Genomic DNA, 57,671 nt, shown 5'->3' with positions numbered 1-57,671 from the left:
TTTGGCTTACTCTGCGGCAAGAAAGCCTAGAACCACGGTACGGTGAAAAAGTCAGGATTCCAGAACGCACATGAATCGAACTTCGTCTTCTAATCCCATTCAACGTTATGCCTATGCTTTCTGGAAATTCTCTCGCCCCCATACCATCATCGGAACCACGCTGAGTGTTCTTGGACTGTATTTGATCGTGTTGGGGAGCGATCGACAACTTTCCCTGCCACCGACAAGCTTGATCGCGCCTTGGATCGCCTGCATTTGCGGCAATATCTACATTGTTGGATTAAACCAACTCGAAGATATTGCGATCGACAAAATCAACAAGCCGCATCTGCCACTTGCTTCTGGTGAATTCTCGATTTGGCAAGGACGTGCGATCGTATTTCTCACGGGAGTGATCGCGATCGCAGTTTCAATCTCTCAAGGCGTTTATCTGTTTGGAATGGTGGGATCGAGTTTAGTCCTTGGGACACTCTATTCTCTACCGCCCGTTCGATTGAAGCGATCTCCGTTCTGGGCTTCTTTGTGTATCTTCACGGTCAGAGGCGCGATCGTGAATCTTGGATTGTTCCTGCACTTTAATCAGGGATTCCCGGTTCCTGCAAAGGTCTGGGCGTTGACGATCTTTATTTTGGTGTTTACCTTTGCGATCGCGATCTTCAAAGATATGCCGGACACTGAAGGCGATCGACAATACAACATTCGGACGCTAACTCTAAAAATGGGTCAACGTCCGGTGTTTAATCTGGCTCGTGCGGTTTTGACCGTGTGTTATCTCTCGATCGTTGCGATCGCGTTCTTTTTGCCGGGAGTCAACGCACCCTTCTTAGTGCTCAGTCATTTAATGGCACTCAGTTCGATGTGGCTTCGCAGCTACAAGATCGATCTACAAGACAAAAAAGAAGTCACCCGTTTTTATCAATTCATCTGGAAACTATTTTTCTTAGAGTATTTAATTTTTCCGGCAGCGTGTCTCTTAGGATAAGCGCCAGGTTTTGCGAACCTTTGCAAGTTGCAATTCGTATTCCGAAGCCGCCCAAATCGAAACACCCAATACGACAAAGTAACTAACGACAGCAATGAGATTTAACATGGTGATTTTAAATGATTGATGAATGAATATTGCAATCATAAACCGCCGTATATGTTACATCGTCATTCTCAATATGGATCACCTAGCAATCTCCAGATAGAGTTTTGATCCGAAACTTGTCTCGTCGCCCGTCCTCGATACAATGGTTACAACCCATCGGACAGAAGCGATAATCCATGACTGCTCCTTCGGAACTCGAAACCTCTTCTAACTCAGCGATCGCGGAAAATTCCCCCAGCGAATTGGCTCCCGCTGACCCTCCAACTCTCAGCGACGACGGCGATATTCTTGATGATGTCGAGATGTCGCTGTTCGATCACCTGGAAGAACTGCGGCAGCGGATATTCGTGTCGTTGGCTGCGATCGTTGCTTGTATCGTGGGCTGTTTTGTCTACGTTAAGCCGCTCGTCCAATTTCTCGAAGTTCCAGCTAACGGCGTAAAGTTCCTTCAGCTTGCTCCTGGAGAGTATTTTTTTGTATCGATGAAAGTGGCAGGTTACAGCGGATTGATCCTCGCCGCACCTGTGTTGCTGTATGAAGTTGTCGCATTCGTATTGCCAGGATTGACCCGACGAGAAAAACGGTTCCTCGCTCCTGTTGTTTTAGGCTCAAGCGTTCTGTTTCTCGGTGGATTGGCGTTCGCGTATGCGTTATTGATTCCGGCTGCGTTGAACTTCTTTATCTCTTACGGTGCAGAAGTCGTTGAGCAGGCTTGGTCAATCGATCGATATTTCGAGTTTATTTTACTGTTGATGTTTAGTACTGGATTAGCGTTTCAAATTCCAGTGGTTCAAGCATTACTCGGATTTTTGGGGATTGTGTCATCGAAAACGATGCTTGCGGGTTGGAAGTATGTTCTTCTCGGTGCTGCAATTCTTGGTGCTGTGATTACACCTTCGACTGATCCGCTGACTCAAAGCCTCTTGGGTGGAGCGGTATTGGGGCTTTACTTTGGTGGAGTCGGGATTGTGAAACTTTTGGGTAAATAGAGCGCGATCGCTCAACACATACGATCGCGACCGCAGATTTAGAAAAATGTCAGCGATCGTCTGCCGTCATTGTGTACGAAAAGTTCAACATTGCGCCCTGTGTAAGCCACTCCATCTGAAGTCCGGTTTACAGTGACAGGCTCTCTGTTTATCTCTGTGCGCCTCATGCGACGGTTATAAACATTAATGCGAGTTTGTCGTCCGCTGGGAAAAACTCGCGCTTCATAATCATCGACTAAATATCGTTGATTTCGATCAATGATTGGTCCTGGTGGAAGCCCACGTCCGCCGATCGCAGGTTGTCTGCTCGCAAGCTGTCTAACGTAAGTTCCATCTACCCAGCCGCTCGCACCTGTCCGAGCAGACTCGATGTAGTACCATTGATTTCGATTGCTGCCGATTCTTTGATTTAAGATTCGGACGCGATCGCCTGGAACTCCAAATCCTCGTAGTGGAGCGTTGACACTTGGAATAGCTCGCATATTAATCGTAGAATCAGCAAAATTCGCTCTCAATACTGCATCTCTGGCAGACGCAGGTAAGCTGCTAAAAGCAATAATTCCGAAAGAAGCGATCGCGCTAAAAATAATTTTGGCATTCATTTGGTTTTCTCCCTGACTCAAAAATTTAGCTACTTGCCAAACTGGGCGTATTCCGGCAAGCACTCCTTCAAGCCACACCCTGTACTCGTAAGATATCCTGCTTCCGAGCGAATAATCAAGCAGCTTCAAACTTGGGTAATCGTTTATTGACGATCGCTCTAAGGATTATGAATTAAATAAGTCCGGCGAATAGAATTCGCAACTATACAAACGAAGTCCGCCCCACGCGGACTAACAGCCAGTTTCTTAACCCGCAACGGCGGGTTTTGTCTGTGTAGCTGCAAATTCTATTCGCCAAGCAAACGTTCGGAGTGATTAAATTCACATTCCTTAGCTCGACTTTATCTAATTTGAATCAGAGGAAAGGTAGCAAGATCAGGAAAGAGTTGTTTGATTGCTCCTGATGAACTTACTACCAAAAGAATTTCTGTCCATCATTTTAACGTTCGCACCGTTGTTCTCCAAGCCTGTGTGGAAGTCGGCAGTGGTGTTACTGTTTGGTGCAATTGTGAAACCGGGAAGCCGGGCGGTCAGTGTCATTCTGCGGGCGATGGGGTTGCAGCATGAAACTCAGTTTCAGCGGTATCATCGCGTCTTGAGTCGAGCCGTGTGGTCAAGTCGCCGAGTGAGTCGATTGCCGTTGGAACAGTGAATCGAGGTGTTTGCGCCAGCGGGCGTGTTGGTGCTGGGGATAGATGACACCATTGAGCGGCGATGGGGACAACGCATTGCGGCACGAGGCATCTACCGCGACCCAGTACGTTCAAGTCGGAGTCACATGGTCAAAGCCAGTGGTTTGCGCTGGCTGAGTCTGATGCTTTTGGTGCCGATTCCGTGGGCAAACCGAGTCTGGGCATTGCCCTTTCTGACCGTGTTGTCCCCCGCTGGCTGCCGCATCGCGCAATTGTCTTAGTGGCAGATAGCAGTTTTGCCGCCCTAGAGTGGCTCGAAGCGATGCGACAACTGCCGACCTCAGTGGCGGTTGTCACTCGCCTTCGCTTAGATGCAGCACTCTATGACCCCGCACCGCAGCGTCAACCCAAGCAAATGGGTCGTCCGCGTAAGGTCGGCAAACGATTACCGACGCTCAAATCCCGGCTCGACTCGACTCAACAAGAGTGGCAATCCTTGGCGATAGCGGGGTGGTACGGCGGTCGCACGGTGAACTCCAAGTCCTCTCTGAGACTGCGGTGTGGTATCACACAAGGTTGCCTGCGGTGCCGATTCGCGACCGTGCTTGTCCAAGACCCCACAGGCAAATCTGAGCCACAAGCGTTTCTCTCCACCGACTTGAGTGCTACCCCAGAACAAATTTTGCTCTGGTATCGCCGACGCTCTTCACTCGAAGTCACCTTTGAGCAAGTTCGAGCGCACCTCGGAGTCGAAACAGGGCGGCAATGGTCAGACAAAGCCATCCTTCGCACGACCCCTGCACTGTTTGGATTGTTCTCCCTTGTCACTCTGCTGGCACATCAACTGCAAGCTCAACAGCCGTTTGTTTTACCTCAATCTGCCTGGTACAAGAAATCGCTGCCCACTTTTATTGATGCGATCGCGGCGGTGCGCCACTCCCCGTGGGCAACTCGACTTTTCCAGATGTCAGTTGAAGCCCCCACACCACAGAAAGTTCCACCAGAGTTGCTGGAACTTTGGTCAGATTTACTTTGCTATGCGTCGTAATTGGATAAAGTCGAGCTTAGACATTTTTGATCAACCCTGTATCAGTTCGCTAAAAACAGAAATTTTATTCTGAGAATCTCTATAAAATGAGCGGCATAGCTACTTAGACGCGAATTCCATCCAGCAAATCTCTGTGCAAAAACTCAAAGGAATTGTTCGATCCGCGTCTCAATTAGAATTTAAGCGATCAAACCCTAGCAAATCGCCGCACTGCTAATACGCTTCCCACAAATCCGACCATTCCACCGAATGCCAATAGAATCAGCGGCAACGCGATGAGATTCATTGAGCCTGCGGTTCCAGTTGCTAAAAACTGCACAAATTCTGCCTGTCCGCTCAATTGATGGCGAATAAACTTCTGAATCGCTTGAATCAACGAAAACGCGATCGCTGATCCAACAATTCCAAATGCCACTCCCTGAGTTAAGAACGGCAAATAAATCCAGCTTCGAGTCGCGCCCACCAATTGCATAATTTCAATTTCTTTTCGACGCGCTAACACAATAAATCGAATCGTTGTATTAATCACCGCGATCGCAGTTGCCGTTAAAATCCCGATCGTCGCTGTGCTAATCCAATTAAATCCCTTATTTAACTGAGCAATTCGCTGAACTGCTTCGCCCACATATTGAACTTCCTCGACTCCGCGAATCTTCTTTAATTTCTCAGCCAGAATCGGCACTTGTTCCGACGATCGAGCTTTCACTTTCAATTCATCGACCAGCGGATTCCCTTCAAGCTGTTGAGTTGCATCCGTCAAATTTGATAGTCCCAATTCTTTCACTAGACTGCTCCAGGCTTGCTCTTTGGAGACATCTTGAACTGAGGCAACTTCGGGTAATCGTTCGACTACCGATCGTAAAATATCCGCCGAAACCCCCGTTTCGAGATAAGCCGACACTTCCAATTGACTACCAAACTGAGTCAGCAAACTTTCTAGCTGCCAGGAAGCCTGCAAACTAATGCCAAACAGAAACAGTAGCACCGTCACCATACTGACCGCCGCCCAATTCATCCAGCCGCCACGTCGTAACCCTAATAACGTTTCGCGGAACAAATAATCCAACTTGGTGAAGAACCGAACCATTTGCTTTTCCCTCAATGCGCCAAACCCTTGTAGCATCGGAAATCAAAACCAGCATCCGGAGCATCCACTGAATTCGCACCGGATTCGCTAAAATGGAGCTAACACGGAATCAATCCGACCTTCTATTTCATTCTTAGGTGACACATCCCATGCCCTCTGTCGTTCTGGTTGAGAAGAAAAAATTAGACAATCCGCCGTTAAAGATGCACCACATGGGCGATCGCGTTTTGCGTCAGCCTGCGAAACGAGTGGCGAAGGTGGATGACGAAGTGCGCGAAATTGTTCGTCAAATGCTGCAAACGATGTACAGCGAGGATGGGATCGGGCTTGCAGCGCCCCAAGTTGGGATTCATAAACAGATTATTGTGATCGATCTCGAACCGGAGAAACCCGAAGCGCAACCGATGGTATTGATCAATCCGGTGATTAAAAAATTTGGTACGGCAACCTGTAGCGGTCAAGAAGGCTGTCTGAGTATTCCAGGTGTCTATCTGGATGTCGATCGACCTGAAACGATCGAGGTTTCTTTCAAAGACGAAACCGGACGGATGAGAACGATCACGGCTGATGGTCTGTTGTCTCGCTGTATCCAGCACGAGATTGACCACTTGAACGGCGTTTTGTTTGTCGATCGAGTAGACAATCAACTCGCGCTCACTCAAGAATTGAAAAAACGCGGCTTCTCTACAAATGATGTCCGCGCCGTTCGATAATAAAGGCTAACCGTCAGCAATCCTGGCGGTTTCTCAGTCTTTAAGGAGAAAAGCTTATGATCATGACCCCTAAAAGTGGTTTATTTCTCGGTGGATCTTGTGTCGCAGCGATCGCGGCTGTCGGATGCGTGTTTGAACTGACTTCGGGCAGTCCAGACTATGGCGCTTTGACGACCGGAATTATTTTGGCAATCAGCGCTCCGTTAACGGTGATTTGCTTTCTTGCAGCGGTCGCAGATGCGAGAGCCAATAATCAATAATGAAGATTTCTGAGTTTTCCCGATTGTCTCAATACAGATGTGATAGAGATCCCAGATACGTATAGAATGTTGCGCTAGAAATTGACCTTGTTTCCCTGTTTTTACCGTATGTCTAGCGCGAACGCCCACAGGAACCCCTCACATGACGGGCGATATTAGTGCCATAGCCTGCCTTCGACAAGTTTCGATCGGCAATCCCTCCGAAGTAAAATCACTGGTACATCCTTTATCGATCGATGATGTTACTGCGATCGGACGAGATCCGCGCTGTCAAATCGTCATCGATCCACTGTTGTTTGCGTCTGTGTCGCGTCGTCATGCAGAAGTCCGCCCCTGTGATCCGAGCGAAGAGATCGATCGCCCCTGTTGGTGGATTTGTGATCTCAATAGTTCTAATGGCACGTACTTGAATGGTCAGCGATTGCGCGGATGTCGAATTTTGCAGTCGGGCGATCGAGTCACTTTGGGCAATGATGGACCTGAATTTATTTTTGAATACTTTGGAGAAGTCGATCGAGAAGTTGCCGCTGCTCCCCCGATTCCCGTTCCATCGGATTCGGTCACGTTAACGCAGCTTTTCCCGATCGTTTCTACTGGACGAGAACTCACTCGCAAAGCTTATCTCGTTCCAGGAATTATTACGATTACCTTTGTCGTAGCGCTGTTTGTCGCAGTAGGACAGCCGTTACTCTTCAATCGACTGTTGGCAGGCTATATCGCCTTAGTTGGCTTCTATTTTGTATATCAACTCTGCGGCAAGCGAAAACCCTGGTGGGTGATGGTTCTTGCGGCAATGGGAACTTACTTTTTACTCCGCAGCCCTGTTTTACTCCTGTTCATCCAAGTCTTTCGAGAAATTCTACCGGGACAAGTTCCCACACCCGGACAACTGATCAATCCCTTAGAGTTACTAATTCGGATGTTCTTTGGAGCGGGACTAATGGAGGAATTGCTCAAAGCGATCCCGCTAGCAATCCTGTTCCTCATTGGGCGATTTTTGCCTGCACCGTGGAACGATCGAGTCGGCATTTGGGAGCCACTGGATGGAATTCTTCTCGGTGCAGCTTCCGCAGTCGGATTTACCCTAGTCGAAACATTGGGGCAATACGTGCCCGACATGATCCAAACCACCTCGCTACAGTTAGGAACAGGTTGGGATCAGCTTCGAGGTTTGCAAGTTCTGATTCCGCGATTGTTAGGAGCCATTTCAGGACACATGGCTTATAGCGGATATTTTGGTTACTTTATTGGGTTAGCTGTCCTAAAACCGCGTCAGAGTTGGTTAATTCTCCTTATTGGCTGTTTCACCGCTTCTGGACTTCATGCCCTTTGGAATGTGATGGGCAGCGTTAGTGAAATTTTATTGGCACTTGTCGGAATGGTTTCTTATGCGTTTCTTGCAGCAGCAATCTTGAAAGCCCGATCGCTGTCTCCGACTCGATCGCAGAATTTCGCCACGCGCCTAAAATCCTAGCGTCACGAAAAAATTCTATCTTTTGAGGTATGCGTTCTCGAACCGAGTTCGTCTTTAGTAGGACGTAGTTTGCAACTCTGGTTATTACGCTCAAATAGCAACCATTGAAATAACTCAATTAATCATTCGACTATGACTTTGAATTCACGACCTAAAACAGCGCTAAAACTCTTTTTACCGCTGATCTCAGTCTCGATCGCGCTCGTCGCAAGCGAACTCAAGGCGAATGCAAAAGAACCCAGCACGATTCAGACCGCTTCCACTGTGACAACGAAAGGTGCTGCTTTATTAGGGCAACCGTCGATCGATATTAATCAAACTCAAGTTCGACGCGAATTTTCCACTGATTCTCGCTTTACTCTTGCCCAAAGCACCAACACACCGAGCGAAGTCGCTCCCGGTCGTGCGGTTCCTGGAAGTACTCCTTCTGGAACTCCCTCAAATCCCTCTGATGTGACTCCGAGTACCACAACTCCCAGCACCATTCAAACCACACCCAGCACTACGCCAGGAAGTACTCCAATTACTCCCAGCACAACACCAGGAACCACTCCGATCACTCCCAGCACTACGCCAGGAACGATCACGCCAGAGACTACTACTCCCGTTACGCCCAGCACGACACCAACCACTCCAGGAACCACAGTTCCCGTTACGCCAACCACGCCAGATACCACCACTCCTGTTACTCCAGATACCACCGCGCCAACGACTCCTGGAACGACTCAAGAATTTGCACCGGGTCGGGCAACTCGATCGGGTTCGAGCTACGTTGGTATCGGCGGCAACATTGGAATTGGGAATGGTGATATTTCTTTAGGTCGAGGCAGCTTTACGGTTCTCAGTAAAATTGGCTTAACTCGTAACATCTCGGTTCGCCCATCGGTTCTGATCAATGACGATGTTGCGATTCTGGTTCCTATCACTTACGACTTCAGTTTTGGTGAAGGTCCGACGGGCGATCTTGGATTTACGGCGGCTCCTTTCTTAGGCGTTGGTGCAGCCATTTCTACAGGTGACGGCGGCGAAGTGGGCTTGCTGTTAACAGGCGGCGTTGATGTGCCGATTTCGTCCCAGTTTACGGCGACTGCTTCGGTGAATGCTTCTGTGACGGGGCAATCCGCAGTCGGGATCATGCTTGGGGTCGGTTATAACTTCGCAGGCTTCTAAGGTTAGCTTAGTTTGAGATTAGTAAGGGCGCGGTAATCCGCGTCCTTTTTGTTTGCGCGATCGCATGAGAGTCAAGTGATACCATTTGACAAAAGAGTGCAGACGCGCCAATGCTGACAAACGTAAAACTGGTTAACTTTAAGAGTCATCGATCGACAGAACTCAATTTCCATGACTCACGTTTGCACGCATTAGTCGGGCAGAACAGTTCTGGAAAAACCTCTATTCTGCAAGCGATTTACTATCTCAGCCAGCTTACTAATTTTGACTTTAAAACAGTTTTTGCCCATGAAAGATCGCCCGAATTCATCGCGACAATCGGTAAGAATGATTTTTCTGTAACTGGATGCGGTTTCTGGAAGTATCAGAATGATCAGAGTTCGTGGGAAGCTCGTTACTACCTTGCAAGAAGCAATAATAACTCGTGGTCGCCGTTTCTATCCTGGAATGCTGGAGAAATGGCAGAACATTTTCATCTTCCAGAACGCCCCGTATGGAGCCATTCTCTCAGAAATGCTTCAAGTTCAATCGTTGAGGCACTAAAACATACAATCAGCCTCAAACCAATTGCAGCTAATCTCGCGAAAGCGTCTTACAGCGAGGCTATTACTCCACGAGTTGAATTTGATGGCTCAGGATTAGCACCAACATTAGATTACCTTCGCAACGAGGAACCAGACCAATTTCAAGCTTTACAGGAATTATTGACGCAAGTTATTCCAGGAGTTCAAAGGATAGGAGTAAGACGCGCTAAGGTAACGATTGATCGTCAGCGATTAATTGAGGTTGCTGGAAAATCTATCCCCTATGAAGAGAGTCAAGAAGTAGTAGGGCAAGAGATTGTTCTAGATATGAATACGGGCGATCGCATTCCTGCCCATGCGGTTAGTGAAGGAACATTGTTAGCTCTGGGATTGCTGACTGTTCTAATGAGTCCTGAACAACCCAATTTAGTCTTACTCGATGATGTTGAACAAGGACTGCATCCAAAAGCGCAACGAGAATTAATGACTGTTTTTAAGCAAATTATTCAAGCCAATCCGAACTTACAAATTATCTTTTCAACTCACTCTCCTTACATTGTGGATGAGCTAAACCCGTCTCAAGTTCATGTCTTAAGTAACACAAACTCAGGCTTTACTCGATGCAAGCGGTTAGATGAGCATCCCGATGTGGAATGGGCAAAGCAGACTTTAACTACTGGCGAGTTTTGGGATGCTGAGGGAGAAGACTGGGTGAGTGCTGGAGAGGTTAATGCTTGAGTTTGTTGTAATTGTTGAGAGTAGTGCAGATGCCCGAACTGCGACGAAGTTAGCAGAGCGTGTACTTATTGAGAAAATAGAGTGGTTAGAGCCTGAGCTTTTGCAAAATCTATTTCGTTGGAGCGGATTAGAGGCAGAATCTAAGCATTCGTGTTGAAAAGATATCAATGCTATTGTTGCACGTGCAAAAGACGCGGGGCTTCGGATGCCAAAGTTTCTGGGACACAGCAAGACTGGAGCGTTGAAAGCGGATGGTGCAGCGGCGATGAAAATTCTGAATTTGGTCAGAGTTCTTCAGAGGAACCGATCGATTAAAGCCGTAATTTTTATTCGCGATTTGGATCATCAATCTGAACGGCGAGAAGGCATTGAGCAAGCGCGATCGGAACATGTCGATCGACAACCCAAACTAGAAATCATCATTGGTGCAGCCAATCGAATGCGCGAAGCCTGGGTTTTGAATGGCTTTGTCGCTTCTCAGACAGAAATCCTAACATTAGAAGAGATCAAAGCGCAATTGAATTTTGATCCTTGTGAAGAACCGCACAAACTACGATCGAATTCGTGGGAAATCGTCGATCGTGTAAGAAATCCAAAGGTTGTCCTTGAAAAACTTACAGGCGGCAACTATTCTCGTGAGCAGCAATGCTGGGAAGAAACCAGTCTAGAACTGTTACGAACAAGAGGACAAGAGACAGAACTGACAGCTTATCTTCAAGAGATTGAGCAGCGATTGATTCCGGTTTTGCTTGAGTAATATTGATCGCACAACAATCAAGATTCAAGTGCGAGTGGACGAAGAAAATAAAAGCGATCGCTGTCTTTGCGCCCAATAAATCCGGTCAAGGGAGAAGACAGTTCAATCAAAATATCTTTCAGTTCTGCTTGGGTCAGCGGACGAGGAGGATTAGAAAACTCGTACGCGCCCCAAATTGTCTCAACTCCTAAAATTTGCGGTGCTTTGCTTTGAAGAAGTTGAACAATTCGCGATCGCACTTCGATATCTTTTTGAATGCGATCGAGGTATTGATTTACTTTTTGATCAGCATCTTCGCCAAAGGGCGGTTGTTCTAAGCAGGGCTTTAGTTCCCATAAATTAATTGCGCCTGGATGCTTTGCTTTGAGATCAACAAGTCTTTCTAAGGTTTCAGGACGAAGAACATTCATTTTATTTCCGATCGCAGTTTGTTTTGCATGATGGTTGAGCTTTCCCGCTGCCATGATCACTTTAATTGCTTGGTCGTACTCTTGGTCAGATAAGTGCTTGTGACCGAGCTTGATTAACTGGGCTGGTGTGCTATCGGGAACGGATTCTGTTTTGCTTGCTTTGCATTCGCCTACGATTGCGTAAGGCGCTTCACAGTAGAAATCGATTCCCCCTGCTCCACCTGTGGCATTCGGATCAAGACTGACTTTGATATCGTTGCGCGAGTTCGTAAAACCCAGTTTGATAAAGCCTTTGCGGACAATCTTCTCGAATGTGTCACCGTCACTAGAATTCCCAATGGTTGCGATCGTCTGAATCCAGTTCAAATCAGAATCAGCTCGATCGACGATCGCATTTTCCGCCCAACCCAAGAAGTATTTCAAATCTTGTTCGAGATGGATTGCTGCTGGATGGATGAGTTGAGCGATCGTATCGTGCAAGTCTTCTAATTCTGGATGGTCTGGAGGCTCTAGGTTTTCGAGTTTTTGTTTGCGCTGGGCGAAAGCGCGATCGCTCAAAACAGGCAAGAATTCGGTAACAGTTTGACTATTTGGAATGCCAATAAATTTACCAAAGCTAGTAGGGGCAGCAAGATTAGCGAGCATCTCAGTCCCGCCTGGGAATCGAAAAACACGCAGACAGACGAGAAAGAGATGTTGCTTTTGTTGAAACATCTTTGCCAATTCGTCACTTGTCCAATGAGTTGCTTTCGCCAGTTTCTCGATAGGACAAGATTGATCAAGAATTTGACACGACTCAGATATTGCCCAAGTAGATATGGGAATCGTTTCGACGCTTAGCTGCTGATTTTGACTAGATGCGATGAGCGAAAGTTGTTGAGATTCAGTTAGCAAAGGAAGTGATTCAGCCTCGTGCGGGTAGAGAACAAATTGTTGTGCTGGACGAATGAATGTTCTAGCAATAGCAGCGATCGCTTTTCCTTGAGCTAGAGCGTCGATATCTCTAGAATGCAAGCACAATGCAGTCGTAAGAAAGCTGGATTGATGCTGAATCATGCTGCTACATCACCAAGGTCAATCTCTTCGTCTACACTTGGCGAGTAGGAAACAACAGGATTTACGTCAACGATTGTTTCTTCATCAACGATGTTTTCTGGAATCTGCCCAGATGGATTACTAAGAATCTCCTTAAGCAAAGCATTCTCAGTTGTTAGCTGATTTTTGCGAATGAAATCATTAATCTGCTCCTCAGTCAAATCATAGTCAGCGCAATTCTCTGAAACTGCAACAAGCGCGATCAGTGGCTTGATATCTTCAGCTTTTAGTAATGCCCACTCTCCTCCACGTTCATCAAGCAAAATTCGTAGAAATTCCTGAGCCTGTTTTGCTCTAGGCGCTATTTGTTTAGCACGAACCAAACAACCACGAGTTAGATCGTATTTTTCATAGTCAATCAGTCGGTTAAGTCCAGCTTGCACACCGACACCATTAGAGTAAGGAAGAACACAAACTCCGATTTTCACCGCTTCAGAGCCTTCGTTCCCAATCACTTTGAAGTCAATGAACCCTTTGTTAGCAGCTTTTGGAGCGATTACTGATTGAACTCGTTTAATCTCCACACCTTCAATCGTTTGCCCAATTAAATTGTCGAAGCCTAGAAGTAGAGCTTTAGCAATTCTAGCTTTATCATCCATGAATTCTTCATCGTCCAAACTTGCTAGTTCTGATCTAAATGCAAGTTCTACCGAATCGACAAGAACTGGAGGGACAGCACCAGTAGTCCAATTTTTCTGACACCATTGCAAAACATCTCTTGCCGTTGCTCTTTGCTTGCCAAATTCTCTTAGCTTGCTTTCTTCAAAGGGATAAGTTGGAGTTGGTGGAGTTAGTTGATGAGTGCTATAAAAGCTTTGCAATCGAGAGGAGATTAAGGCAACAACGTCGTCTGAATTGAGATATTTCAGTTCTACAATGCTTTCTCCAATGCGATCGATAACAGCTTCGGCAGTAGGTAACGCTCTAATATGATGACCCCAAATATCAGGATACATTGCTGTGAGAATCACACCACGCTTAATCCGGTTGTACAGATCCATTGCAAAGTTAGCAATGACTTGTGCTTTCGTGAATCCTGCATCGTTGGTTTCTGTGCCTTCTAATTGGTCGAAACAAACAACTAGAGCGTTGTATTGACTAATCAGATCAAGAATCTGGCAGACTGTATCAAATGATTCAGAATCACGATCTTCTTCAGTAGAGTTAGAGAGACCTAATTGATCTGCTCTGCTTTGAGGAAGACTTTTACCAGATAGCCAATTGATCGCATAGGGCGCATGTTGCGTAGAAAGAGTCCAGAGAATTGCTTGAATGAGATCAGGATTTTCAATCTCTGGTTTTGTGTCTAATACTTTCTGTGTTAGTCGATCGATCAATTGAGGCTGCTGTGTCAATTGTTGGGGGATTGCAGTGACTAATTGTTTTGGTGCATAGTCTTTTTGTAGTGCCTCATTCACCAACGCAGTCGCTAATTCTTGCCATTGTGTGGCTTCCTGGCTCCCTACCTGTTTTAAGCTCAAGGCAAGTGTCTTTAGGAATTCTGGTTTGATGCGATTGAGGTTGGTATAGTCTGCCATGTAGACAAACAAGGCACCTCCGTTTTCCTGCAAGCGATGACGAATTCGGCTGATGATGTGGCTCTTGCCTAGACCTTTCTCAGCTTTCATCGTGATGCCAACTGCCTGACGCTCTCCTGATTGGATTTGCTCAATAGCTGTAAAAACCGTATTCGAGGCATGAGCATTCAGTGTGGGAACATCAGGAAAGCCGCCGCTCCAAACGTCTTGATTGCGAACAATCAGCCCACTATTGAATGGATTGGATTTTTTGATGGCGTTGTTTAGTTCGTCGATCAATGAGGATGTCATAGTTACACGAAGAGAATCAGAGGTTTGACAGATACCAAAGAGTCGAGCATTTCAGTCTTACTAGGACTGAAGTAAGGTTGCATAGCAGCGTAATCCGCTGAGTTCTGTAGTAATTGAATCTTCAATCTTGGTAGGATCGCCATCAGGCAAACTGCCTCCTTGAAGTTGCAAGACATCATCTGCTTGCATTTCTAGCAGCCAATTATCAAATTTCGATCGCTCAACTCGTTCCCCAATTTCCCGCCGAATCCGATAGATTGGCACTAAGTTATCGAGGTTATAGTCCTGATTCAATCGATCGAACACTTCCAACGCCACAGGCTTGAATTCTTCATACGACGCGATCGCGTTTTTCTTGCCATTGCCATTCGTCATAGGCGCATTTGTCAGGCAATTCTGACGAATCCATCTCAGCAAGGGGTTCGCAGTCTTCGCACTGGTCGAGCGATCGTCAAACTTAAAATCCACTGATTTCAAGCCTTCGGATAAGAGTCGTTGACCGATCGCGGTTAGTTTGGGCGAATTGTTGTCACCCTCGATCGCTTTTGCCTGAATCAACGCCTGATAAATCGGCTCATAGTCAGAACGTTTTTCTTTGGCACGAATCAAAGTCTTGAGCAGATCGCTTTTCTTGAATTCAGATTGTCGATCGTTGGCATCCCACACTGTCAGCAACAGGCGAGTTTTTGCCTGAGATCCGGTTCCTTTTAACGTCATCGTCTATCTCCTTGGGGGTTAAGCGCAATTCGTCTACACAGATTGAGTGAACTGATGGAGTACTTACGTATTAAATTTGATGCTTTTCAAACTTCTCCCAGAATACCCGGTGAAAAAATTTGAGTAACGTAAAGAATTTAACAAAGTACTGAACAGCATCGGAATCATCCATTTGGATAAAAAATGCTTGTACTGCATTAGATTGCTCAACGCTTCGTATACGAAGAGACGCTGTTTATTACCATACAAGCCATAACTACGGGGTTACGAGGGCAACAGGTAGGGATTGTGCTAAGACCGATAAAGTTTTGGTGAAGAATTCAGTATGCCATTCTTCGCCCGATCGCCAATTCCGCAATATCACTGACCCTGAATCCCATAAAATAGAGTTCGTTCTGCATGGTGTCGATTTATGCGAAATCCTCCTCAGCCGTTGCCCGAAAATTTGTGGGGGGAACAATGGCGATTTGCATCCCTTCGATCGAGTGATTTAGTCGAGTCGATCGCCAATCGCACCATCCCGATCGTTGAAATGCCTGAAGCTTTATACCCAGTCAATTTAGGGATTGCATCGACCGCGCAGATTCCGGGAGTCGTGATTGATGGGGGACGACGATCGATGCAACTCGCTCGATGGTTAAAGGCAAATCAACCCGTGTCACTGGATGCGATCGCAGGTGCGCCGGATGGATTGATTTTGAATGCGGGGGAGTTGGATAGATGGATTGTCGCGACGTTTGAAGATCCAGAAGTGCGAAGCGCTGCCCAACTGTTTGAACAGCGCAAAAAAGAAAGCGATCGATTACATTTTCTGCTAGTTGAGCCAGATGATTCGGGAATGACTTACACCGGATTTTGGTTGCTGAGAAGTTCGGGGATTAAAATCGATCGGTGACTTGGCGAATAGAATTCGCCGCTGCGGACTCTCCAAAATGGGCAGTTAGTTTAGCTCCGGATTTCATTCGGTAGGCATTTTCGATTCGTGCAGCGACTTGTTCTATGACCCGGTTTCTTGTGTGTTTAGAGAAGGTCTACTGACGATTCAGAAAAGATTTCGCATAGTTATAGGCAATCTTGGGACTGTACGAAATCCAAGAAGCCAGCGAGAAATACTCTTTGAGATACGCATTCGACTCTGGAATGTTTGAAAGTCGATCGATTCCCGATCGACCCGCAATTTGCCCATAAGAATGCGAGAATAACTGATCCGTAAATGCCTTCGTTTCAGGAAATCGCTGTCTCAAATGGTACGAGGTTTGAATGTTCGTTTCCGCATGTAGATAAGCAGTATCTTTCCTCGATTCGTAAGAGTTCGAGCCGTGAATCCGGTGGACTGCGAGTTCTAAATCGATCAGCAATCCAGGAGTGAGATGAATTGCAGACAGCCGCAGAAAATTGTCGGCTGAGATCCGTAGCTGTTCAGGCATGGGTAAGGTTTGCTGCAAAACATCTCGTCGAAAACACAGACCACTCGTAGCTGGAAAGATCGGACGCACGGATTGACCCTTCAAAATCTGCGATCGAAAATCAAATCTTCCAAACTCTGTCATCCCACTGTTTGCATCAAGCGCTTGTCCATTTGCATCCACGCGCTTCAATCGATGAAAGACCCAACCTAGCTCCGGATCATCCTGAAAAGCTTTCACAATCTGGCTTGCTTTCTCTGAAAAACAGTAGTCATCCGCATCCAAAAAACAAATCAAATCGCCCTGACTCGCTGCAAATCCCGCATTGAAAGCCGATCCCTGACCTCCGTTTTGTTTGAACACTGAAACAATACGATCGCCATATTTTCCAATCACATCCCGCGAATTGTCCTTAGAGCCATCATCAACGACGACCACTTCGACCCGATCGTAAGTTTGATTTAAGGCACTCTCGATCGCTTGAGATACATAGTTCTCATAGTTATAGTTATTGATCAGAATACTCACGAGCGGAAACTGGTTCATGGCGAATCACGTTGCTTCAAGGTTGGATCTAGTATAGATGCGATCGAGTTTTACAATATGCCCGTATAAATTACGACATTTATTCAGCAAAATAGCAGTCCGCTCTCAATTCGTACAGGCTTCAAGCAACCGTTTACAATGATTTAGCGCCTTTTTCAATTTTTGCTCATGCACTCCGAAGAAACATTCGATCGCGCAGCACAACTCGAAGAAGAAACTACTCAGCCGCGAGGAGTCGAGACGGATCACGATCGGTTTTTCACCTTGTCGCTGGATATGTTGGCGATCGCGAATTTTGAGGGTTGTTTTCTCAAAGTCAATCCCGCTTGGACGGCAACACTGGGTTGGGCAGAAACAGAACTTGTGAACAGACCGTATCTCGACTTTGTGCATCCCGATGATGTTGAGGCGACGATCGTAGAAGCACAACGCTTGAGTGCAGGACATCCCACGATCAAATTTGAGAATCGCTATCGCCACAAGGATGGCTCGTATCGTTGGTTGTCTTGGAAAGTCGCTTCATTTCCACAAGCCCAACATCTGTATGCGATCGCGCATGACATCACTGAGCACAAGCAAATCGAAGTTCAGCGAGAGGAATTGCTCCAGCAAGAACAAGCCGCCCGTGAAGCTGCGGAATCTGCCAATCGTATTAAAGATGAATTTCTCGCAGTTCTCTCGCACGAACTCAGAACACCACTGAATCCAATTCTAGGTTGGTCAAAACTGCTACAACGAAGTACAACTGATTCCAATATACTTCGAGGACTTGAAACGATCGAGCGCAATGCGAAGTTACAAGCCCAATTGATTGATGATTTGCTCGATGTTTCGCGGATTCTTAGAGGCAAGTTAGTGCTGCATCAATCTGCGGTATCTTTGCCTACGGTGATCGGATCGGCTTTGGAAACAGTGGAACTAGCAGCACAGGTTAAATCGATCGACATTATGACTGTGATTGATCCAACCGTTGGCAAAGTGTTGGGAGATGCCGGACGCTTGCAGCAAATTGTTTGGAACTTGCTCTCGAATGCGGTGAAGTTTACACCAGACGGGGGCACGATCGAAGTTCGATTAGGCAAATCAGGTTCTACTGCGTCTTTGCAGGTGAGTGATTCTGGAAAAGGAATTGCACCAGAGTTTGTACCGTTTGTGTTTGAGTCGTTTCGACAAGAAGACAATGCTATCACTCGGAATTTTGGTGGGTTGGGATTGGGACTCGCGATCGCACGTCAGTTGGTGGAGATGCACGGTGGCACGATCAAGGTCGAGAGTTTGGGAGAAGGAAAAGGGGCAACGTTTACGGTGATGCTGCCTTTGATGGATTGAGTGCAAAATTTTGCGTCGATGAGGATCTGTCGCTGCGATAGAGTCCGCCCGGAGGTAAACGCTCCGGGCTAATGGGGGAAAGGATGCTGAAGCACCCTCGGACAGTAGTTTCAGCCCACTTCAGTGGGGTTCCCTCGATTAGCCCGGAGCGTTTACCTCCGGGCGAGTTAGCGGATGAATGAACACGAGACACTTTGAATTACTGCGCGTCATCTCCCAACTGAGTCAAGAACTGCATCGCTTTAGCCACATAGCTGGCACAATCATACGGCGAAGTCTCATAAAACGATCGCCAAGCCGAACTCTTAAATTCATCATAGCGATCGCGATGTTCCGGACGTTTATCTAACCAAGCTAATCGCACCGCATGACCGATCAATACATCCATCACAATGTATTCTTCAACTTTGAATTCGGGGTTGCGTTCTGCGATCGCATTCAGTTCCATCAGCGCTTCGACATTCACTTGCCGATATTCTGGAGCTTGAATCTTATTCAACAGATGCTCAATTTTTAGTGCAAAATTCTTCTCGCCTGCGGTCATTTCGGTGGTGAGAAACTCACTCTCTAATCGATTCCGCCGCTCTAACTTATCCCCAATCACTAAGCCTTTACAGTGATGCAATAGCTTCCAAACACTTGGATAAAAGTCTTTTGGAACGCGATTGAGTGCGCCATCTAGCTGACGTTTGCGCCACCAGTCTTGGCTTGCAGGTTCAATCTCTGCTTTATCGACCAGAATGACCCAATCGATCGCTTGATTGGGTAGTTTAACTTTGAGCGATTCTTGTTTGAACAATGCTTTATTCAAGTCTGCATAGCCTTCCACAATCTCGCGCAGACGAGTTTTGATCTCAAATGGACTCAAGCTCATTAGCTTCTCATAAGCCTCATCCTGAGTGAGATTCAACTCTCGCGCTAGATCAGTTGTGATCAACAAAATCAAGTAGCCGACTCGTAAAGTTAGCAGTCCGTTGAATAGCTTTGGTTCTCCTTTGATTAGCAAGCTGAGATAGATGATTACTTCTTGTGTGAGAACGCGATCGCGAATATCTTCCCGACAGAACTCCCGAATCTTCTCTAGAACTTCTGTGTGCGGTAACGGCTGCATAATCAGAGAATCTTCGCTGTACGCTCTCCCGATCGCAATTTGTTTCTGTCTCACTAAGATATCTGTAACAGCATCGGATAGTCCAACATCCACTTTATCGAGCAAACCTGCACAACGCCGTAAAATGCTCCAATACGGTGATCCAGTCGAATCGCCTTTACTCGCTTTGGTGTAGAGTTCATTCAGCAAATCGCGAACTGTAATCGATGAATTTGCTCCTGATAGTCCAGTCTCGAAGTCTAAGCTTTCTAATCGTACCAATGTGCCTAAGAGTTCAACTTGCTCGTAGAGGTTTTGTGACGATCGCAAAGTATCGAGCAGAACTTGAACATCAGTTTCGTACTCTAGCTTGAATTCTTGGGAAATGCTAAGGGGATGAGTCCGATCGGGATTAAATGCCAGATGATAGCGAGATACACCAATCTGAGCTACCGATTTCGATTCAAACTCAAAGTCATGCAGTGAATCAATTCGCTCGGTTCCCGCTGTTCGCACAAATTGTTTAAGCTGTCCGAGTTGAACCGGAACATCGCCACATCGTCCCGCTTGAAGTTCTTGAACCAGATCGAGCAATGCTTCTCGACCGAGTTCGTACATTTCTTTTGTAAGTAATAGCGTTACGATCGGTCTTCCCACCTGTTGCCAATGTCGATGAATGTAAGAAAGCTCACTCTTAATGTTCGACACTAAAAAGTGATAGTCCAACGTGAGATAAAATCGTTCAGGCTCAAGGAAAGAGGGGAGAAATACGAGTGTATCTCCTTTAATCTTGTAAACTCGTGCAGTGGTTAGACTTCGCATTCTTCGCTGAGGTCGTCCAGTCAGCAATAGTTTGTCATTCCATCCCACTTGAGTGTAAGCAGCGGCTAATTCTCGCGCATGACGCACGTGAATCGGCTCCACTTGCTTCAAAGTTTGCGTTGTTACATTGTTTGCTTCTAGCTTGACTTGAAGTGCATCATCTTCTGCAATCAACGCGATCTGAATCGTAGCTTTTCTGCGCTGTCCTCGTCGTAAATATCGCCCACAGGGATCAACATCGCCCACTGAGATCAATCCCTCATGCAGCATCTTCGCAAGCATATATAAGCTCTGTGCCCAAACTAAGGGAATGTTCTCATTCGGAATCCGTTTTTGACTGCGAGGTTTCGCTTTCTCAGCTTCAATTGTCTCTTCTGGAACGATGTAGAGTTCTGGTAGTAACTTCACGCCATCTCGCTCAACCGTCAGAGCATCTAATCGATCGAGATAGCGTTCCGTTTGAGTCCGATCGCCTCTGAAAATTCCATCCAGTGCAAGATACGTAAAGAAAAGCGGCCATTCACACTCAATATGTTCAAACTGCTTCAGTTCAAACGGTTCATAGTGCAATCGCGTCGTATCTTCAATCACAGTTTGGTGTCCATCTCGCAAAAATCGCTTACATCCATAGCGACCTTCTAAGAGATCAATGATTTTATTGCGAGTTCGATCGACCAATTCCATATCTTCCACCGCAAAGGCAGGAAACGCGATCGCGCTTAACAATGCCGCATCGACTTCTTTAGAACTCGATTCCCGTGGCAACAATGATTCCAACGTAGTTCGACACCGAGCAATCTCATCGGGTAGCACATGAATCACTGAACTCTGTCCGCCTTGAGTGCCAAACAGATTCAATCCATTCATCGCTTCTAAGGCAGCTTTCGCCATTCCCACAGAGCTACCATTTAACTCCGGATTGCCATGATTGATCTTATTGCCCCGCTCCCAAATTCCATAGTCAGGAGTGCGATAGGTTCGACCAATGTAGTAAACCAGATTTTGCACAAAATTCACTTCATCCATCGTATAGACGATCGACAATCCTGATAGTGTCATCTGCGCCAACATCAACAGAAACACCGAAGTAGCATCTAACTGTAAATGTCCCCATTCGTCATCACCGACAACCGTTGCTCCCGTTGCAGTGTCATACTTTGCATGTAAGGCTTCTAAAGGGTTCTGACCCTGCTTAAATTTCTCAACTTTCTGCGCCTGTTGCATCATCGAAAACAACAATCCGCGCATCAACTTCACAACGCTATGTTCTAGCTCATAAGTGCGTCCGCGATCGTCATCCAATTTCCGATATGCCAGCGCCAATCCCCAAACCGCCAGAATGCTATACACATTGTCCCGCACCCAAGCATCGGTATAGTCTCCATGAGCATTCACCGCCGTACTCGCAGGCAGCAGACCAGAAATCGGATTCTGGCGGCTCAAAATAATCGATCGAACTTCTTCGTAATAGCGGTCGAGCCGAGTTGCAAGATCAAGTGCTGGGGTTGCCATAGAGATGATCCAGGGTAGGGATGTCGAGAATTTACACCCAAGTCGATGGGTGGATCAAAAGATTTTAACCGAAATAGAACTGAACAGAGATCAAGAATAATCGATCGAGCTTTCTGGCAGTCCCATGATCGATCGATATCTTGCTTCAGTTTCTGCAACTGCGATCGATTTCCGTTTCGGAGTCCATTCACTTTGATCAAACAGTTTTTCTTTGAGATCATTCACATTGATATTGCAAATTTCATGATCTGCAATCACTGGTTTTCCATTCACCCAAGCATGACTCACAACATTCACAGGACGACCGAGAACCAGCAAACCGATCGGATCAGTTCGTGGTAAGAGTGACAAAGCTTTTAAGTCATACATCACTAAATCAGCTTTCTTTCCAACTTCTAGAGAACCGAATTGATCCGCACGATTCAAACCTGTTGCACCGCCCAAAGATGCCATCTCTACAGACTGTCGCGGCGTGATCCAATGCTGATAGTCAAAATCTGTCACTGAATGCAGAATTGACCCAATTTTGATCGCTTCAAGTAAATCCTGAGAATCATTACTTGCTGATCCATCACAGCCAAAAGCAACATTCACTCCTGCTTGACGGTACTTCAAAATCGGAGCAATCCCACTTCCCAAACGTAAGTTACTCAGAGGATTGTGAACAACGGTCGATCGCGTTTCTGCCAGGATTTTGATGTCATACTCATCGAGCCAAACACAATGCGCCAGAGAAGTTTTTTCACTCAGCCATCCAATGTCTTTTAGATGCTGCACTGCACTGCAACCATACTTTTCATCTGCGAGCAATTTTTGTGCTTTGGTTTCGAGTAAATGAGCATGACGACTAAGATTGTATCGATCGCTCAGTTCAATACATCCTTCAAACAACGCATCCGAACATAGTTGAATCCCAGTAGGTGCTACTACAATCTCAATCCCTTCATCTGGACGATGAAACTGGTCGATCGCGGCTTGAACTAACTCAAGCATTTCTTTTGTCGATCGAACATAGTTCCCGTGGCTGACTTCATCGCCCCCTGTCGGAAGTGCAGCACTTAAAGCCTCATCCTGAATCAAAGGTGCAATAAACGCTCGAATTCCCACCTCTCGATAGCCTCGATTTGCAGCCGCGATCGTTTCAATCTCTTTGCCTGGAATCAGCACCAAATGATCCACAACGCTTGTCCCACCCGTCATCAATGTTTCGATCGCAGTTCCAACCGCACTGAGATAAGCTTGTCCGGGATCAAGCGGGGTAAATTCATAAAGTTCCGCAAGCCAGAGTTCGAGCGGAACTGGGGGAATAATGCCCCGTTGCCACATCTCTGAAGAATGGGTATGAGCATTCACAAATCCAGGGAGTAAAAGCTTATTTGTGCCATCAATCGCAGTTCCAATGACTGTTAAATTGGGCGCGATCGCAACAATTCGATCCTCTTGAATTTGCACATTAACTGCTGTATACCCCTCACTCGTCGGAATCAGAACATTCTGGATCGTGAAACTCATGAATTCGTACCGATAGATAGCCATTTTAGCTATTAAACTCGATCGCGCAATTGTTGAAACCAAAATTTTGGGTGATCATCAGGGCGCACTTTTAAGCTACTCATCGATAATAAAAGCGGCACTCCTCCGACTTTTGCGCTCATCAATAAATGGAGTGCTAAACATGCCAACATTGTCGCCCAGGATAACAAGTGAACAGAATATGCTACGTGTTGCAATTGTCCCTGTGGCAACCAGGTTTCATCCATAAATTTTCCACTAATGACAGCAAATAAAAGTGCCCCAATCATTACGGTATTGGTCAACCGTTGTAGACTAATCCACCAAATCGGTTTGCCAACTTGCGTCAATTGTGCGATCGATTCTTTTTGAACTAATTTCTTCCGACCAAGCCAAAGACTATAAATCAGAAACAACGGTGCAAAAAGAAAAAACAGTAGCCAGCCGATCGTGCCGTGATAATCAATGATCGGATTAATTCTCGGCAGCGGAATCTGACCAAACCGTGCATCAAAGGTGTCGTACACCCAATACCCACTGATCAATGCTCCAATTACAAGCAGTGCAGTCACTCCATGCAGAAACCTTAATAATGAAGGTTGATAGGGTTTGGTACGCGCCATTTTTCTTGACTCCAAAATTGTTCTTTTATTGATATAACGCACAATGATTAAAAAGTTGAATCCTGATCCCTAAAATTTCTACGATCGTAAAGTGAGCGATCGATAACAAATTGCCTCAACCGTGATCAAAAGATTACATCTATCGAGGTCATTAAATAAATGCGATAGCGTGATGAGACACCAAAAATTTGACGTGTCTCTTCTCTTAAAATTTGGAGTTTTTTCCAATGGCTACTGTAAAAATCGGGATCAATGGTTTCGGGCGGATTGGTCGCTTGGTGTTTCGTGCGGCTCTGGACAATCCAAATATTGAAGTTGTCGGAATTAATGATCTCGTGCCGCCTGATAACTTGGCATATCTACTGAAGTACGATTCTACTCACGGTGTCTACCCCGGCAAGATCGAAGCAAAACCGGAGGGCATTCTAGTCAACGATCGCTTTATTCCCTGCTTTGCAATGCGAAATCCAGCAGAGTTGCCTTGGGGCAATCTGGGAGCCGATTACATTGTGGAATCGACCGGACTGTTTACCGATTTTGATAGTGCCTCGAATCATGTGAAAGCAGGTGCAAAAAGAGTCATTATCTCTGCACCGACCAAAGATCCGGAGCGCGTGAAAACTTTGCTCATGGGCGTAAATCACGATTCGTATGATCCTGAAAAAGATACAGTCGTCTCGAATGCAAGTTGTACGACGAACTGTCTGGCTCCGGTGGCGAAAGTGTTGAACGATCGATTTGGTTTAGTCGAAGGTCTAATGACGACCGTTCACGCAATGACCGCAACTCAGCCGACGGTCGATGGTCCGAGTAAAAAAGATTGGCGAGGTGGACGAGGAGCTTCTCAAAACATCATTCCTGCTTCAACTGGAGCTGCTAAAGCAGTCACATTGGTTCTTCCTGAACTGAAAGGAAAACTTACTGGAATGGCGTTCCGTGTCCCGACTCCGGACGTTTCAGTTGTAGACTTGACCTTCAAAACTGAGAAGCCGACGAGCTACAAAGAAATCTGTGAAGCGATGAAAGAAGCCTCGGAAACATCGCTGAAGGGTGTTTTGGGCTATACGGATGAGGAAGTGGTTTCAACGGATTTTCAGGGCGATCGTCGATCGAGCATTTTCGATGCGGGTGCAGGAATTGAACTGAATTCCAACTTCTTCAAGATTGTCTCTTGGTACGACAACGAATGGGGCTATTCAAATCGCGTGATTGATTTGATGACCACGATGGCGAAAAAAGACGGCATTTTGAACTAATCCAAGCGTATGATGGGGGTCGCTTGACCCCATCGTCTTAATCAACAAATATCGCTAAAATAGTCAAGATTGCTATGGTTTGAACGAATGAGCCAACAGACGAGACAAGTTATTTTATCTAAGGATGAAGATGGCGTTTGGATTGCAGAATGTCCAAGCTTGAAAGGTTGCAACAGTCAGGGACAAACCAAAGAAGAAGCGTTATCGAATATCAAGGAAGCGATCGCGGGATATGTTGCTGCCCTAGAAGAAGATGGCTTGCCTATCCCAGAAGATCCTTTTGAAGCATTCTTGGTGGTTGTGTGAGTAAGTTGCCGAGTATTTCTGGAAAAGAGTGTGTCAAAGTCTTAGAGAATATCGGCTTCTATCAGAAGCGACGAGAAAGCAGCCACATTATCATGCGAAGAGATGACCCTTTTGCACAGGTTGTTGTCCCAGATCATGCGGTGATTGCGAAAGGAACATTAAGGGCAATTATTCGAGATATTGAACTAAGTGTGGAAGAGTTTTTAGCATTGCTGTAGCGAAGGGGTTGAGAAAGCTATTCAGTCTTCAAGCCATTGAAAGACCTGCCCAACTGTTAATTCAAAGTTTTTGGCAAATTCTGGTACAGCAATCTGCACTTCAGGGGTGTCTAAGTCGTAAAGTTTAACGAATCGATGCAGACAGTAGACTAAAATAGCTCTCTCTTCAAGATCAATAATCCACGTCATTTGTGTTCCATGCTCTAAGCCATGTAGCGTTTTCTTGATTAGTTTCGTGGTAGGAGTCTGAATCTCGATCGTCCAATCTGGAGCAAGACAAAACTCATTTGCTACTCTGCCATCTGAATCACGAGGAATGCGATCCCAAGCGAATACAGCAATATCAGGGACAATTACTTGATCGTCGAAAACACAACATAATTCGAGAAAGGCACGAGCAATTTTATTGTTTCTAAATTCAGAACTAATCGCAGCACTCAATTCGCCTTGAATTGTGCTTCGTCTTCCGGTGGGCATTGGTTTCTGAATGATTTGACCATCAATAAACTCGCTTGCAGGCTTAGTCTCTGGAAGATTCAGAAACTCCTTTAGCTCAGATCTTGCACCAATTGCGATAAGACCTCATTCTGGGCATTTCGACGATCGCACTGCCTCGCGCCGGACTGGAAGTCGGCGCTAACGGTGCGAAGTCCGGTAAACGGGACTCAAGATTTTGAAATTGGCTCTCAGTCCCCTTGAGTGGACTTCGCACCGTTAGCCCGAACTTCCAGTTCAGGGCGGGTGAATGCGACGAACGAGAGGCTTGAAATATCGCTTGTTGAGAATGGTGCAAGATCTGAGTTAGCGTAATTGCACGATTTTGAGTCATCTTCGTTCCTAAAACTCTACATCTTCGTCTTCATCAGTCTCGCCAATTACGGAGAGTGGGAACTGTTGCTTTAAGGCAGGAATCACGGGACAAGGTTTACGATCGTCTAAATTCTCCGGCTTGTTCCAACTAAACGGAGCTTGCTTTGCCGCCGACATCCACAACAATCGCTTTGCTCGTGTCATGGCGACATATAACAATCGAAACTCTTCTGCGGTTTTCAAATATCCGGCTCGTTCCCAAGCTTCTTCGGTGTTGGGGATTGGTTCTTGATGCACGATCGATCGGATCTGTGCTCGTGCAACTTCGGATAGGGTGAAATCGCCTAGAAACTGCATCGCAGGCGGAATGTAGAGCGAACCGGGAATCATGTTCTCGTGCAGGAATGGAATAAATACATAGTCCCAGTCAAGACCTTTCGCTTTATGCATCGTAATCACTGTGATTTGACTAGGGCGAACATATCGATCGTCATCTTCCGCTTCAACAGGTTCAAATCGCTCTGAACTTACAATGTCGTTTAGTACCTCTAACATTGCAGTAAGTGAGTTCTCCCTAGTTTGCTGCATGATTCGCTCTGCAAGCTTATCCGCAGTTGCAAGCTCGGTTTGCTCATAGTTCAAGGTATAAGCTAGAAACGAAATTAATTGATACAGTGGTAGCTCTAATCTAGCTCTGAGTAAGCTAGTACAAAAACGGCTTGCTTGTTGAACTTGCGGATCTTGAGGTGGATCAAGCGGAGCAGGATAGAGGAACTGTTCTGGGAAAGTAATCAGTGCATTAAGATCTTGAGTGGGAATGATCCGTCGATCGACAAATACAGACAAAGCCGCTTTGAGGTTATCCGGAGAATGTGGTCGATCGAGAAATTGCAGTAACGAAAGCATCTCTGCCGGGATGTGTGATTGTCGATCGCGCATTCCCACTTCAAACACAGGAAGCTTTTCATCAAACCATCGCGCCAATTCTCGTGCTACAAATCGCCCTTGGTCATTGGTGCGAACTAATACGGCAGCAGATCGATCTGGATAGTTATCGAATAGTGCGATCGCTCTTTTTCCAATCCATTCCACAGTTTGATGCACATCTTCAGGCGTGTGAATCTCAAAGCCTAATCCTTCAGGACTCGGATTCGCATCGGCTTGTGGATCGTTAGCTGAAACGGGGCGAATCATCTGCGATCGGAATGGTGCTGTTTCTTCTTTGCCGTAAGTTCGATTCACCCAAGTTAGAACATAGTTCGCAGCTTCGAGAATGATTCGACTACTACGCCCTGCTTGGTTCATTTCGGCTAAACGCTCCTCGATCGAGCAAGTCTGACAAAACTCTCGAAAGAACACCGGATCAGCGGGTGTGAAGGTCGAATTGATTGCTTGATTCGGATCACCAACTCGAACTAAGTTTTGATTGTTGGATTGTTCTGGATCAGTTGCTAATAGTTCTAATAGCTTAGTTTGCAGTGGGCTAGAATCCTGTGCTTCATCTTCAAACACTGCAAACACTTGAGATTGCCACCGAGCGCGAACCGTTGGATGCTCTAACACTCGAAGTGCAGCTAAAACCATCTCGTCGTAATCAATAAAGTTCCGGTTCTGGAGTTGCAGTTGGTATTGCTCGTATAGACCTGCTGCGATCGACAAAATCGAATACTCATCCGATGAAATCTGATTGCGTAGATCATCTGGTAGCAATCCCGAACTTTTCGCCTCTCGAATGACTGTCTCCGCCAATGCAGGTAAGACTTCAGTTCTTAGAACAGCTTGTCTGCGGAGTCTTTCCGTTTCTTCCCCATCGAATTGCTGCCCTTCTAACAAGCCTTGATACAACTGCGGATTCAATCCCAACCATTGTTCTACGCTAGTGCGAATCAATCGACTTCCTTGAGTCGGCGTAATCAAAATTGAATCCGGATTAAAGCCCGATCGCTCTGGGGCACTACGAGCGATCGACCAAGCTAATCCATGCAAGGTATGAACGACGAAGCCACCTTGCGGTAAGCTCAGTTTTTTCAAATATTCGCGAATTTTCGATTTAATGTTTGCGGCTGCTGATCGCGTAAAGGTCACGACTACTAATTGGCGGCGGCTGTGGAGTTGGTGACGTGCGATCGCGACTGCTGCTGCGACTGCCATTCCGGTCGATTTTCCCGCTCCTGGAACGGCGGACACTGCCAATCGCCCAGATTCCCAATCTGCAATTTCTCGCTGTCCTGGACGCAGCGTACTTCGCAACGATTGGAGAAGCTTTTCGCGGAGTTCTAACACATTGGAAACAACAGGATCGGCAGTCATAGGATAAATAGAAAACTTGTACTACTACTTTAGACGGTAAACTAATTCGATCGTAGACTTCAAACCGAAATTTATGACAAGATCGGAAGCTGAAACTATTTTGCGGCAATTTATCTGTACAGAACGATCTTCTGAACCGCTCGATTATGCGGCAATTCGAGAAGCGGTTCTCATTGTGGCAGATTTGTCTGATTATCAAATTTTAGGAATCTGTGCCGAAACTGCTGAGGAAGGGTTAAAAGCGCTTTCGAGCTATGCGATCGCGTTGAAATACGAAGTACCGGAAACGCGATCGATTTCTGGCACGATTTACATCAAATTCAATCCGTTGACAGGTCGATCGCACATGGAACCTTACACTGGGGAGCATCGTGGCGTATTAGTCTCTTGTCAATCTGCCTTTGAGGATGGTGTGAATGAAACGTTTGGACATTTGCCGATCGATTTATTCAACTAATAATAAACCCAGACCGGAGACCGACCTGGGTTTGGGTTTTTATGAACCAACCTTAATGAAGTTCGGTTAGCTTTTTTGGTAACTTGGAATACCTTTATTTATTGATTTCATCCTACAAGACACATTTCAACTCTGGTGAGAAAACACATCTTTCTTTAACAATTGATACTTTGCTTAATGAAGCTGCTCTTTCCAGAATTGTCAAAGTCACAACAATTGAAATGAAAAAAGGAATTTTAAGTGGATTCTGAAGAGACGCTTAGCAACGCTTACGCCGTTCACGTTGAGGATGAGTTGGGGGTTGCTCCTAAAGCATTGAGCATTTGTTTTTGCGCCATCGTTAGCCCTGTCACGCCTGAGAGGTTCATCCCCTCATAAGGACGATCGGTTCTCAGAATCTGCAAACACTGACCCGTTTCTACACTCCAAAATCTGATTGTCTCATCGTCACCGCTACTCAGTATAGTTTGACCATTGGGATGAAAGGCAACAGAACGAGGTTGATTGCTATGTCCCTGGAATATTCTCAAGGTTTGCCCAGTCTGAACATCCCAGAGTCGGATCGTTTGATCGGCGCTGCCTGTTGCAAGCATCTCGCCGTTCGGACTAAATGCGATCGACCAAATCCCTCCCTGATGCCCCTGCAAAATTTTGTAGCTTTCCCCCGTTTCAACATTCCACAGCCGTAAGGTTGCATCATCACTTCCGCTGACCAGAATGGGCTGGTCTGGATGGAAACTGGCTACAAGAACCGGACTTGTATGACCCTGCAAGGTTTTGATAAGCTCTCCTGTTGTCAAATTCCAAAGTTTAATCGTCTGATCAAAACTTCCACTCGCCAGCATTTGCTGATCGGGACTGAAGCTGATCGTACTAACCCAATCGGTATGACCTTCGATCGTTCTAAAGCACAGTTCTTCTTCTGAATTCTTCTGAGACAACCACCCTGAAGAAGCATTCCACAGTTTGATGGTCTGATCTCCACCACAACTTGCGATCGTATGACCATCTGGACTAAAGATTGCTCTCCAAACTAACCCTTGATGTCCTCGCAATGTCCTTAACAGTTGACCAGAATTGATATTCCAGAGTCGTATTGTGTGATCGTTGCTGCAACTGACTAAGAGATCGCGGTTCTCAGAATCTCTCGGAGCACAAGCGAGCCAATGCACAAAATTGGTATGCCCTGTCAGGGTTTGTAAGAGTTGCTGAGTTTGACTGCTCCAGATTCGGATCAGACCATCCCCATGAGCACTGAATACTCTCTGACCCTCTGAACTAAAGACGGCTCGATGAACTGAATTCGTGAAGCCTTGAAAAGTTTTTAAGGTTTGTCCAGTCTCTGCATCCCAGAGTTTTACTGCTTTTCCAGATCCCGCACTTGCAAAGATTCGGCGCTGTGGATGAAAAGCAATAGCTCTTACTGGATTTTCATGTCCATACAGCGTCCGTAAGAGCTTTCCACTCTTTGCATCCCAGAGTTTCACAGTCTGATCTTCACTGGCGCTGCTCAGTACTTTCCCATCTGCGCTATAGGCGATCGCGTTAACCCAGTAAGTATGCCCTGTTAAAGTTTGAATGCAGTTTCCAGTCTGAATGTCCCATCGCTTAATCGTGCCGTCTTCACTACTACTCGTAAGGGTATGATCAAGATAGAAGGCAACCGATCGAACTTGTTTAGTATGTCCTTGAAGGGTTGCGATCGCCATTCCAGAGTCAGCGTCCCACACCTTTACGGTTTGATCAGCTCCTCCACTTGCAAGTAGGCGACCATCCGAGCGATACGCCACACAGCAAACTCGATCCGTGTGCCCCTGAAAGGTTCTTAACCATTGCCCTGTCTGAGGATTCCAGAGTTTTACAGTGTGGTCGCCACTTGCGATCGCAACGGTTTGACCATCGGGACTGTAGACTACACAAAAGATCGCCTCTGGGTTTTGTAAGGTTCGGATGAGTTCCCCAGTGGTTGCATTCCAGACTTTCAGGGTTTGGTCGCCGCTCCCGCTGATCAGAGTCCGACCGTCGGGACTAAATGCTAGTGCGAATACCCAGTGAAGATGTCCTTGGAAGGGCAGAAAGAGTTGGCTATCTGCAATGCACCAGGAATACACCTGAGCGCTCGCATCACCTGTGACCATGTAGTTTCCATCTGGGCTAAATGCGATCGCAAAAATTGAGCCTACCTTTTGAGTGAAGCTAGAGCGAACAAAATGAGCATTGCTAAAATTAGTCCGATGAAGGGTGAGGTTCCGAAGATCGGCTTGCCAGATGGCTAAATTTGAGAAATCGCGATCGCTAAAATCTGTGTTTAATTCTCGTAAAAGGTTCAGCAGATTTCCACCTACATAGCCCGGTTCTAGTGGAGCTTGAGTTTGTTGAATGGAGACAAGGTTTTGTAAGTGTGCTTCTAGATGGCTGATTGAGCGGAATTCACTGATCAACGGATTGATGATCGGTCGAATGATTAATCGAATTTGTGTTTCCCGAACATATTCTTTTGCTTGAACTTTGACTAAAGCATGACTTTTGAAGAGTACTGGCTGCTGAGCAATCAGTTCTTGAATGACTTGTTCAATCAAACGCTCAGTAACGTACTCCATCACAACGGGTTGCAAAGTATAGTTTGAGTCATTTTGCTCAATCAGCGATCGACGCTGTACGGATTCTAATGTCTGAAGTAGCTCTGCTTTTGAAACGGCTGGAACTAAGTCATCGTGGATCTCTTGCATCGGTGTGGGTTCACGATTGATCGCCAGCCAGTATAAAATGTGATGCTCAAACGGACTGAGACGATCGAACTGTTGATCTAGCAGGTTCCGAATACCTTTGAAGAGGGTGGTTCCCTGTGCTAGAAACGTTGCAATGCTGCCATCAAATAATTCTTGAATCGCAGTGGCAGCAACCTTGAGAGCAAGCGGATTGCCATGATAGACCTCAATGAGTTGCTGTTCGAGGGTGTGAGTTGCCTGCAATCCTTTTGCTTGTAAGATTACTTTTGCTTCATCCGTTAGTAATCCTTGCAATCGAATCGATCGCACAGGCAATGTAAATCCTTCCAGGGCAGAGATTTCTTCAGGCTTTTCTCGGCTGGTAAGTACAATGGTGCTTTGATGCGGGACTTCTCCGAACTGCCGCAACAGGATGGCATACCGTTCATACCCAGATCGATAGGCTCCTAAAGGTTCGCCAGTTTGTAACACGGCTTCTAGGTTGTCTAAGACGAGGAGGCAACGTGCTAGACGCAATTGCTCTAGTAATCGAGTGATGCGACTGTCTATGCGTTGGGGAATTGCCTGTCCGGGGGTGAGTGTTTCTAGTAACTCTGCCAGTAAATCTTCTAAAGGGGGAGCTTGAAGGAGCGATCGCCAAATGACTCGATCGAATTCTTTCCCAGAGGAGCAGGCAAATTTAGTAGCGAGTGCCGTTTTTCCGATTCCGCCCATCCCAACGATCGCGATCGTGCGGCAGCGATCTTGAATTGCCCATTCGGTGAGCTGTGCTAATTCTGTCGTTCGTCCGTGGAAGCCTGACACATCAGGCGCTTCAATCAGGGAAAGTTCGTCGATCGGTTGGGTTGTACCATTTCTCGATCGACGCTGCTCCCACTCTGTATCAAATCTTGCTAGATTTGCGGCGATCTCTTTGCGAGGATGCCACAGTTCAAGGGTGAAGTGCCAATACTCTGAACCTTGAGTCGCAGTTCGATGATCTTGCAAAATTTCTAGGAAGTCTTTGTACCGTTTAAGGGATTCCCGAATCTGCTCTTTGCTGAGTTTTTGAGGCTTTGGGAGCAGAGCAGTGAGGTCTTGGAGTACCTTAATTTTGGTGCGGATAATGCACTGGTATTCAGTCTGCCAACTGATTTGCAGTTGCTGAGAAAATCGCTTGGTCGTTATTTCATCCAGATCGATTTCAAGTTCATCATTTGCATAGATGAGCAGCGCTTCTAGAACTGATTTGGCGTGTTTTTGTGCTTGAGTTCCGTAGCTTGTTCGCGCCATCAGTATTACCTCAAATTTCAAAACGTTAAAAACAATCAAGAAAGTCTTCTATAAAGTCTAAAAAAGTTCAGGATTCCCTAAAGTTATTGCTATTGTCTAAACAGTCTATTGCAATTAGCAAGGGCTTTTTCAGGATTTTCTCGCCTTTGTAGCTTTGGGGAAGAGGGACGAAGTAAAGTAGATGTCAAGTCAGAATCAGGTGGGTTTACCTAAGCATTTTGCGATCGTGAAATTCGACGCTGAGCAGGATGATATTTTTCATCTGCTCTTGAGATCGTTCAGAAGTGGTGTATCCCATTTCGCAAACCAGTATCCGAGTTTGGCGAATGGAGGTAATGGGTCTTTCACATTATTTAATTCTTGAGAAAGTTCAATTAGGGTTCATTACAACTAGGCAGGCGTAGAAGCTTCTCAATCTTACTCATTTCGATTTTGCTTGAAGTGTAAATCATTGAATTTGGAGAAGAATGATGCAAAGTCAAAAGCAGCAGTTGGTTGAATCAGAGGATCTTCTGGTTTCTCTATCTGAAGAAGAGCAAGATTCGATTCAAGGTGGTGCAGTACCTTTGGTTATTGCCCTTTCCATCGCCGCTGCTAGAGTCGCGGCACCCCATGTTGCAAGAGCAGTCATCAGGAATAAAACAGTACGAAGAGGTGCTGCTGTCGCTGGTGGAAGCGTTATCGCAGGTTTCGGCGGAGCTGCCGGTGCTGATGCGTACGAGGCTGTCAAGGGAGCTGTTCGCTAAACTTCTTTGGCTAAAAGAGTCCTGAAATCACTGCTAGAAGATACAGGTGATTTATGTTCTTTTGATAGATCACTTGTATCTCTAGTGTTTCTCCAAGAACATTAAGTTCTGCTTTAGTTCTATCTGTTTGGTGATCAGAGAGCGAAGCGTGACAACCAGAAAGCAGAGTCCATTACAAATGAGCGATCGTCGCGCCTTCTTTCCAAATCCCAAAGTGAAGGCTTATCAATTTTGGCTAGGAATAGCTAAACGCTATCCTTTCTTTGAACAACAGAGTACTGCCGATTGTGGGGCAGCCTGTCTTGTGATGGTTGCTCGGTATTGGGGCAAACGCTTTAGTATCAATCGCTTGCGTGACATTGCAAACGTAAATCGGGATGGTGCTTCTTTGAGAGGATTAGTGGCAGCCGCAGAAAGTATTGGGTTTGCCACTCGTCCTGTAAAAGCGAGTCTTAAAAAGTTGGCAGAGCAGGACTTACCTGCGATCGTACATTGGGAAGGAAATCACTATGTTGTCGTTTACAAAATCACGCCGAGCCGAGTCATCCTTTGCGATCCTGCGATCGGTCAACGAAATCTTACCCATCAAGCCTTTAAGGAAGGTTGGACAGGCTATACGCTGTTACTACAACCGACCCTTCTACTAAAGGAGACTGATGAAGACAAAACTACGATTTGGCGATTCTTTGAGTTAGTCAAACCGCATGGATTTGTCCTATTTGAAGTATTTGTAGTTTCTGTCTTAATCCAAGTGATTGGGTTAGTCACGCCGCTATTGACTCAGATTTTGCTCGATCGCGTAATTGTTCAACGCAGTGAGATGACTCTTAATGCAGTTGGAATTGGATTACTGATCTTTGGACTCTTTCGAGTTGCGATGACAGGACTTCGGCAGTATTTACTCGATCATACCGCTCAAAAAATTGATGTTGCTTTAGTCATTGGATTCATTCGACATACGTTTCAACTCCCGCTGAATTTCTTTGAATCTCGTTATGTTGGAGATATTATCTCTCGTGTTCAAGAAAATAATAAGATTCAGCGATTTCTGACGGGAAATGCTTTATCGATCGTATTAGATACCTTGACGGTTTTTGTCTATTTAAGCCTGATGTTTTGGTACAACTGGCGAATGGCATTGCTCACGCTCGCAGTTTTGCCACCGTTGGTCTTACTGACTTTAATTGCTACCCCATTTTTACAAAGAATTTCGCGAGAAATTTTCAAAGCAGAAACGGCTGAAAATAGCTATCTAATCCAAGCAATCAGCGGTGTTCAGACGATTAAATCAATGTCGATCGAACAAACGGTGCGCTGGCATTGGGAAGAATTGCTCAGTAAATCGACTAGAACAAGTTTTTCTGGACAAGTACTAGGCAATCGGCTAGAAGTTATTAGCGCCACCATTGAAACACTGTTCACGACTGCTTTACTATGGTTTGGCGCGTTGCAAGTGATTCAAGATCAACTCACGATCGGTCAATTAGTCGCCTTCAATATGCTTTTAGGAAACGTGATTAGTCCGTTTCAGCGATTGATTACTGTCTGGGATGACTTGCAAGAAGTGGTGATTGCGATCGAACGAATTAATGATGTACTCGAAACAACACCAGAAGAAAACTTGTTGAAACAAGACCGTCAAGTTTTTCCCGCATTAAGAGGGTGTATTCGCTTCGAGAACGTAACCTTTCAGTACCATGCGGGCGGTGAAAACACGCTATCAGAGATCAGTTTTGAAGTACGACCCGGAGAAATGGTCGCACTGGTTGGGCGAAGTGGTTCTGGCAAAACAACAATCTCTAAGCTGCTACTCGGACTCTACAAACCCACTCAAGGAAAGATTTTAATTGACGGGTATGATCTCACAACGATGTCACTCCCCTCACTTCGAGAGCAGATTGGCGTGGTCGATCAAGATACGTTCTTGTTTGGAGGAACGATTCGAGAAAATATCAGTGTTGCCTATCCAGAAGCAACTTTGGAAGAAATTATCCCAGCAGCACAGCTTGCCGGAGCGCATCAATTTATTCAAACCTTGCCGATGGGATATGAAACTTCGATCGGGGAAGGAGGAGGAATGCTATCGGGTGGACAACGACAGCGAATTGCGATCGCACGCGCCCTGCTCGGTAATCCAAAGCTGCTGATTTTAGATGAAGCAACGAGCAATCTAGATGCTGAATCTGAACGCCTGATCCAAACGAATCTGAATACCATTTTGCGCGATCGTACAACGCTAATCATTGCTCATCGCTTATCGACAGTGCGCCATGCTGATCAAATTTTAGTTCTCGATCGAGGGACGCTGATCGAACAAGGTACACACGATGAGTTGATCAGAAAACGGGGACATTATTTCTACCTCAATCAGCAACAACTCACCCTTGCAAGTTGAAACAAAGCAAGTTGAAACAAACTTTTCTAACTCTAAATTTGAACTATGTCTGAGCGTCCTAACACCCAGTCTCCAGCGAATTCCGACCCAATCACCGATCTCCAGAATTCCTTCGATCGCGCTTCAGGTTCTACTGAAGGGCAAATTCTGCAAACTCCCAGAAGAACGCATCGAGATCAAGACTGGTCAAACTCCGCTCAAGAGCTGCTCGATACGCTGCCACGGGTTTGGACAAAAGGACTCCTCTATCTGCTAGTAGGATTCACAACGGTTGCTCTACCGTGGGCATTGTTCTCGAAAGTAGAGGAAACGGGAAGTGCAAGAGGACGACTCGAACCGAAAGGTAAAAGTTTTCGGCTCGATGCTTCTGTGGCTGGAACTGTGACTCGAATTCACGTTAAACCTGGACAGGTGGTCAAAATAGGGCAACCCCTTCTAGAACTTGATGCAGAGCCAGTGCGCTCTGAACTAGAAAGTGCTGAAGTAAAACTTCAAGGACTCTTGGGAGAGCAAAAGTCGCAAATTTCTCAAGCTCAACAGCGCGTCAATGCGAGTGTGCGAAACTACACGTTACTTCAATCTCAGCTTGCTCAAGATCTATTTGAAGTCCAACGCTTTCGCAGACTCTCTGAGCAAGGTGCTGTGCCTCAAGTCAAAATCGCGGAAGTCGAGCGAGTCGCACTACAATCTCGCCAAGCGGTCAATCAAGCCCGTTCAGAGCTAGAACAGGCACAATTCGAGTTGAAAAAGCAGCAAGGAGGCGATCGCACAAAAAGATCGAATGCAGAACTCACTGGATTAAAAACAGACATCATTCAAACGCAGAAACAGATCCAATCCCTCCAATTTCAACTCCAGCAGCGTATCATTCGCGCCCCTGCGAATGGCATCGTGTTTGAATTACCGATCGAGCGAATTGGAGCCGTGGTTCAACCGAGTCAACTGATCGCTCAAGTCGCGCCAGAATCCTCTCCTTTGGTCTTACGCGCCCAACTTCCTAGCCAAGAGAGCGGCTTCATCAAAACCGGATTACCTGTGAAGCTCAAGTTTGATGCCTATCCGTTCCAAGATTATGGTGTGGTTGCAGGGCAGTTGCAATGGATATCACCCAACTCTAGACCTTCCGAGACTTCAGGGCAGCCAGAAGTGTTTGAAGTGGAAGTGAGTTTGAATCAGTCTGAGATCAAAGGTCAGAATAGACGAATCCAATTGAGTGCTGGACAAACTGCGATCGCAGAAGTCATTGTACGAGAACGACGAGTCATCGACTACATGCTTGATCCACTGAAAAAACTAAAGCAAGATGGACTGAAATTGTGATGCTTCCTGCATTCACGAAATAGTACTAACCGATCTGGGTTTGGGTTTTTATGAATCAACCTTAATGAGGTTCGGTTAGTTTTTTGGTAGCTTGGAATACCTTTACTTATTTCTATGAGATACATTTCAAATCTGGTGAAAAAACACATTCTTCTTTAACAAGAGAGACTTTGCTTAATGAAGCTGCTCTTTTTAGAATTGCCAAAGTCATGACAATTAAATATCTTAGTCTAGCGGGGTGTTCGATCAATAATCTTTCACGCCAATTCTATTATGAAAGCACTCTCTAACCTTAAAACTCGCTTGGTTCGTAGCATCGCACTTGCACTGGTTGGAATCCTGACCCCAACGATCGCCCGCAGCGATTTTTACCCGAATTTTGCGCCGTCAAATATGCAGGCGGTTACTGATGCCGCAATTAGCGGTGCTGTGCTGAGAAACATCGTTCGTCGGAATGCTTCAAATCGAGCTAATCCGCCGCGATCGAGCCAAAATCAACGCACTGAACCAACGACAAATCTGAGCTTTCGACCCAATTCAGCTATCTCGCGCCAGGTTCAGATGTCGATCGTTGAATCTGTCAGGCAGCAAGCTCCATCAGAAGCGGACAAATTCGCTGCTATCCTGGCATCTGGTCAGCCGATGAGTCTCTATTCTCAAGCTGCTGCGGCTAAGTATGGATTGAGAACCGACAACGTTGCGGATGCGATGACAGCTTACATGGTGACAAGCTGGATGATTGTGAACAATGTGCGGACTGATCCTTCACGGGCGGCAGTACAGGCAGTGCGATCGCAAGTCGTACCCGTTGTTCTGAATAATTCTCGATTTCGCTCAGAGAAAACTCGCCAACTGGTTGCAGAAAGCCTAATTTATCAAACGATCTTTTTGAGTGCCAATTACGATCGAGTGCTGGCATCGAATAATCCGTCACAGATTCAGCAATTTGTACAGACGACACATCAATCGATCTCCACCGGATTCGGCTTAGATTTCCGCAGGATTGATTTGACAGAGGCAGGATTTCGCCCACGAAGCTAGTTGAAAATCAGATCAAGCCGCTGTTGGGATGCTTTTAGTGCTTCTTCGGGTGTGGCACGATCGAGTAATACCGATTCGATCGCTCTTCCCAAATTGTCCGAAATTCGGTTATAGCCTGGGAAAATCGGGCGCGATCGACCAAATTGAGCTTGATCTAGAAAGATGTCGATCGCAGGTTCTTTCGATCGAAATTCTTTGTAAGCCTGACTTTCCCGCGATTTCAAATTGGTTGGGAGATAACCCGTTCCGATCGCCCATTCGGTCTGAAATTCCTCGCTCATCACGAATTCTGCGAACTTGAGTGCGGCTTTTTCCCGCTCTGGAGTCGATTTGAAGAAGAAAATATTCTCACCCCCGATCGCGGTTCCTGCTTGCGTTCCTTTCGGAATCGGCAACACACCAAAATCTACTTTGGTCGCTTGCAGTTGTCCGAGTGTCCAAGGTCCTGAAATCTGCATCGCCACTTTACCCGCAAGAAAGCCATCCAATTCATAGCCGCGTTCGGGTTGAGACAGAATTGCAGAGCCGTCTTGCATCAAATCGCGCCAGAATTGTAAAGCTGCGATCGCGCCTGAATTTGCAATGTTCAAATCAGCAGGAGTGGCTTCTGGGTAGACTATGTGATGGATTGATCCAACGTTTCCATATTTTTGCTTGATGTCCTTGATAGCGGCTTCGATAGCGGCTTCCCGAAGTGCCTCAGCGTTTGGAATACTCGTCAACTCTCCACCTGCGCTAAACATAAATGGCAGCCATGTAAATACAGTCCATTCACCTTTGCCCAATGGTAAGAGCATTCCAAATCGATCGGCTTTTCCATCGTTGTTTGTATCGCGAGTGAGTTGTTTTGCCACCGATCGAAACTCTTCCCAAGTTCTCGGTAGCTCTTTGATGCCCGCTTCTTTGAAGAGACTGGGACGATAATAGATGCCAACATTGTTAGTACTGAATGGAACTGACCAAATTTTGCCATCGTATTTTGTTGTATTGGCAAGGGTTGGATCGAGTTCAGACTTAACAGGCGGATTGAACTCATCGAGCGATCGTAAAGCATCCAATTCCACCAATTGCCCGGTAATCATCGGCGCAAACCACAACATATCGGGTGCGGCATTTCCGACTACTGCCGCGAGAATTTTCGGCATTTGCTGATCACCCTGACCGACATAGAGCGATTCGACTTGAATGTTCGGATTTTTTTGATTAAATCGATCGACTAATTTTTGCAAAACATCTCGATTCGGGGGCGGGTTCACACCTTGCCACAGAGTCAGCCGGATCACGTCCGAGGATTGGGCAGGCTGACAACCGAACAGAGTCAGACAGAACGCGATCGTAAAAACAAATTTCAGCAAATGGGCAAACCGCATCGGCATGATTAGGATGAAGGAATTATGAATCTCTGAATAGTGTATGAGAAAGTTGATTCCAAGTTCGATCGCGATCGCGTTACTTTGCTTCACAGTGGGTTGTCGATCGAACAATACTAATCAAGTTGAAATTACGCTCAGTGGTTGGCAAAGTAACCCGAATGAGGGGAAATTACTTGATAAAGTGATTCAAGAATTTGAGGCACAAAATCCAACCATCAAAGTGAAACGAGAAGTGATTAACAGTCAGTATATGGATGTGATCAGAACTCGTTTAATCGGAGAAGTTGCCCCAGATGTATTTTATTTAGAAGCGCTTGAAGCTCCAACTTTAATTAAATATGGTGTGCTAGAGCCGTTAAATTCTTACATCAAACCTGAATTCAAGCTGAATGATTTTGAACCGAATTTATTGAACGCATTTAAGCAGAATAATACTGTTTATGGAATACCAAAAGATTTCTCAACTTTGGCACTGTTCTACAATTCAACTGCTTTGAAAAATGCGGGAATTAGTCAGCCACCAAGAACTTGGGAGGAACTGAGAACAGCAGCGAAAAAATTAACGATCGATAAAAACAAGGATGGCAAAATCGATCAGTACGGGATTGGAATTGCTCCAGAGCTACCGCGTCAAGCGTTCATGGTGAAAGCGTTTGGTGGAAGTTTGGTCGATCAAAATAACAATGCTGCGTTTGCCAGTTCTCAAGGAATTCAGGGTTTGCAGCTTGTGATTGATCAATATCGCAACGATCGCTCTGCGGCACAGCCTACAGATGTGGGTGCAAACTCGAATAGTGAAGCCTTTGGGCAAGGTCGGGTGGCAATGGCGATCGAAGGTCCTTGGGCAATTCCTTATCTCAAAGAAACCTTTCCAAAACTGAAATTTCAAACCGCAGAAATTCCAAAGATTAATAACCAGAAAGGCACAATGATTTACACAGTCGGCTATGTGATGAATCGCCAATCAAGGCACAAAGATGCGGCTTGGAAATTGATTCAATACTTAACCGATGAAACAGGGATGAAACGATGGGCAAATCAGGGTGTAGCGCTACCTTCCCGTCGATCAGTGTTGGCGGGATTAAACTACGATCGTAATCCAATTTATTCGCCGTTTGTCGCAGGTGCAACCTATGGGACGATCTGGCAAGGTGGCGAAACATTGCCGACGATTATGACCAGTTTCGATAATCAATTTGTAAGTGCAATGCTCGGACAGCAACCGTTATCCGAAGCGATGAAACGTGCTCAAGAAACTGCAAATCGAGAAATCTATTTATCGAATTAGCAATGATTTTGAAACAAAAGTTCAGAGATGCTTTATCGGGCTATGCGTTCATGACACCTGCGATCGTGATCTTAGGTGTCTTTCTTGCATTGCCTGTCGTTTATGCGATCGTACTTGCCTTTTATCGCGTTCAACTGCTTGGAGAAGTCGATTTTCGCTTTGCTGGATTAAGAAACTTTATCCGGATTCAAGACGATGAACGAGTTTGGATCGCACTCAGTAATACGATTCAATATGTTTTGATTGTTGTTCCATGTCAAACGATTCTTGCGTTGATTTTGGCACTATTGTTAAATGCTAAAATTCACGGTCGAAGTTGGTTCCGAGTGGCATTCTTTCTGCCGACTGTTACATCATCTGCGGTACTGACATTGATCTTTATGTGGATCTATAACTCGAATGGATTACTAAATAATTTTCTCGGTTTCTTGGGTCTTCCTACTTACAATTGGTTAGGCGATCCGGATGTTGCATTAAAGGGAATCATGCTGATGAATATTTGGGCAACTGCGCCTTTATTCATGGTGATTTATTTAGCAGCGCTGCAAGATATTCCAGAGAGTTTGTACGAAGCTGCCTCGATCGATGGTGCAACAACTTGGGAGAAGTTCTGGTGTATTACACTTCCATTTTTGAAACCTGTCACGTTTTTCGTAATCACAATTGGCATTATCGGTACGTTCCAATTGTTTGATCAATCTTATATTTTCTCAAATGGATCAGGTGGACCTGATAATTCAACTTTAACGATCGTACTTCTCATTTATCAATATGCGTTCAATCGTTTAGACATGGGATACGCGCTTGCACTCACGCTGATTCTTGCACTCACGATTATGATCGCGACTTTAATTCAACGCTATTTTTTCAAAGAAGAGAGCTTAGATTAATGCTAAAAGCACAGAATTTTCGCTGGTGGATTTGGCTGATGTACGGGGGACTAATTCTTTATGCGATCGTCACTTTTATTCCATTCCTCTGGGCGCTTTCTGCCTCATTCAAACCGCTTTCTGAAATCTCAGCCAGTGGAACAAACTTTATTCCCCAAGAATTCACGCTTGAGAATTATAAGCAGATTTTTCTACAAGAACCGCTGTTTGGAAGATGGTTATTTAATAGTGCGATCGTTGCAATTTTCGTCACGCTTTTCAATCTTTTATTCAACTCAATGGCAGGATACGCTCTTGCTAGAATTCGCTTTCCTGGAAACGGTTTATTGTTCTTCTTAATTCTGGCAGTTTTAGTCGTTCCTGCTCAGATCACATTACTGCCTAGATTTCTTATTCTCAAATCATTAGGTTGGCTTAATTCTTATCAAGGATTAGTTGTTCCAACAATGGTAAATGCCACTTTCATTTTCATGATGCGGCAGTTCTTTATCAACTTTCCAAAAGAGCTAGAAGAAGCCGCACAACTCGACGGATTGAATCGATTTGAAACCTTTTTTCAGATTGTTTTACCGTTAGCAAAACCCGCTCTTGCAGCACAAACAATTTTTATTTTCATGAGTTCATGGAATGAATTTTTATTGCCCCTTGTTGTTATGTCAAATCCCGAAATGTTTACATTACCGATCGGCTTAAATGCCTTCAAAGGTCAATATGTAACTTTCTGGAATTACATCATGGCAGCTTCGATGGTTTTCACCCTTCCCGCTCTTGTGATTTACGCCTTTTTCAATCGCTATTTCATTCAGGGAGTGACCTTTACAGGAGGCAAATCTTAACTTTTTCGATATCCTATTAATCGCACTCGTTACGATTTGTAGGTATGGCAGGACATAGTAAGTGGGCAAATATTAAACGCCAAAAAGCTAGAGTTGATGCTAAAAGAGCAAATGTTTTCACTAAAATTTCTCGTGAAATCATTGTGGCGGCTCGAAGTGGCGTTCCTGATCCGGCAGGAAACTTTCAGCTTAGAACCGCGATCGAGAAAGCCAAAGCCGCTGGTATTCCGAATGAAAACATCGATCGGGCAATTGCAAAAGGCGCAGGCAAACTTGGCACAGATGCCCCACTCGAATCAATTCAATACGAAGGCTATGGTGCGGGTGGCGTAGCAGTTTTAATCGAAGCCTTAACCGACAATCGGAATCGGACAGCGGCAGACTTACGAGAAGCCTTTAGCAAGAACGGCGGCAACTTAGGTGAAATGGGTTGCGTCGGCTGGATGTTCGAGCAGCGGGGCATTGTCGAATTATCGTTTGCTCCTCAGAAACGGGGACGCAAGATAGAAGAAGTGTCGATCGACGAAGAAGCCCTGCTCGAAGCCTGCCTCGAAGGAGGAGCCGATTCGTATGAATTAATCGACACCGAAGACGGACAAGCAGCAGAGATTTTTACCACTGTTGAAAATCTGGAAAATCTCAGTCAAAGCCTGAAAGAGCAAGGCTATACGGTTTCGCAGGTTGAACTGCGCTGGATTCCGCAAAATACGATCGAAGTCACCGATCCTGATCACGCTCGATCGTTGCTCAAGCTCATGGATGCGCTGGATTCTTTGGATGATGTCCAGAACACGACCGCAAACTTTGACATCGCAGAGGAATTAATGATGGCATCGATCGCATAAAAAAAGCCCCGGTGGAACTCTGGATGCCCCCATCCATCGTCCTTCGGGGTGTCTGTGCTCTATTCAACATTCAGAATAAAGCGAACTCCATCTCATCCACTTCATCCAGAGCGCTCATCCAATCGGGTGAATTTAAAATCGCTGAAACTTCGCAAAATCAGCACATTTGCCGAGGCGACCTCATAAACTTAGCGGACGAAATATCCAGTTTGATTGATCGCATGAGAAATTTACGCGAGAATAGGTGTAAAGTTTCGTATCGCTCAACAGGTATGCAGTTCGCGGAGCCGAGAATGTCTGAATACGATATTGCGATCGTCGGTGGTGGAGTCGTTGGAACCACGTTCGCTTGTGCTCTTAAAGATTCCGGTTTCCGAGTCGCCTTGATCGAAGCCGAAGCCAAATCTCAAGCGGTTTCTCGCGCTCAAGCCTATTCCATCTCACTGCTATCGAGCCGTATTTTTGAAGGAATGGATATTTGGCAGCAAATCCGTCCTCACGTTGAAACTTACAAAAAAGTACGTCTTTCAGATGCGGATTCTCCTGCCGCTGTTCAGTTTGCACCTCATGATATTGGTACTGAAACGCTCGGCTATGTGGCAGAACATCGAGTCTTAATTACTGCGCTTCAGGAGCTTTTACAGACTTGCTCGAATGTGGATTTGATGTGTCCTGCAAAAGTGGTGAAAACAGAGTATCACGCGGACGATGCGGTGCTAGATGTGATGCTGGATGGGGAAGTGAAACAGATTCGATCGCGCTTAGTCGTCGCGGCGGATGGTTCACGCTCTCCCTTGCGCCAACAAGCAGGAATTAAAACATTTGGTTGGCAATATGGGCAAGCTTGCGTCGTTGCCACTCTAAAGCTCGAATCGCCACACGATAACACTGCATACGAATGGTTTTGGAGCACAGGTCCTTCAGGAATTTTGCCTCTGACCGACGATCGTTATCGCATTGTCTGGACAGCCACTAGAGCGGAAGCCGAAAAGTTAGTAGCCCTCGACGATCGACAATTCATCGAAGTCTTCCAGCAACGCTACGGAACCAAGTTTGGCAAACTAGAAATTGAAGGGAACCGCTATCTTTTCCCAATTCAGTTAATGCACAGCCGCGAATATGTTCGATCGCAGTTAGCCTTAATCGGGGATGCGGCGCATAGTTGTCATCCCTTGGGCGGTCAAGGCATCAATATGGGAATCCGAGATGCAGCAGCCTTGGCGCAAGTGCTAAAAACGGCACGAGAACGCAGCGAAGATATTGCCAGTCTGAAAGTTCTCAAACGGTATGAGCGCTGGCGACAGTGGGAAAACCTGATTATCTTGAGCATTACCGATTTGCTGAATCGAACCTTCTCGAATCAGATTTTCCCGATCGTGCAACTTCGCCGCTCTAGTCTCTGGTTTCTGCGGAACATTCATCCGATTCGTTCCTTGGTGTTCCGGATTATGTCTGGATTAACCGGACGGACTCCACAATTGGCTCAACGGTAGACTATCTCAGAACTGGCATCGGTGTGGGAGCGAAGACATTTGTTCGATCGAAGGGTTCCACCGCAATTCGCACATAAGCCGAAATCCATTTGAAGCGTTCTGCTGTCGATCGCGAAATTGGAACTTTGCTAAACAGAATCACCGCAAACAGATTTCCAGACGGCAACATTCCACCAAATCCTAAGACCGATTGAACCTTGTAAGGAACGACGAACTGAGCTTGGGCGGGAATGTGTGGACTGTTCAGAGCTTCAGGCACGTGAAAGACATTGAACGCTTTGTGGGAGAGCTTCGTGATCAATGTAGGAGCCGTATCGATCACGGCACTCACTTCTAAGCCGAACTGTTGGATCAGTTGCAAAATCATTGGAGCGCGATAGACGAAATCCTCATCGATCAGCGGAATGGCTTGGTGTCCAGTGGAATCGCGTCGATCGTTCCAATATTTTTCATCGCCTGCGGTTGCTAACAGCGTTAAACATTTCGTCGCTCGAAGAACTGATCGACCTTTCAAAATTGCCTGTGCTGATTCTTGTAGCTCTGAACTGAGATCACCATACGGATGAGTCTTAAAGAATCGCACCAAGGCACAGGCGCTTTTTCCAGTGCGTGGATCGGTCAAATTCTCGTATAGATAGCGAACCATTCGATTTGCTGTTTCTTCCATACTTTGCGATCGCTCATCCATGTTCCGGAGTTTGATCGCACAGTGCCGCATATCGTCCTTTGTGAAATTTGCAAGGTCGTACATGGGATTTACTTACTCAGATCGCCTGGATTTTATCTTTTCATGTTCCTGGAATTCTCGGTTGTCTCCGGACGCTTTTTCTGTATGAATTTCAGCAATTCACTACGATCGTGTTTGAATGATGAATTTTAAGGGATGAGAGTGTTCAGGATGAGCTTTTACAAGACTTAGGAGATTTATCGAAAACAAATTACCCGCTGTCTTCGGCTTCGCTCAGTCAGCTAGAGATCGCGCCCTGAGCGAAGCCGAAGGGCAGTCTTTCAAGCGGTAAGCTCTTTCGTAGAAATCTCCTTAAGACACAGATGGATGAAGTGCAAATTCGATCGCCAAATTGTGCTTAAACATACAAGGAGATCTATTAGAGCATGTTTGAAAAGTATAGGAAGATGCTTCACTTCGATGCCATTTCGCCCGTGATTGGAAATCACGGTCTATCGGAACAAAGTCCACTGAAGGGGACTGAAAGCCAATTACAGCGAACTCTTCAGTCTGTTTCAACAGACTTCGTTCCGATAGCCCCGAATTCCATTCGAGGGGCGATTGATGCGATGAACGGCTACTTTTCAAACACCCTCTTATGGCAACGGTGGCAAGCCCAGTTCTTTGAGGAAAGTGTTGTGCTTGTCTTGTGCGATCGCAATCTTTTGTTCTAATGAAACTAACTCGTTATGAACAGACTGCAAATTGATCTGCTCTTCTGTCTGAGCGGTACTGACATAGCGGGAGATATTCAGGTTGTAGCTATTGTTCTCAATCTCTTCCATTGATACACGTCGGGCGTAACGATCCTCTTCCTTACGGAACTGGTAGGTGTCGATAACTTTCTCGATGTGTTCTGGAAGCAGGCGGTTTTGTCGTTTGCCTTTCTCGAAATGTTCAGCGGCGTTGATGAACAGGACATCATCGGGCTTTTTGCACTTTTTTAGAACCAGAATGCAGACTGGGATGCCCGTGGAGTAGAACAAATTGGCAGGCAGACCGATCACGGTATCGATGTGACCGTCTTTCAGCAGTTTGGTGCGGATGCGCTCTTCTGCACCGCCGCGAAACAGAACACCGTGAGGCAGAATGATCGACATGACCCCATCGGGCTTGAGGTAATGAAAGCCGTGTAGCAGAAAGGCAAAGTCAGCAGCGGATTTTGGTGCAAGACCATAGTTTTTGAAGCGCACATCTTCGCCTAGCGCTGCGGTTGGCTCCCAACGGTAACTAAAAGGCGGATTGGCGACGACTGCATCGAACTTAGGCATCTTTGCTGGGTTGGTTTCCCGTAGCCAATCCCACTCGTTGGTGAGACTGTCGCCGTGGTAAAGCTCGAACTCTGTATCTTTAACTCCGTGTAGGAGCATATTCATGCGGGCGAGGTTGTAGGTCGTGATGTTCTTCTCTTGTCCGTAGATTTTGCTGATGCCGTGGGAGCCGAGACGGTGACGGACATTGAGCAACAGAGAGCCGGAACCGCAGGCAAAATCGAGGGCGGTATTGAGGTAAAGCCTGCCTGAATCTGCGGCTTGTTTGAGTTCACTGAGCATCGCGACATGATGAAAGAAAGGGGTTTCGTTCGTTGCTTGTAAGGTGTATTGTTCTAGGGTCTTTGAACGGTGATAGAAGTAGCTTTTGTATTTCACTCTTGAGCTACGAAACTCATTCCAAACTACATTGTGAAATAGACAATGATGGGAGGAAACGACGACTTTGAGGCGGTCTTTTCCTTTTTTGAGCAATTGCACCAAATCACTGGCAACCGCGATCGCATTGTTGTCATCTAATGAGGAAATGGGGTCGTCGATGTAGAGATATTTGACCCAAGCGTAAGATTCATGGTTGTCGATCGCGAGTTGGCAAATGGCGAGAAAAATACACCAAATAAAGATATTTTCTTCACCACGAGATACTTTTATGTTTTGCTCGTCTTGGCGTGAGAAGGTGATTGTCCAGTTTTCATAGTTAATTTTGAAATCGAACTCAGCGTAGCGCTCTAGATACTCAAAGATTTTTTCTTCGAGTGCGAGGTCTTTGAAGCCTGAAAAGAACTGAGAATTGGAGTTGATTTTGAGATGTCGATCGCTATCACCTTCGAGATCGTTGTCCCAGTAAAACAGGTCTTCGGTGTAGGCATTGAAATAGAGCGTGTCGCGTGTGCCGTTTTGCTTGCCAGCTTCTTTGAATGCCATCGATAGGCGGGTTTTGCCTGTGCCGTTGTAGGCATAGAGCAAAATGAAATCTTGACCTCCGCTTTTGAAGTCATCGCGCAGCCGTTTGACTAACTTATCGATCGACGGGTAGGTATGAATCTTGGGATTGCCGCTCATCCGTTTACCTCGCGATCGCCGCACATCATTAAACGCAGGTGGTTCCAGTTCAATTCTCTACACGCTGCGTAGAGAATTGCCCTTTTATGCAATTTCAGCGTGTCGATTTTTTGGGCTTGCAAGGCGATCGTTCATAGGATAGTCTCTAGTGGTTTGCGTTCCAAGTTGGAAAGGCTTGATAAAACAAGCGCACGTTTCGCAGTTTGGAGGGGTCGAAGCCTTTTATGGTGGGAGACACGAGTGGGGTTAGGCTATTTAAGATTTACAGCAATGGTTTTTACACCTAAACGGCTGAAATCTGTTGTGTTGTTGGTGACTACAGTTAAGCCGTTAATTAATGCTGTCGCGGCGATGATGGCATCTGGTGTTTTTGTCTTAAACTGCTGTCTTAGCAGGATGGACTGTTCGACGATCGCTTCTTTGAGGTCGAACACAGTAGCATAGCTGATGAACTCCCTTGCTTTGGTATGCAATTCAAGATCAGCCGCAAACTGCCCCCAGCCCAAAAACTCGATTTTGGTGATCACAGAGATCTTAAAGCTATCGGTGAGGATGGTGTAAATAGAGTCGTCATTTGTCAACCCATTGAAATAGTAGATGATGATATTGGTGTCAATTAAATAAGCCATCAGAGCCAACCCTCACGGGCACTTGCCAAGTAGTCGTCAATGACTTGCTTGGATTGGTGAGTCACCCCGAAAAAGGAGCGTGGATCGAATGGTGGTGGGGGCTGTTGGGTTTCGGTTTCTTCGATTTTATCTTCCTGCACCAGTTGTGCTAGTACCAACTGCACTAGCTTGAGTTTATCGGCATCGGATAGGGCGGCAATGGAGGGTAATAATTCAGTGATTAATGGAGACATGGTGATTGAATCCTAAAGATTGATTTTACTTGTAGTAACAATGCTCATGGTCGATTCATTTGCTTACCTCGTCGATCGTTGTTCAATAATTTCTGCTGCCTTTGGCGATAGTTCTGCGGGGTCATCTAGGATGTAGCGCAGGATGATATTGGCATCAACGATGCTCATGTTTTTCACTCACAACGGTTTGCCATACGTCTTGTTCCTGTGCAATCAAATCAGGCTTGGCGTAACGACTTAAGCAACCACACAAACTTTTTTTTGGGGTAACGGGTTGCGGGATTTGTTGGGGCGCGGGGAGTACGATGATTTCTACTTCCTGTCCCCAAAATTGCTTTGGCAACTGGAGATGAATTTCTCCGTTTTCTACAGTTTGAATGCGACGTATGGCTTCCATCAGTTAAAACCTCTCGTGGGGACAGATAATTGTAATCAGAAATATGAGTCTGTGGGTAGTCAATTCATTCGCTTACCTCGTCGATCGATGGAAACAACTGCTGCATTAGCCCTTTTTTGTGCAACTTCAAAGCGTCGATTTTTTGGGCTTGCAAGATGATTAATTCGTCGAGGGAAGTAAGGCAGTCCGCAATTTTCTGTTGTTCGGGCAATGATGGGAATGTAATAGGAAAAGCTGCCACATCTGCTCCTGTAATATTGGCATCTTTTCGACTGCTGATTGCAAAGCTTTTCCAATAATCAATCTTTGCATTTAACCAAATTAGTAAGTACAAAGAAGTTAATTTGTCTTCTCTTACATTCAAAACTGAAATAGCTTGATTCGTTGCAGCAGCAATTTTTAAGTAACCTGTGCGACCAATTTGGTTGAAACCGCCATACATCGCAACAAGTACTGAGCCTTCTGGATTTAGCTTAACTTTCGCTAATGTGGTGACTTTCTCTTCAGTAGTGTAAATATAAGAATTATTTAAATCAGTTGTCTTTACCCAAGGAATACTTCCTTTAACATAAAATTCTGGTTTTGCTCTTGATGGTGTGGTTCCTGACCTGATAGCTGCAATATCTCCCAGCTTATTCTCCTCCCATTCGTCTGCGTCGCGGAATTCGGGGAAGCGGAGTTGGGGCAGGGTTTGACCTTCGGCGGGGAAAAGCTGCTGCATCAGCCCTTTTTTATGTAATCTGAGCGCGTCGAGTTTTTGGGTTTCTAGGGTGATGCGATCGTCGATCGAAGCAAAACACTCCGCAATTTTTTCTTGTTCGTTGATATAGGGAATAGATAGTCTGACAGCTTCTACATCGGATTGCCCTATAGTTGTCATAGTTGCAGTTTTTGCTCTTGCAATGAACTGGTTTCTAACATGCTCAGTCTTTAAAAGGTAATTGACGAAAACTGGAAAGACGATCTCCTTGTTTGGTCTGAATCTGATAAGATGCCCATCAAAAGTTACATCATCAGAATATCCGAGATAAATATTTGAATATGCTATGCCAGATTTCACTAATGAGGAGCGAGTGAAAAATATATCCCCATTCTCAACTTTATTTTTCAAGAATTCATCTTCGCTTATTGCAATCAAAGATAGGGAATCCTCGTTAATCGATGACTCAATGTACATCTCTGAAACATTGATTAGTTTGTATCCTCTCCCCACTTTCTTTGGGTCATTGAAAATACCATTTGATAAACGACAAGCACTCAAGTTAGAAAGACTTTTCTCCTCCCACTCCCCCGCATCCCGAAACTCAGGAAAGCGCAACTGAGGCACAAGTTTTCTACTCATCGCCACCCTCCACAATCCAGGCGGCGAGTTGTTGGCGAATCCGCTGCAACCGCTCATCACTGATTGATCCCAAACTGCCAATGAGCAATGAGCCTTCCAAAACCGCAAGGCGAGAGAGTCGCAAGACGCTCGGAACCTTTAGTCCTGTAGCGGCAAAGTCAGGATCACTGGGCGACAAAATTTCATCAATTTGGGCATCGGTTTGCCGTAACTGCGAAGACACCATACAAACCAGCCAATCATCAAACTGAATCGATGCCTGCCGTAGCATTAGTACCGGGCGCAGCTTTGCCCCAGAAAGATCAGTAAACGGGAACGGAACCAGCACGATTTGCCCAGATTGTTTCATTGCCAACGCTCCCTGAGATCGTCAAGGCTATAGAGCAGCGGTTCGTCTTCCATGCCGCGCATCGCCTGACTCATCGCCATTTGGCTAAATTCAGCAGTTGTCCATTCATCATCCGAAATCTTGGGTTTCCTTGAGCTTGGGCTACGAGATGCCAGAAAATCAATGAAATCCAACACCTCCTCCTGCTTGTCCGGGGGCAAAGCCTGAAACTTTTCCAATAATTGTGTCTGGTTCATATCAAGCTCCTCCATGTGTTGTTAAGCTATCAATCAGCATAATTTCTTACCAGCAAAAATCGATCGTGGCGGAGTTCGCGCTGCCAAGTAACTCGATCGGCAATGTCGCCATAAGGATTTAGGGCAATCGCCTGCGCTAAGGCAGTACCACCCGATGCTTTTTGTGCTGTCAATGACCCATCAACTAAGATCCAAGACCTGAAACCCTTAAAAATCAGACACGCCATACGCTCACTAGCCCCAAATTTCATACCCCTATCAACTACCCATCAACTACCCATCAACTACCCATAACTCAAATCACACCCAATAAGGCACATACTTTCGCAGCTTAGGCGCTGCATCGCCATCATAGGGCTTAATTGCCCCTGCTTCGACTGCCTCTTTAATGTAGCGGGAGACGGTCGCCTTGTTTCTCTCCTCCACCCCAAAACGCTCCCGCAAAGAACTGTTAGTTAGATAATCCCGCATTGCATACTTCAGGCAAGCGTGCAGATAACAAGCACGCACACGTTCGGTTTTGTCCATCTCTAATAGAGGCTTATGGGAAAATAAAACGGTGCGTGTAAACTCGCCCGGTACCTCAAAGATTGGTGCAGGTAGCTGAAAAAGCTCGATTTGGAATACCACCTTGTCAATCCCGCTGCCTCGCTCCTCACAGATGCGAAATCGCCGCATCAGGGAAGCCAGCGCCTCATTGCGAGACTTGGGGGGAGTATTGACAAACTGTTCAGTATCTACCAACGGCATCCCAGGATTAGTAATTTCGATGCGATCGTCAAAGATTTCCACCATAGGACCAGTTCCTTGGATACTAAAATCTTGATGAATCAGAGCGTTGGCAACCAACTCACGCACTGCAAGCTCCGGAAATATCGGGATACTTTTGCGAAGTGCCTGATTAATGACTTCGTTACCCGGTATCAATGCCATGATGTAGTTAATTAAGCTCTCAAATCCATTCGCATAACCTTTGTCACTCTCCAGTTCCTTGTAAGTTTGGACACGTCCTTTGCCTCTGTATTGAATGACCCGCATTACTTTGCGCTTGAGGGTCGAAAATTTCTTAAGATCTTTGGCAAAAAGCACGGCACTAAGATTCGTGATATTCCACGCTCCAGCCTCGCAGGGGATGATCAGTTCTTCTTCTCTCAAGTACTGTAATATTGCCTGACGACCATCGGGTAAGGGTAGCTCTAACAGATCAAAATAGCTCGGATAATCCAAGAGCCGTAGCACCTCTTCGCTGCTAACCCGCTCCATCACAATGCCCTTTTCAAAAGATATTCGATTAAATGTTCGCCATAGCTCCCGTTCTTTCTCCGGATGGTCTTTGAGCTTTTTTCTATAGCTGCCTACGCGAATAAAAGCTTGCTCCTCAAACAGCACCGGATTGCTCAAAGCAGCAGGAATTTCCAGTAGCACAACTGGCAGCCCATTCATGTCGATCTCGTAAAACCTAAAGTGGATTTTAGGTTGCAGCAGCTTTAGGAGCCAGTTTTCCATTTCTTCATTGCCCACTTTGGCAGAGAAAGGTTTGAAAGTGGTGCCAAGAATGGCGTGGCTTTCATCCTCGATACCCCAAAGCAGATATGCAGAGGGCTTGCCATCTAGGGCAGCGGAGTTAGACAGGGCTGAAAGGTAAGCTCCTATCTCTTTTGGGTTGTCATTGTTATGTTTAAACTCTACCCATTCTGCCTCGTTGGGAAGCTTGCAAAGCTCTTGGACGAGACCAATTAGGTAACTAAATGATTTACTGCTCATAGACCTCTAATCCCGAAATTTCCCGCCCTTGCGCTAATTTTTTCAACAGCGGAATCAAATCCTCCATCAGAGCCAGTTCCGCTCTAGTTCGAGCCTTCCAGCCCATCTCCATCGGTGCAAACAGATCGCTCAACGCATCCCCATCGAACACCATCCGGCGCAAAATCGCATCGACAAAAGTTTGCAAAGTAGCAGGTTCTAGTTTGTGATTTCTAGCGATCGTATCCAGTTCGCGGTTCTGTTTTTCCGCCTTAAAGCGTTCATACCCCGATCGAATCGCCTGCTCATCCAGCCCTTTGCCCAATTCCAGCGTATTGATATATTCGGCAATGTCCTCTCGATCGTCGATGAACTTCGCATCAGACTGAATCAACCCGATCAACTCAGCACGGCTCAACTCTTGTTTCCCTGGAGCTTGCTGCGCGTAGCGAGTAATCAACGCCATGATGTAGTCATAATCAATCACCGCAGACGCAAACAGCACAAACTCAAAATCAAGCTGTTCCACCTCTGGGCTAGAATCTTCGCCTTTGTCCTGCTGCGCCTTCAGCCGTTGCGCCGTTTCCAGGTAGACCCCCTTAAAGCCCTGTAACTGCTCCTTGGGCAACACCTGCTCGATCGTTTGCTTGTTTTCCTCGGTCAAATTCGTGTACTGGTCAAGCTGAGTCTTGAGCCGCTGCACTTCCTTAAACAGTTGAATAAACTGGCTACGAGCAGCATCGCCCTTAAGATTAGAAACCGCCGCAGGCTTACTTTCCAACCCCTGAGATTGCATGAACTGATCGAGCTTTTGCACCGCAGTTTGCAACTCGTCGATCACCACTGGAGCCTTGTCCACTAGCCAAATCTTCTTCGCTGATGACTTGTTGGCCTGACCCGAAAACAGCGCGATCGCTTCATCCACTGCCTTATCCTGCTGGCGAAAATCGAGGATATTGCCATAGGGCTTCGTGTCGTTCAGGACGCGATTCGTCCGAGAAAACGCCTGAATCAGTCCGTGGTACTTGAGATTTTTATCAACATAGAGCGTATTGAGATATTTAGAATCAAAGCCCGTCAGCAGCATATCGACAACGATCGTGATATCAATCTTCTGAGTATGGGGCAAGTCGCTATTGGGATATTGCTGATCCTTGATCCGCTTTTGCACATCCTGATAGTAAAGGTCGAACTCGTTAATGCTGTGATTCGTTCGATATCGATCGTTGTAGTCTGCAATAATCGCGGTCAGAGCCGCCTTTTTCCGATCCGGTTCCTGTTCGTTATCCGCCTTCTCTTGGGGCAGGTCTTCCTGAATCTGCTGCACGTCCTTATTCCCTTCGGCAGGCGGCGAAAACACACAGGCAATGTTCAGCGGCTTAAAGTCGCTCTCTTCAGACTGCTTCTGAGATTGAATCTCTTGAAACAAACGATAGTATTCGATCGCATCATTAATTGAAGCTGTTGCCAGAATCGCGTTGTACTTGCGTCCGGCAGTCGCGGCATCGTGCTTGGCAAAAATCGCCTCAACGATCGCGGGCTTGGCTATCGGCTCACCCGGTTTAGGCGGCTTTTTGCCCTCTGGCTTGTAGTAATCCACATGAAAGCGCAGCACGTTCCGATCTTCGATCGCGTGGGTGATTGTGTAGTCGTGCAAGCAATCCTGAAAGATAGCTGTGGTGGTGAGAAGGGTTTTTGTAGCCTTATCGCTTTCAACACTCTTATTTTCATTCTCAATGACTTTATAACTAGCGTTTCGCTCGAAGATAGGCGTACCCGTGAAGCCAAAGAGTTGGGCATTAGGAAAAAAGTCTTTAATCGCTTGGTGGTTTTCGCCAAATTGCGATCGATGGCATTCGTCAAAGATGAAAACCATCCGTTTCTTGCTCAACGGCTTCAACCGTTCCTTATAGTTACGTCTATTGTTGCCATCAAGTGCTAGACCGAGCTTTTGAATCGTCGTGACAATCACCTTATCCGCATAATCATCGGAAAGAAGCCGTCTGACCAGAGTTTCCGTGTTCGTATTCTCCTCGACACAGCCTGTCTGGAATTTGTTGAACTCTTCCCGCGTTTGTCGATCGAGATCTTTACGATCGACCACAAACAAGCATTTATCAATGTCGGGGTTATCCTTCAGCAGAGTAGATGCCTTAAAGGAGGTGAGCGTCTTGCCGCTGCCCGTTGTATGCCAGATGTAGCCATTGCCGATCTTGTTGTGAATGCGCTCAATGATCCGTTTCACTGCATAGACCTGGTAGGGGCGCATCATCAGGAGTTTCTGCTCACTCGCGACTAGCACCATGTAGCGGCTAATCATTTCACCCAAAGCGCACTTGGCGAGAAAGCCCTTGGCAAAGTCATCAAGATGAGTAATCTTTTGATTCTCAGCATCCGCAAACTGGTAAAGCGGCAAAAAACGCTCGTCAGCATTGAAACTAAAGTGGCGGTTATTGTTGTTCGCAAAATACCAGGTGTCGCTGCGGTTACTGACAATAAAAAGCTGAATGAAGCACAGTAAAGTCTTGCCGTAGCCGTTTCCAGGATCATTTTTATAATCCACAATCTGCTGCATGGCACGACGCGGACTGATGTTCAGCGTTTTTAACTCGATCTGCACCACAGGCACACCGTTAATCAGCAAAATCACGTCGTAGCGGTGATGACTGCTATCGGTGTTGATGCGAAGCTGATTGACGACCTCGAAACTATTCTTGCACCAGTGCTTGATGTTGACCAGCGTATAGTTGAGCGGCGTACCGTCATCCCGATCAAAGCTATTGATCTCTCGCAAGCGTCGGGCGTTCGTGAAGATATCTGGAGTAACGATCGACTCCAGCAATCGGGAAAACTCGCTCTCCGTCAGATGAACGCGGTTGAGCGCCTCGAACTTTTCGCGGAAGTTTTGCTCCAGCGTGGCTCGATCGCAAATATCGGGGCGATAGGTGTACTTCAGATCGCCCAGTTTTTCGATCAGGGTTTGTTCGATTTCTTTCTCAGTCATTCATCTCAGGGAATTGGGAACCGCGTTGGTATAGCAGTAAAAGTTTAGATGAGGACATCCTCGGAGTTGCCCCCAAACCCCCAATTCTGGGGGCTTAAGACTCTTGCTCCCCCAAACTTGGGAGCTGGGGGGCGATCTCGAAGTGTCCTAACTGAAATAAGTACGGCTATAGCAACAGAAAAGCCATACACGTTGGTGTACAGCTTTCATCTGTTAGTGTACAACCTTGGCAAATAACGGAGTACTTTATCTGCTGGTGTACAACTTTATTCTTGGTTCGTAAAAATGTATACCGAGAATACGGTTCTTAAGTGACGAGGGCTGAAAGCTCAGAGGATGTTTGAAAAGTACAGAAAGACTCTTCGCTGCGATTGCGTTCCGCCCGTGATTAGAAATCACGGTCTATCGGAAAAAGTCCACTAAAGGGGACTGAAAGCTAGTTGTCCTATACTCTTCAGTCTGTTTCAACAGACTTTGTTCCGATAGCCCCGAATTCCATTCGAGGGGCGATTCAGGCGATGAACGATTACTTTTCAAATATCCTCTCATATTTTTGCTAGCTCTAAATTTTCGGTTTGATCGCTCTCACCCGCCCGTGATTGAAAATCACGGTCTAACGGTGCGAAGTGGGTTAGAAACCCACTGAAGAACGATCAATGGCTCTTCTAGTCCCGTTTACTGGACTTCGCACGGTTAGACCCGGATTTCCAATCCTACCGTGTACACACAAGTCGAACAATTCTTGATTCGTCGGTCATTGCGCTCGATCCTTCGCCCCCTAAATCCCCCAATTCTGGGGGACTTTGAAGGACGAACCCTTTCTGGAATTGGAGACCTTTTTCTAGGTCAAAGTCCCCCAATTTTGGGGGATTTAGGGGGCTGAAGCCGACCCAAACGAAGCAATTCATACTTGTGTGTACACAGTAGGATTGGAAATCCGGGGCGGGGCAGCTAAACCAACAGATCAAGTATCTGCCAATGGGTAAAGCCGAAAAATCGACCACACAAACGAAGAGAGTGATTTAGTCTCAGAGATGAATTCTTCTTGCCATTGTCCAGGTTTACAAAATAGGAAACTGATTAGCTGTCTTTCTTGCGATAAAGGCAAGTCCGTAAAT

The 57,671-nt window shown here is 46.0% G+C and carries 53 protein-coding genes (2 of these 53 running past the window's edge); 27 read left to right on the top strand and 26 right to left on the bottom strand.

Translation table 11 applies throughout. From position 1 onward, the window contains the following. The 3 genes from ACQ4M5_RS12725 to tatC form a co-directional block, all read left to right on the top strand. Nucleotides 1–30: the 3' portion of a methyltransferase domain-containing protein gene (locus tag ACQ4M5_RS12725; RefSeq protein WP_430675991.1), read on the top strand. Its footprint begins 810 nt before the window's first position; 30 of the gene's 840 nt are visible here — the last part of the coding sequence; its start codon lies beyond the left edge, outside the window; it ends in the stop codon at nt 28–30. 40 nt (nt 31–70) lie between these two features. Next, entirely contained in the window at nt 71–982 is a 912-nt protein-coding gene (locus tag ACQ4M5_RS12720) for a homogentisate phytyltransferase (RefSeq protein ID WP_430675990.1), read from the top strand. A 284-nt stretch (nt 983–1,266) separates the two neighbouring features. Next, on the top strand, nt 1,267–2,079 hold the full coding sequence (gene tatC, locus ACQ4M5_RS12715; protein WP_430675989.1) for a twin-arginine translocase subunit TatC: 813 nt from the start codon (nt 1,267–1,269) through the stop codon (nt 2,077–2,079). A 38-nt stretch (nt 2,080–2,117) separates the two neighbouring features. Here tatC and ACQ4M5_RS12710 read toward each other — a convergent pair whose 3' ends face one another. Continuing rightward, on the bottom strand, nt 2,118–2,681 hold the full coding sequence (locus ACQ4M5_RS12710; RefSeq protein ID WP_430675988.1) for an SH3 domain-containing protein: 564 nt from the start codon (nt 2,679–2,681) through the stop codon (nt 2,118–2,120). Nucleotides 2,682–3,084: 403 nt separating this feature from the next. Between ACQ4M5_RS12710 and ACQ4M5_RS12705 the strand changes: the two genes are divergently transcribed. From ACQ4M5_RS12705 to ACQ4M5_RS12695, 3 genes are read left to right on the top strand one after another with little or no spacing between them, the layout of a single operon-like run. After that, nucleotides 3,085–3,333 carry a hypothetical protein gene (locus ACQ4M5_RS12705; protein ID WP_430675987.1) on the top strand — a complete coding sequence of 83 codons (249 nt, stop codon included), beginning with the start codon at nt 3,085–3,087 and terminating at the stop codon, nt 3,331–3,333. Between the two features lie 6 nt (nt 3,334–3,339). Beyond that, the gene (locus tag ACQ4M5_RS12700; RefSeq protein WP_430675986.1) at nt 3,340–3,594 is read left to right on the top strand and encodes a hypothetical protein; all 255 of its coding nucleotides are present in this window, start codon (nt 3,340–3,342) and stop codon (nt 3,592–3,594) included. Beyond that, nucleotides 3,594–4,361, top strand: a complete 768-nt coding sequence (locus ACQ4M5_RS12695) for a hypothetical protein (protein WP_430675985.1) — start codon at nt 3,594–3,596, stop codon at nt 4,359–4,361. The genes ACQ4M5_RS12700 and ACQ4M5_RS12695 overlap by 1 nt, the downstream gene beginning before the upstream one ends. Before the next feature lie 187 nt (nt 4,362–4,548). On the opposite strand, the gene ACQ4M5_RS12690 is transcribed toward ACQ4M5_RS12695, so the two are convergent. Further along, nucleotides 4,549–5,448: a cell division protein FtsX gene (locus ACQ4M5_RS12690; RefSeq protein ID WP_430675984.1), complete on the bottom strand. Its 900-nt coding sequence runs from the start codon at nt 5,446–5,448 to the stop codon at nt 4,549–4,551. 149 nt (nt 5,449–5,597) lie between these two features. On the opposite strand from ACQ4M5_RS12690, the gene def reads away from it, so the two are divergent. The 6 genes from def to ACQ4M5_RS12660 all read left to right on the top strand — a co-directional run bounded on the left by def (nt 5,598) and on the right by ACQ4M5_RS12660 (nt 11,084). Beyond that, a complete protein-coding gene (def, locus tag ACQ4M5_RS12685) occupies nt 5,598–6,161 on the top strand; it encodes a peptide deformylase (RefSeq protein WP_430675983.1) in 564 nt (187 codons plus the stop codon). A gap of 56 nt (nt 6,162–6,217) precedes the next feature. Continuing rightward, nucleotides 6,218–6,421, top strand: coding sequence for a hypothetical protein (locus ACQ4M5_RS12680; protein ID WP_430675982.1), 204 nt, complete (start codon nt 6,218–6,220; stop codon nt 6,419–6,421). Nucleotides 6,422–6,563: 142 nt separating this feature from the next. Then, nucleotides 6,564–7,895, top strand: a complete 1,332-nt coding sequence (locus ACQ4M5_RS12675; RefSeq protein WP_430675981.1) for a PrsW family glutamic-type intramembrane protease — start codon at nt 6,564–6,566, stop codon at nt 7,893–7,895. Between the two features lie 132 nt (nt 7,896–8,027). Beyond that, a complete protein-coding gene (locus tag ACQ4M5_RS12670) occupies nt 8,028–9,065 on the top strand; it encodes a hypothetical protein (RefSeq protein WP_430675980.1) in 1,038 nt (345 codons plus the stop codon). A gap of 110 nt (nt 9,066–9,175) precedes the next feature. Beyond that, entirely contained in the window at nt 9,176–10,327 is a 1,152-nt protein-coding gene (locus ACQ4M5_RS12665; protein WP_430675979.1) for an AAA family ATPase, read from the top strand. A gap of 205 nt (nt 10,328–10,532) precedes the next feature. Next, the gene (locus ACQ4M5_RS12660) at nt 10,533–11,084 is read left to right on the top strand and encodes a hypothetical protein (protein WP_430675978.1); all 552 of its coding nucleotides are present in this window, start codon (nt 10,533–10,535) and stop codon (nt 11,082–11,084) included. Between the two features lie 17 nt (nt 11,085–11,101). Here ACQ4M5_RS12660 and ACQ4M5_RS12655 read toward each other — a convergent pair whose 3' ends face one another. From ACQ4M5_RS12655 to ACQ4M5_RS12645, 3 genes are read right to left on the bottom strand one after another with little or no spacing between them, the layout of a single operon-like run. Then, entirely contained in the window at nt 11,102–12,550 is a 1,449-nt protein-coding gene (locus ACQ4M5_RS12655; RefSeq protein WP_430675977.1) for a DUF1802 family protein, read from the bottom strand. Further along, complete coding sequence (locus ACQ4M5_RS12650; RefSeq protein ID WP_430675976.1) at nt 12,547–14,418, bottom strand: hypothetical protein; 1,872 nt, start codon at nt 14,416–14,418, stop codon at nt 12,547–12,549. The genes ACQ4M5_RS12655 and ACQ4M5_RS12650 overlap by 4 nt, the downstream gene beginning before the upstream one ends. 60 nt (nt 14,419–14,478) lie before the next feature. Continuing rightward, nucleotides 14,479–15,135, bottom strand: coding sequence for a hypothetical protein (locus ACQ4M5_RS12645; RefSeq protein WP_430675975.1), 657 nt, complete (start codon nt 15,133–15,135; stop codon nt 14,479–14,481). A gap of 412 nt (nt 15,136–15,547) precedes the next feature. Between ACQ4M5_RS12645 and ACQ4M5_RS12640 the strand changes: the two genes are divergently transcribed. Beyond that, nucleotides 15,548–16,030, top strand: a complete 483-nt coding sequence (locus ACQ4M5_RS12640) for a Tab2 family RNA-binding protein (RefSeq protein ID WP_430675974.1) — start codon at nt 15,548–15,550, stop codon at nt 16,028–16,030. Nucleotides 16,031–16,166: 136 nt separating this feature from the next. Here the strand turns inward: ACQ4M5_RS12640 and ACQ4M5_RS12635 are convergent, their stop codons facing one another. After that, the gene (locus ACQ4M5_RS12635) at nt 16,167–17,087 is read right to left on the bottom strand and encodes a glycosyltransferase family 2 protein (protein ID WP_430675973.1); all 921 of its coding nucleotides are present in this window, start codon (nt 17,085–17,087) and stop codon (nt 16,167–16,169) included. Nucleotides 17,088–17,255: 168 nt separating this feature from the next. Here ACQ4M5_RS12635 and ACQ4M5_RS12630 point away from each other — a divergent pair, with 168 nt between their 5' ends. Then, nucleotides 17,256–18,416: a PAS domain-containing sensor histidine kinase gene (locus ACQ4M5_RS12630; RefSeq protein ID WP_430675972.1), complete on the top strand. Its 1,161-nt coding sequence runs from the start codon at nt 17,256–17,258 to the stop codon at nt 18,414–18,416. Nucleotides 18,417–18,615: 199 nt separating this feature from the next. Here the strand turns inward: ACQ4M5_RS12630 and ACQ4M5_RS12625 are convergent, their stop codons facing one another. From ACQ4M5_RS12625 to ACQ4M5_RS12615, 3 genes are all read right to left on the bottom strand, one after another. Further along, nucleotides 18,616–21,840, bottom strand: a complete 3,225-nt coding sequence (locus ACQ4M5_RS12625) for a glycoside hydrolase family 15 protein (RefSeq protein WP_430675971.1) — start codon at nt 21,838–21,840, stop codon at nt 18,616–18,618. A 90-nt stretch (nt 21,841–21,930) separates the two neighbouring features. Then, the gene (locus ACQ4M5_RS12620; RefSeq protein WP_430675970.1) at nt 21,931–23,352 is read right to left on the bottom strand and encodes an amidohydrolase; all 1,422 of its coding nucleotides are present in this window, start codon (nt 23,350–23,352) and stop codon (nt 21,931–21,933) included. Between the two features lie 32 nt (nt 23,353–23,384). Next, nucleotides 23,385–23,975 (bottom strand): cytochrome b/b6 domain-containing protein, encoded by a 591-nt coding sequence (locus ACQ4M5_RS12615; RefSeq protein ID WP_430675969.1) that lies wholly within the window; start codon nt 23,973–23,975, stop codon nt 23,385–23,387. Nucleotides 23,976–24,202: 227 nt separating this feature from the next. Between ACQ4M5_RS12615 and gap the strand changes: the two genes are divergently transcribed. The 3 genes from gap (at nt 24,203) to ACQ4M5_RS12600 (ending at nt 25,755) form a co-directional block, all read left to right on the top strand. Beyond that, on the top strand, nt 24,203–25,231 hold the full coding sequence (gene gap, locus ACQ4M5_RS12610; RefSeq protein ID WP_430675968.1) for a type I glyceraldehyde-3-phosphate dehydrogenase: 1,029 nt from the start codon (nt 24,203–24,205) through the stop codon (nt 25,229–25,231). Nucleotides 25,232–25,318: 87 nt separating this feature from the next. Further along, nucleotides 25,319–25,537, top strand: a complete 219-nt coding sequence (locus tag ACQ4M5_RS12605; RefSeq protein ID WP_430675967.1) for a type II toxin-antitoxin system HicB family antitoxin — start codon at nt 25,319–25,321, stop codon at nt 25,535–25,537. Then, nucleotides 25,534–25,755 carry a type II toxin-antitoxin system HicA family toxin gene (locus tag ACQ4M5_RS12600; RefSeq protein WP_430675966.1) on the top strand — a complete coding sequence of 74 codons (222 nt, stop codon included), beginning with the start codon at nt 25,534–25,536 and terminating at the stop codon, nt 25,753–25,755. The genes ACQ4M5_RS12605 and ACQ4M5_RS12600 overlap by 4 nt, the downstream gene beginning before the upstream one ends. 21 nt (nt 25,756–25,776) lie before the next feature. Here ACQ4M5_RS12600 and ACQ4M5_RS12595 read toward each other — a convergent pair whose 3' ends face one another. The 3 genes from ACQ4M5_RS12595 to ACQ4M5_RS12585 are packed head-to-tail and all read right to left on the bottom strand — an operon-like array spanning nt 25,777 to nt 28,875. After that, complete coding sequence (locus tag ACQ4M5_RS12595) at nt 25,777–26,295, bottom strand: Uma2 family endonuclease (protein WP_430676071.1); 519 nt, start codon at nt 26,293–26,295, stop codon at nt 25,777–25,779. Between the two features lie 13 nt (nt 26,296–26,308). Continuing rightward, the gene (locus ACQ4M5_RS12590; RefSeq protein WP_430675965.1) at nt 26,309–26,584 is read right to left on the bottom strand and encodes a hypothetical protein; all 276 of its coding nucleotides are present in this window, start codon (nt 26,582–26,584) and stop codon (nt 26,309–26,311) included. Nucleotides 26,585–26,592: 8 nt separating this feature from the next. Continuing rightward, nucleotides 26,593–28,875, bottom strand: coding sequence for an ATP-dependent helicase (locus ACQ4M5_RS12585; protein WP_430675964.1), 2,283 nt, complete (start codon nt 28,873–28,875; stop codon nt 26,593–26,595). A 73-nt stretch (nt 28,876–28,948) separates the two neighbouring features. Between ACQ4M5_RS12585 and ACQ4M5_RS12580 the strand changes: the two genes are divergently transcribed. Next, nucleotides 28,949–29,332 carry a DUF1824 family protein gene (locus ACQ4M5_RS12580; RefSeq protein ID WP_430675963.1) on the top strand — a complete coding sequence of 128 codons (384 nt, stop codon included), beginning with the start codon at nt 28,949–28,951 and terminating at the stop codon, nt 29,330–29,332. A gap of 278 nt (nt 29,333–29,610) precedes the next feature. On the opposite strand, the gene ACQ4M5_RS12575 is transcribed toward ACQ4M5_RS12580, so the two are convergent. Next, the gene (locus tag ACQ4M5_RS12575; protein WP_430675962.1) at nt 29,611–33,333 is read right to left on the bottom strand and encodes an NB-ARC domain-containing protein; all 3,723 of its coding nucleotides are present in this window, start codon (nt 33,331–33,333) and stop codon (nt 29,611–29,613) included. 467 nt (nt 33,334–33,800) lie between these two features. On the opposite strand from ACQ4M5_RS12575, the gene ACQ4M5_RS12570 reads away from it, so the two are divergent. From ACQ4M5_RS12570 to ACQ4M5_RS12555, 4 genes are all read left to right on the top strand, one after another. Continuing rightward, complete coding sequence (locus ACQ4M5_RS12570; RefSeq protein ID WP_430675961.1) at nt 33,801–34,079, top strand: hypothetical protein; 279 nt, start codon at nt 33,801–33,803, stop codon at nt 34,077–34,079. Nucleotides 34,080–34,227: 148 nt separating this feature from the next. Then, nucleotides 34,228–36,474, top strand: a complete 2,247-nt coding sequence (locus ACQ4M5_RS12565) for a peptidase domain-containing ABC transporter (RefSeq protein ID WP_430675960.1) — start codon at nt 34,228–34,230, stop codon at nt 36,472–36,474. A gap of 45 nt (nt 36,475–36,519) precedes the next feature. Beyond that, complete coding sequence (locus ACQ4M5_RS12560) at nt 36,520–37,794, top strand: HlyD family efflux transporter periplasmic adaptor subunit (protein ID WP_430675959.1); 1,275 nt, start codon at nt 36,520–36,522, stop codon at nt 37,792–37,794. A gap of 273 nt (nt 37,795–38,067) precedes the next feature. Beyond that, the gene (locus ACQ4M5_RS12555) at nt 38,068–38,835 is read left to right on the top strand and encodes a DUF6683 family protein (RefSeq protein WP_430675958.1); all 768 of its coding nucleotides are present in this window, start codon (nt 38,068–38,070) and stop codon (nt 38,833–38,835) included. On the opposite strand, the gene ACQ4M5_RS12550 is transcribed toward ACQ4M5_RS12555, so the two are convergent. Beyond that, nucleotides 38,832–40,298 carry an ABC transporter substrate-binding protein gene (locus ACQ4M5_RS12550; RefSeq protein WP_430675957.1) on the bottom strand — a complete coding sequence of 489 codons (1,467 nt, stop codon included), beginning with the start codon at nt 40,296–40,298 and terminating at the stop codon, nt 38,832–38,834. The genes ACQ4M5_RS12555 and ACQ4M5_RS12550 overlap by 4 nt on opposite strands. Here ACQ4M5_RS12550 and ACQ4M5_RS12545 point away from each other — a divergent pair. Genes ACQ4M5_RS12545 through ACQ4M5_RS12525 form a run of 5 tightly spaced genes read left to right on the top strand, consistent with a single transcriptional unit; the run spans nt 40,249 to nt 45,560 of the window. Next, nucleotides 40,249–41,496, top strand: a complete 1,248-nt coding sequence (locus ACQ4M5_RS12545) for an ABC transporter substrate-binding protein (protein ID WP_430675956.1) — start codon at nt 40,249–40,251, stop codon at nt 41,494–41,496. The two genes, ACQ4M5_RS12550 and ACQ4M5_RS12545, sit on opposite strands and share 50 nt — an antisense overlap. A gap of 2 nt (nt 41,497–41,498) precedes the next feature. Further along, nucleotides 41,499–42,386: a carbohydrate ABC transporter permease gene (locus ACQ4M5_RS12540; protein ID WP_430675955.1), complete on the top strand. Its 888-nt coding sequence runs from the start codon at nt 41,499–41,501 to the stop codon at nt 42,384–42,386. Beyond that, nucleotides 42,386–43,222, top strand: a complete 837-nt coding sequence (locus tag ACQ4M5_RS12535) for a carbohydrate ABC transporter permease (protein ID WP_430675954.1) — start codon at nt 42,386–42,388, stop codon at nt 43,220–43,222. The genes ACQ4M5_RS12540 and ACQ4M5_RS12535 overlap by 1 nt, the downstream gene beginning before the upstream one ends. Nucleotides 43,223–43,266: 44 nt before the next feature. Continuing rightward, the gene (locus ACQ4M5_RS12530; RefSeq protein ID WP_430675953.1) at nt 43,267–44,067 is read left to right on the top strand and encodes a YebC/PmpR family DNA-binding transcriptional regulator; all 801 of its coding nucleotides are present in this window, start codon (nt 43,267–43,269) and stop codon (nt 44,065–44,067) included. 23 nt (nt 44,068–44,090) lie between these two features. Continuing rightward, on the top strand, nt 44,091–45,560 hold the full coding sequence (locus ACQ4M5_RS12525; protein ID WP_430675952.1) for an FAD-dependent hydroxylase: 1,470 nt from the start codon (nt 44,091–44,093) through the stop codon (nt 45,558–45,560). A 1-nt stretch (nt 45,561) separates the two neighbouring features. On the opposite strand, the gene ACQ4M5_RS12520 is transcribed toward ACQ4M5_RS12525, so the two are convergent. The 12 genes from ACQ4M5_RS12520 to ACQ4M5_RS12465 form a co-directional block, all read right to left on the bottom strand. Beyond that, on the bottom strand, nt 45,562–46,311 hold the full coding sequence (locus ACQ4M5_RS12520; protein WP_430675951.1) for a hypothetical protein: 750 nt from the start codon (nt 46,309–46,311) through the stop codon (nt 45,562–45,564). A 572-nt stretch (nt 46,312–46,883) separates the two neighbouring features. Further along, on the bottom strand, nt 46,884–48,620 hold the full coding sequence (locus tag ACQ4M5_RS12515) for a type I restriction-modification system subunit M (protein ID WP_430675950.1): 1,737 nt from the start codon (nt 48,618–48,620) through the stop codon (nt 46,884–46,886). Nucleotides 48,621–48,871: 251 nt separating this feature from the next. Continuing rightward, the gene (locus tag ACQ4M5_RS12510; protein WP_430675949.1) at nt 48,872–49,249 is read right to left on the bottom strand and encodes a type II toxin-antitoxin system VapC family toxin; all 378 of its coding nucleotides are present in this window, start codon (nt 49,247–49,249) and stop codon (nt 48,872–48,874) included. Next, nucleotides 49,249–49,482, bottom strand: a complete 234-nt coding sequence (locus ACQ4M5_RS12505) for a hypothetical protein (RefSeq protein WP_430675948.1) — start codon at nt 49,480–49,482, stop codon at nt 49,249–49,251. The genes ACQ4M5_RS12510 and ACQ4M5_RS12505 overlap by 1 nt, the downstream gene beginning before the upstream one ends. Before the next feature lie 154 nt (nt 49,483–49,636). Further along, entirely contained in the window at nt 49,637–49,879 is a 243-nt protein-coding gene (locus ACQ4M5_RS12500) for a hypothetical protein (RefSeq protein WP_430675947.1), read from the bottom strand. 64 nt (nt 49,880–49,943) lie between these two features. Next, nucleotides 49,944–51,221, bottom strand: coding sequence for a restriction endonuclease subunit S (locus ACQ4M5_RS12495; RefSeq protein WP_430675946.1), 1,278 nt, complete (start codon nt 51,219–51,221; stop codon nt 49,944–49,946). Beyond that, entirely contained in the window at nt 51,214–51,570 is a 357-nt protein-coding gene (locus tag ACQ4M5_RS12490; RefSeq protein ID WP_430675945.1) for a type II toxin-antitoxin system PemK/MazF family toxin, read from the bottom strand. The genes ACQ4M5_RS12495 and ACQ4M5_RS12490 overlap by 8 nt, the downstream gene beginning before the upstream one ends. Continuing rightward, entirely contained in the window at nt 51,567–51,806 is a 240-nt protein-coding gene (locus ACQ4M5_RS12485) for a DUF2281 domain-containing protein (protein WP_430675944.1), read from the bottom strand. The genes ACQ4M5_RS12490 and ACQ4M5_RS12485 overlap by 4 nt, the downstream gene beginning before the upstream one ends. Nucleotides 51,807–51,835: 29 nt before the next feature. Beyond that, nucleotides 51,836–51,979, bottom strand: a complete 144-nt coding sequence (locus ACQ4M5_RS12480; RefSeq protein WP_430675943.1) for a hypothetical protein — start codon at nt 51,977–51,979, stop codon at nt 51,836–51,838. 127 nt (nt 51,980–52,106) lie between these two features. Further along, nucleotides 52,107–53,570: an ATP-binding protein gene (locus tag ACQ4M5_RS12475; protein WP_430675942.1), complete on the bottom strand. Its 1,464-nt coding sequence runs from the start codon at nt 53,568–53,570 to the stop codon at nt 52,107–52,109. Next, nucleotides 53,560–56,553 carry a type I restriction endonuclease subunit R gene (locus ACQ4M5_RS12470; RefSeq protein WP_430675941.1) on the bottom strand — a complete coding sequence of 998 codons (2,994 nt, stop codon included), beginning with the start codon at nt 56,551–56,553 and terminating at the stop codon, nt 53,560–53,562. Before ACQ4M5_RS12470 ends, ACQ4M5_RS12475 begins: the two co-directional genes overlap by 11 nt. A 964-nt stretch (nt 56,554–57,517) precedes the next feature. Continuing rightward, nucleotides 57,518–57,671: the end of a glycosyltransferase gene (locus tag ACQ4M5_RS12465; protein WP_430675940.1), read on the bottom strand. The gene runs 1,967 nt beyond the window's last position; 154 of the gene's 2,121 nt are visible here — the last part of the coding sequence; the start codon falls outside the window, past its right edge; it ends in the stop codon at nt 57,518–57,520.

Origin of the sequence: Leptolyngbya sp. AN10 (assembly GCF_050565645.1) — a bacterium.
Taxonomy (GTDB): domain Bacteria; phylum Cyanobacteriota; class Cyanobacteriia; order Leptolyngbyales; family Leptolyngbyaceae; genus Leptolyngbya.
Note: the sequence above shows the minus strand (reverse complement) of the source record. Positions and strands in the feature narration are given on the sequence as shown.

Excerpts from the sequence above, each read along its gene's own strand:
- ACQ4M5_RS12545 (WP_430675956.1), top strand. The coding sequence starts at position 40,249 with ATGAGAAAGTTGATTCCAAGTTCGATCGCGATCGCGTTACTTTGCTTC.
- ACQ4M5_RS12525 (WP_430675952.1), top strand. The coding sequence starts at position 44,091 with ATGCCCCCATCCATCGTCCTTCGGGGTGTCTGTGCTCTATTCAACATT.
- ACQ4M5_RS12665 (WP_430675979.1), top strand. The coding sequence starts at position 9,176 with ATGCTGACAAACGTAAAACTGGTTAACTTTAAGAGTCATCGATCGACA.
- ACQ4M5_RS12670 (WP_430675980.1), top strand. The coding sequence starts at position 8,028 with ATGACTTTGAATTCACGACCTAAAACAGCGCTAAAACTCTTTTTACCG.
- ACQ4M5_RS12660 (WP_430675978.1), top strand. The coding sequence starts at position 10,533 with ATGCCAAAGTTTCTGGGACACAGCAAGACTGGAGCGTTGAAAGCGGAT.
- ACQ4M5_RS12680 (WP_430675982.1), top strand. The coding sequence starts at position 6,218 with ATGATCATGACCCCTAAAAGTGGTTTATTTCTCGGTGGATCTTGTGTC.
- ACQ4M5_RS12640 (WP_430675974.1), top strand. The coding sequence starts at position 15,548 with ATGCGAAATCCTCCTCAGCCGTTGCCCGAAAATTTGTGGGGGGAACAA.
- ACQ4M5_RS12635 (WP_430675973.1), bottom strand. The coding sequence starts at position 17,087 with ATGAACCAGTTTCCGCTCGTGAGTATTCTGATCAATAACTATAACTAT.
- def (WP_430675983.1), top strand. The coding sequence starts at position 5,598 with ATGCCCTCTGTCGTTCTGGTTGAGAAGAAAAAATTAGACAATCCGCCG.
- ACQ4M5_RS12535 (WP_430675954.1), top strand. The coding sequence starts at position 42,386 with ATGCTAAAAGCACAGAATTTTCGCTGGTGGATTTGGCTGATGTACGGG.
- ACQ4M5_RS12645 (WP_430675975.1), bottom strand. The coding sequence starts at position 15,135 with ATGACGTTAAAAGGAACCGGATCTCAGGCAAAAACTCGCCTGTTGCTG.
- ACQ4M5_RS12630 (WP_430675972.1), top strand. The coding sequence starts at position 17,256 with ATGCACTCCGAAGAAACATTCGATCGCGCAGCACAACTCGAAGAAGAA.
- ACQ4M5_RS12585 (WP_430675964.1), bottom strand. The coding sequence starts at position 28,875 with ATGACTGCCGATCCTGTTGTTTCCAATGTGTTAGAACTCCGCGAAAAG.
- ACQ4M5_RS12620 (WP_430675970.1), bottom strand. The coding sequence starts at position 23,352 with ATGAGTTTCACGATCCAGAATGTTCTGATTCCGACGAGTGAGGGGTAT.
- ACQ4M5_RS12575 (WP_430675962.1), bottom strand. The coding sequence starts at position 33,333 with ATGGCGCGAACAAGCTACGGAACTCAAGCACAAAAACACGCCAAATCA.
- tatC (WP_430675989.1), top strand. The coding sequence starts at position 1,267 with ATGACTGCTCCTTCGGAACTCGAAACCTCTTCTAACTCAGCGATCGCG.
- ACQ4M5_RS12675 (WP_430675981.1), top strand. The coding sequence starts at position 6,564 with ATGACGGGCGATATTAGTGCCATAGCCTGCCTTCGACAAGTTTCGATC.
- ACQ4M5_RS12570 (WP_430675961.1), top strand. The coding sequence starts at position 33,801 with ATGATGCAAAGTCAAAAGCAGCAGTTGGTTGAATCAGAGGATCTTCTG.
- ACQ4M5_RS12720 (WP_430675990.1), top strand. The coding sequence starts at position 71 with ATGAATCGAACTTCGTCTTCTAATCCCATTCAACGTTATGCCTATGCT.
- ACQ4M5_RS12625 (WP_430675971.1), bottom strand. The coding sequence starts at position 21,840 with ATGGCAACCCCAGCACTTGATCTTGCAACTCGGCTCGACCGCTATTAC.
- ACQ4M5_RS12555 (WP_430675958.1), top strand. The coding sequence starts at position 38,068 with ATGAAAGCACTCTCTAACCTTAAAACTCGCTTGGTTCGTAGCATCGCA.
- ACQ4M5_RS12515 (WP_430675950.1), bottom strand. The coding sequence starts at position 48,620 with ATGAGCGGCAATCCCAAGATTCATACCTACCCGTCGATCGATAAGTTA.
- ACQ4M5_RS12475 (WP_430675942.1), bottom strand. The coding sequence starts at position 53,570 with ATGAGCAGTAAATCATTTAGTTACCTAATTGGTCTCGTCCAAGAGCTT.
- ACQ4M5_RS12505 (WP_430675948.1), bottom strand. The coding sequence starts at position 49,482 with ATGTCTCCATTAATCACTGAATTATTACCCTCCATTGCCGCCCTATCC.
- ACQ4M5_RS12485 (WP_430675944.1), bottom strand. The coding sequence starts at position 51,806 with ATGAACCAGACACAATTATTGGAAAAGTTTCAGGCTTTGCCCCCGGAC.
- ACQ4M5_RS12510 (WP_430675949.1), bottom strand. The coding sequence starts at position 49,249 with ATGGCTTATTTAATTGACACCAATATCATCATCTACTATTTCAATGGG.
- ACQ4M5_RS12590 (WP_430675965.1), bottom strand. The coding sequence starts at position 26,584 with ATGACTCAAAATCGTGCAATTACGCTAACTCAGATCTTGCACCATTCT.
- ACQ4M5_RS12705 (WP_430675987.1), top strand. The coding sequence starts at position 3,085 with ATGAACTTACTACCAAAAGAATTTCTGTCCATCATTTTAACGTTCGCA.
- ACQ4M5_RS12470 (WP_430675941.1), bottom strand. The coding sequence starts at position 56,553 with ATGACTGAGAAAGAAATCGAACAAACCCTGATCGAAAAACTGGGCGAT.
- ACQ4M5_RS12615 (WP_430675969.1), bottom strand. The coding sequence starts at position 23,975 with ATGGCGCGTACCAAACCCTATCAACCTTCATTATTAAGGTTTCTGCAT.
- ACQ4M5_RS12530 (WP_430675953.1), top strand. The coding sequence starts at position 43,267 with ATGGCAGGACATAGTAAGTGGGCAAATATTAAACGCCAAAAAGCTAGA.
- ACQ4M5_RS12605 (WP_430675967.1), top strand. The coding sequence starts at position 25,319 with ATGAGCCAACAGACGAGACAAGTTATTTTATCTAAGGATGAAGATGGC.
- gap (WP_430675968.1), top strand. The coding sequence starts at position 24,203 with ATGGCTACTGTAAAAATCGGGATCAATGGTTTCGGGCGGATTGGTCGC.
- ACQ4M5_RS12650 (WP_430675976.1), bottom strand. The coding sequence starts at position 14,418 with ATGACATCCTCATTGATCGACGAACTAAACAACGCCATCAAAAAATCC.
- ACQ4M5_RS12655 (WP_430675977.1), bottom strand. The coding sequence starts at position 12,550 with ATGATTCAGCATCAATCCAGCTTTCTTACGACTGCATTGTGCTTGCAT.
- ACQ4M5_RS12500 (WP_430675947.1), bottom strand. The coding sequence starts at position 49,879 with ATGGAAGCCATACGTCGCATTCAAACTGTAGAAAACGGAGAAATTCAT.
- ACQ4M5_RS12580 (WP_430675963.1), top strand. The coding sequence starts at position 28,949 with ATGACAAGATCGGAAGCTGAAACTATTTTGCGGCAATTTATCTGTACA.
- ACQ4M5_RS12520 (WP_430675951.1), bottom strand. The coding sequence starts at position 46,311 with ATGTACGACCTTGCAAATTTCACAAAGGACGATATGCGGCACTGTGCG.
- ACQ4M5_RS12495 (WP_430675946.1), bottom strand. The coding sequence starts at position 51,221 with ATGAGTAGAAAACTTGTGCCTCAGTTGCGCTTTCCTGAGTTTCGGGAT.
- ACQ4M5_RS12690 (WP_430675984.1), bottom strand. The coding sequence starts at position 5,448 with ATGGTTCGGTTCTTCACCAAGTTGGATTATTTGTTCCGCGAAACGTTA.
- ACQ4M5_RS12560 (WP_430675959.1), top strand. The coding sequence starts at position 36,520 with ATGTCTGAGCGTCCTAACACCCAGTCTCCAGCGAATTCCGACCCAATC.
- ACQ4M5_RS12710 (WP_430675988.1), bottom strand. The coding sequence starts at position 2,681 with ATGAATGCCAAAATTATTTTTAGCGCGATCGCTTCTTTCGGAATTATT.
- ACQ4M5_RS12490 (WP_430675945.1), bottom strand. The coding sequence starts at position 51,570 with ATGAAACAATCTGGGCAAATCGTGCTGGTTCCGTTCCCGTTTACTGAT.
- ACQ4M5_RS12540 (WP_430675955.1), top strand. The coding sequence starts at position 41,499 with ATGATTTTGAAACAAAAGTTCAGAGATGCTTTATCGGGCTATGCGTTC.